The organism is Terrabacter sp. P2_E3 (assembly GCF_056403915.1).
This window is the reverse complement of record NZ_JBFUEN010000013.1, coordinates 57,462-115,132: the sequence shown is the minus strand read 5'-3', so window position 1 is coordinate 115,132 and position 57,671 is coordinate 57,462. Positions and strand designations below refer to the sequence as shown.

The 57,671-nt window shown below is 72.0% G+C and carries 42 protein-coding genes and 1 riboswitch (2 of these 43 cut by a window edge); of the genes, 29 read left to right on the top strand and 13 right to left on the bottom strand.

Annotated elements, in window-relative coordinates:
* From AC1DW8_RS17575 to arfC, 3 genes are all read left to right on the top strand, one after another.
* Nucleotides 1-116, top strand: the final stretch of a protein-coding gene (locus tag AC1DW8_RS17575) for a hypothetical protein (protein WP_478095338.1). Its footprint begins 319 nt before the window's first position; 116 of the gene's 435 nt are visible here — the last part of the coding sequence; the start codon falls outside the window, past its left edge; its stop codon occupies nt 114-116.
* Between the two features lie 114 nt (nt 117-230).
* On the top strand, nt 231-512 hold the full coding sequence (gene arfB / locus AC1DW8_RS17570; RefSeq protein ID WP_478095337.1) for a channel accessory protein ArfB: 282 nt from the start codon (nt 231-233) through the stop codon (nt 510-512).
* Entirely contained in the window at nt 509-1,327 is an 819-nt protein-coding gene (gene arfC / locus AC1DW8_RS17565) for a channel accessory protein ArfC (RefSeq protein ID WP_478095336.1), read from the top strand. Before arfB ends, arfC begins: the two co-directional genes overlap by 4 nt.
* A gap of 110 nt (nt 1,328-1,437) precedes the next feature.
* Here the strand turns inward: arfC and AC1DW8_RS17560 are convergent, their stop codons facing one another.
* Nucleotides 1,438-1,866 (bottom strand): PKD domain-containing protein, encoded by a 429-nt coding sequence (locus tag AC1DW8_RS17560; protein ID WP_478095335.1) that lies wholly within the window; start codon nt 1,864-1,866, stop codon nt 1,438-1,440.
* Nucleotides 1,867-2,339: 473 nt separating this feature from the next.
* Nucleotides 2,340-2,993, bottom strand: a complete 654-nt coding sequence (locus tag AC1DW8_RS17555) for a hypothetical protein (protein ID WP_478095334.1) — start codon at nt 2,991-2,993, stop codon at nt 2,340-2,342.
* Between the two features lie 323 nt (nt 2,994-3,316).
* On the opposite strand from AC1DW8_RS17555, the gene AC1DW8_RS17550 reads away from it, so the two are divergent.
* The 3 genes from AC1DW8_RS17550 (at nt 3,317) to AC1DW8_RS17540 (ending at nt 8,148) form a co-directional block, all read left to right on the top strand.
* Nucleotides 3,317-6,133 carry an McrB family protein gene (locus tag AC1DW8_RS17550; RefSeq protein ID WP_056776151.1) on the top strand — a complete coding sequence of 939 codons (2,817 nt, stop codon included), beginning with the start codon at nt 3,317-3,319 and terminating at the stop codon, nt 6,131-6,133.
* A 19-nt stretch (nt 6,134-6,152) separates the two neighbouring features.
* Complete coding sequence (locus AC1DW8_RS17545) at nt 6,153-7,385, top strand: McrC family protein (protein ID WP_056776153.1); 1,233 nt, start codon at nt 6,153-6,155, stop codon at nt 7,383-7,385.
* Nucleotides 7,386-7,560: 175 nt separating this feature from the next.
* Nucleotides 7,561-8,148 carry a DoxX family protein gene (locus tag AC1DW8_RS17540; protein WP_082619794.1) on the top strand — a complete coding sequence of 196 codons (588 nt, stop codon included), beginning with the start codon at nt 7,561-7,563 and terminating at the stop codon, nt 8,146-8,148.
* A 204-nt stretch (nt 8,149-8,352) separates the two neighbouring features.
* Here the strand turns inward: AC1DW8_RS17540 and AC1DW8_RS17535 are convergent, their stop codons facing one another.
* A complete protein-coding gene (locus tag AC1DW8_RS17535) occupies nt 8,353-12,318 on the bottom strand; it encodes a S8 family serine peptidase (RefSeq protein WP_478095333.1) in 3,966 nt (1,321 codons plus the stop codon).
* 243 nt (nt 12,319-12,561) lie between these two features.
* On the opposite strand from AC1DW8_RS17535, the gene AC1DW8_RS17530 reads away from it, so the two are divergent.
* Nucleotides 12,562-15,912, top strand: coding sequence for a TM0106 family RecB-like putative nuclease (locus AC1DW8_RS17530; RefSeq protein WP_478095332.1), 3,351 nt, complete (start codon nt 12,562-12,564; stop codon nt 15,910-15,912).
* 73 nt (nt 15,913-15,985) lie between these two features.
* Here AC1DW8_RS17530 and AC1DW8_RS17525 read toward each other — a convergent pair whose 3' ends face one another.
* Together AC1DW8_RS17525 and AC1DW8_RS17520 are read right to left on the bottom strand one after the other, a co-directional pair.
* Nucleotides 15,986-16,441: a hypothetical protein gene (locus AC1DW8_RS17525; protein WP_056776157.1), complete on the bottom strand. Its 456-nt coding sequence runs from the start codon at nt 16,439-16,441 to the stop codon at nt 15,986-15,988.
* Nucleotides 16,442-16,473: 32 nt separating this feature from the next.
* Complete coding sequence (locus AC1DW8_RS17520) at nt 16,474-17,919, bottom strand: ADP-ribosylglycohydrolase family protein (RefSeq protein WP_056827267.1); 1,446 nt, start codon at nt 17,917-17,919, stop codon at nt 16,474-16,476.
* 155 nt (nt 17,920-18,074) lie between these two features.
* On the opposite strand from AC1DW8_RS17520, the gene AC1DW8_RS17515 reads away from it, so the two are divergent.
* Genes AC1DW8_RS17515 through AC1DW8_RS17505 form a run of 3 tightly spaced genes read left to right on the top strand, consistent with a single transcriptional unit; the run spans nt 18,075 to nt 20,178 of the window.
* Nucleotides 18,075-18,437, top strand: a complete 363-nt coding sequence (locus AC1DW8_RS17515; protein WP_478095331.1) for a hypothetical protein — start codon at nt 18,075-18,077, stop codon at nt 18,435-18,437.
* On the top strand, nt 18,430-18,912 hold the full coding sequence (locus tag AC1DW8_RS17510; RefSeq protein WP_478095330.1) for a hypothetical protein: 483 nt from the start codon (nt 18,430-18,432) through the stop codon (nt 18,910-18,912). Before AC1DW8_RS17515 ends, AC1DW8_RS17510 begins: the two co-directional genes overlap by 8 nt.
* A gap of 24 nt (nt 18,913-18,936) precedes the next feature.
* A complete protein-coding gene (locus tag AC1DW8_RS17505) occupies nt 18,937-20,178 on the top strand; it encodes a lipid II:glycine glycyltransferase FemX (RefSeq protein ID WP_056776164.1) in 1,242 nt (413 codons plus the stop codon).
* A 35-nt stretch (nt 20,179-20,213) separates the two neighbouring features.
* On the opposite strand, the gene AC1DW8_RS17500 is transcribed toward AC1DW8_RS17505, so the two are convergent.
* The 3 genes from AC1DW8_RS17500 to AC1DW8_RS17490 form a co-directional block, all read right to left on the bottom strand.
* Nucleotides 20,214-21,191, bottom strand: a complete 978-nt coding sequence (locus AC1DW8_RS17500; protein WP_056776166.1) for a hypothetical protein — start codon at nt 21,189-21,191, stop codon at nt 20,214-20,216.
* A 64-nt stretch (nt 21,192-21,255) separates the two neighbouring features.
* Entirely contained in the window at nt 21,256-22,062 is an 807-nt protein-coding gene (locus AC1DW8_RS17495) for a hypothetical protein (RefSeq protein WP_056776167.1), read from the bottom strand.
* Nucleotides 22,063-22,269: 207 nt separating this feature from the next.
* Entirely contained in the window at nt 22,270-22,968 is a 699-nt protein-coding gene (locus tag AC1DW8_RS17490; RefSeq protein ID WP_082619797.1) for a DUF4232 domain-containing protein, read from the bottom strand.
* Nucleotides 22,969-23,104: 136 nt separating this feature from the next.
* Here AC1DW8_RS17490 and hrpA point away from each other — a divergent pair, with 136 nt between their 5' ends.
* Together hrpA and AC1DW8_RS17480 are read left to right on the top strand one after the other, a co-directional pair.
* A complete protein-coding gene (gene hrpA, locus AC1DW8_RS17485) occupies nt 23,105-27,241 on the top strand; it encodes an ATP-dependent RNA helicase HrpA (RefSeq protein ID WP_478095329.1) in 4,137 nt (1,378 codons plus the stop codon).
* 83 nt (nt 27,242-27,324) lie between these two features.
* On the top strand, nt 27,325-28,263 hold the full coding sequence (locus tag AC1DW8_RS17480; protein ID WP_056776172.1) for a proteasome assembly chaperone family protein: 939 nt from the start codon (nt 27,325-27,327) through the stop codon (nt 28,261-28,263).
* 139 nt (nt 28,264-28,402) lie between these two features.
* Here AC1DW8_RS17480 and AC1DW8_RS17475 read toward each other — a convergent pair whose 3' ends face one another.
* Both AC1DW8_RS17475 and AC1DW8_RS17470 read right to left on the bottom strand, forming a co-directional pair.
* On the bottom strand, nt 28,403-30,154 hold the full coding sequence (locus tag AC1DW8_RS17475; protein WP_478095328.1) for a DNA polymerase: 1,752 nt from the start codon (nt 30,152-30,154) through the stop codon (nt 28,403-28,405).
* Entirely contained in the window at nt 30,147-31,313 is a 1,167-nt protein-coding gene (locus AC1DW8_RS17470; RefSeq protein WP_478095327.1) for a MalY/PatB family protein, read from the bottom strand. The genes AC1DW8_RS17475 and AC1DW8_RS17470 overlap by 8 nt, the downstream gene beginning before the upstream one ends.
* A gap of 159 nt (nt 31,314-31,472) precedes the next feature.
* Here AC1DW8_RS17470 and AC1DW8_RS17465 point away from each other — a divergent pair, with 159 nt between their 5' ends.
* The 6 genes from AC1DW8_RS17465 to AC1DW8_RS17440 all read left to right on the top strand — a co-directional run bounded on the left by AC1DW8_RS17465 (nt 31,473) and on the right by AC1DW8_RS17440 (nt 38,845).
* A complete protein-coding gene (locus tag AC1DW8_RS17465; protein WP_478095326.1) occupies nt 31,473-32,228 on the top strand; it encodes an EcsC family protein in 756 nt (251 codons plus the stop codon).
* Between the two features lie 104 nt (nt 32,229-32,332).
* Nucleotides 32,333-33,013: a YkvA family protein gene (locus AC1DW8_RS17460; protein WP_056776177.1), complete on the top strand. Its 681-nt coding sequence runs from the start codon at nt 32,333-32,335 to the stop codon at nt 33,011-33,013.
* A 161-nt stretch (nt 33,014-33,174) separates the two neighbouring features.
* Nucleotides 33,175-34,854: a DUF4192 family protein gene (locus tag AC1DW8_RS17455; protein WP_478095325.1), complete on the top strand. Its 1,680-nt coding sequence runs from the start codon at nt 33,175-33,177 to the stop codon at nt 34,852-34,854.
* Nucleotides 34,855-34,936: 82 nt separating this feature from the next.
* Nucleotides 34,937-35,051, top strand: a riboswitch (SAM riboswitch).
* 15 nt (nt 35,052-35,066) lie between these two features.
* Nucleotides 35,067-36,326 (top strand): homoserine O-acetyltransferase MetX, encoded by a 1,260-nt coding sequence (metX, locus tag AC1DW8_RS17450; protein ID WP_478095324.1) that lies wholly within the window; start codon nt 35,067-35,069, stop codon nt 36,324-36,326.
* Between the two features lie 164 nt (nt 36,327-36,490).
* Nucleotides 36,491-36,889, top strand: coding sequence for a universal stress protein (locus tag AC1DW8_RS17445; protein WP_020144644.1), 399 nt, complete (start codon nt 36,491-36,493; stop codon nt 36,887-36,889).
* Between the two features lie 318 nt (nt 36,890-37,207).
* A complete protein-coding gene (locus tag AC1DW8_RS17440; protein WP_478095323.1) occupies nt 37,208-38,845 on the top strand; it encodes an RNA polymerase sigma factor in 1,638 nt (545 codons plus the stop codon).
* A gap of 108 nt (nt 38,846-38,953) precedes the next feature.
* Here the strand turns inward: AC1DW8_RS17440 and AC1DW8_RS17435 are convergent, their stop codons facing one another.
* The 3 genes from AC1DW8_RS17435 to AC1DW8_RS17425 are packed head-to-tail and all read right to left on the bottom strand — an operon-like array spanning nt 38,954 to nt 43,561.
* On the bottom strand, nt 38,954-41,263 hold the full coding sequence (locus AC1DW8_RS17435; protein WP_478095322.1) for a transglutaminase TgpA family protein: 2,310 nt from the start codon (nt 41,261-41,263) through the stop codon (nt 38,954-38,956).
* Nucleotides 41,260-42,504, bottom strand: a complete 1,245-nt coding sequence (locus AC1DW8_RS17430; protein WP_478095321.1) for a DUF58 domain-containing protein — start codon at nt 42,502-42,504, stop codon at nt 41,260-41,262. The genes AC1DW8_RS17435 and AC1DW8_RS17430 overlap by 4 nt, the downstream gene beginning before the upstream one ends.
* 16 nt (nt 42,505-42,520) lie before the next feature.
* Nucleotides 42,521-43,561: an AAA family ATPase gene (locus AC1DW8_RS17425; protein ID WP_056776232.1), complete on the bottom strand. Its 1,041-nt coding sequence runs from the start codon at nt 43,559-43,561 to the stop codon at nt 42,521-42,523.
* Nucleotides 43,562-44,057: 496 nt separating this feature from the next.
* Between AC1DW8_RS17425 and mraZ the strand changes: the two genes are divergently transcribed.
* From mraZ to murC, 11 genes are all read left to right on the top strand, one after another.
* Complete coding sequence (mraZ, locus tag AC1DW8_RS17420; RefSeq protein ID WP_478095320.1) at nt 44,058-44,489, top strand: division/cell wall cluster transcriptional repressor MraZ; 432 nt, start codon at nt 44,058-44,060, stop codon at nt 44,487-44,489.
* 364 nt (nt 44,490-44,853) lie between these two features.
* Nucleotides 44,854-45,864, top strand: a complete 1,011-nt coding sequence (gene rsmH, locus AC1DW8_RS17415) for a 16S rRNA (cytosine(1402)-N(4))-methyltransferase RsmH (RefSeq protein WP_056776234.1) — start codon at nt 44,854-44,856, stop codon at nt 45,862-45,864.
* On the top strand, nt 45,861-46,523 hold the full coding sequence (gene ftsL / locus AC1DW8_RS17410) for a cell division protein FtsL (RefSeq protein ID WP_056776235.1): 663 nt from the start codon (nt 45,861-45,863) through the stop codon (nt 46,521-46,523). The genes rsmH and ftsL overlap by 4 nt, the downstream gene beginning before the upstream one ends.
* A 550-nt stretch (nt 46,524-47,073) precedes the next feature.
* A complete protein-coding gene (locus tag AC1DW8_RS17405; protein ID WP_478095319.1) occupies nt 47,074-48,861 on the top strand; it encodes a peptidoglycan D,D-transpeptidase FtsI family protein in 1,788 nt (595 codons plus the stop codon).
* 11 nt (nt 48,862-48,872) lie between these two features.
* Nucleotides 48,873-50,447 carry a UDP-N-acetylmuramoyl-L-alanyl-D-glutamate--2,6-diaminopimelate ligase gene (locus AC1DW8_RS17400; RefSeq protein WP_478095318.1) on the top strand — a complete coding sequence of 525 codons (1,575 nt, stop codon included), beginning with the start codon at nt 48,873-48,875 and terminating at the stop codon, nt 50,445-50,447.
* Nucleotides 50,444-51,862 (top strand): UDP-N-acetylmuramoyl-tripeptide--D-alanyl-D-alanine ligase, encoded by a 1,419-nt coding sequence (locus AC1DW8_RS17395; protein ID WP_478095317.1) that lies wholly within the window; start codon nt 50,444-50,446, stop codon nt 51,860-51,862. The genes AC1DW8_RS17400 and AC1DW8_RS17395 overlap by 4 nt, the downstream gene beginning before the upstream one ends.
* On the top strand, nt 51,859-52,944 hold the full coding sequence (gene mraY / locus AC1DW8_RS17390; protein ID WP_056776242.1) for a phospho-N-acetylmuramoyl-pentapeptide-transferase: 1,086 nt from the start codon (nt 51,859-51,861) through the stop codon (nt 52,942-52,944). The genes AC1DW8_RS17395 and mraY overlap by 4 nt, the downstream gene beginning before the upstream one ends.
* Nucleotides 52,941-54,431: a UDP-N-acetylmuramoyl-L-alanine--D-glutamate ligase gene (murD, locus tag AC1DW8_RS17385; protein ID WP_442275436.1), complete on the top strand. Its 1,491-nt coding sequence runs from the start codon at nt 52,941-52,943 to the stop codon at nt 54,429-54,431. Before mraY ends, murD begins: the two co-directional genes overlap by 4 nt.
* The gene (ftsW, locus tag AC1DW8_RS17380; RefSeq protein ID WP_478095316.1) at nt 54,428-55,723 is read left to right on the top strand and encodes a putative lipid II flippase FtsW; all 1,296 of its coding nucleotides are present in this window, start codon (nt 54,428-54,430) and stop codon (nt 55,721-55,723) included. Before murD ends, ftsW begins: the two co-directional genes overlap by 4 nt.
* Nucleotides 55,720-56,832, top strand: coding sequence for an undecaprenyldiphospho-muramoylpentapeptide beta-N-acetylglucosaminyltransferase (murG, locus tag AC1DW8_RS17375; protein WP_056827285.1), 1,113 nt, complete (start codon nt 55,720-55,722; stop codon nt 56,830-56,832). The genes ftsW and murG overlap by 4 nt, the downstream gene beginning before the upstream one ends.
* Nucleotides 56,829-57,671, top strand: partial view of a UDP-N-acetylmuramate--L-alanine ligase gene (gene murC / locus AC1DW8_RS17370; RefSeq protein WP_056827286.1) — the 5' portion only. It continues 633 nt past the right edge of the window; only the first 843 of its 1,476 coding nucleotides appear in the window; it begins with the start codon at nt 56,829-56,831; its stop codon lies off the right edge, out of view. The genes murG and murC overlap by 4 nt, the downstream gene beginning before the upstream one ends.

The following is a 57,671-nucleotide window of genomic DNA, read 5'->3' as shown; positions in this document are numbered from 1 at the left end:
GGGCGGCGTTCGAAGGCGCCTGCCGCACGACTGGGTTCACCCTGCACGCCGTTGCGATCGCGGCCCCGGACGCCGTTGCGGCGCTGACGGCGGAGGGTGGCTGCGCCGCGGCCTGAGACGGACCGTCGGGGAACCGCGGAGTGGGTATTGACGCTGTGGCGTTCCCTGCGTCCTCGGGGGTGGGCGGGGTAGCGTCGTCGCGACCGCGCGACGCAACCCGTGGAGGACCGATGTCCCAGCAGGCCCACAGCAGTGGGAAGACCGTGACCCGTTCGTACCTGACCGGGGTCGGTGGCGCGTGGTGGACGGCCCTCGTCGTCGTGACCGCGCTGCTCGGCTTCCTCGGTCGCACCGACAGCGGCTTCTGGAGCGGTTTCCTGTGGAGCATCGTCGGGTTCGTCGTGGGCTCGCTCGTCGCCATCGCGGTGGCCGGTCGGCTCGTGCCGGCGCGGTCCGCGGACGAGGCGTTCGCGGATCTCGGCGGCTCGGGCGGTTGGGAGGGCGCGCGATGAAGTGGCTGCTCCTGATGCTGGCGTTCGTCCTCGGCGCTGCGATCACGTGGTTCCTCACCGTCAAGCACGCGAGCCGCACGGTGCAGGAGGGTGCTGGCGCCGCCGCAGAGCTGTCGGCGCCCGAGCCCACCCCGGTGGTCTCCCCGAGCGAGCCCGTGGCAGGAGCCGCGGGCGTCGCCGGAGGGGCCGACCTCGCCGCCGCGGCCGGCGCGGGAGTCCTGGCCACCGAGCCCGCCGAGACGTCGCAGAGGTCGCACGACGAGGTCGACGTTGACGCGGCTGGATTCGGAGGGCCTCACACGCCGCTCTCGGAGTCTCGGGGCGCGGCGGAGTCGTGGGATCGCAATGCCGAGGACGAGGACGCGCTGCTGTCGAGGGCCTCGGAGGACGACGCCGACGTCGCGCCCGTCGCAGAAGCGACTCCGAACGATGGCGCGGCCTCTGCCGTTGCACCGGTCGTCGACGCGACCCCGAACGATGGAGCGGCCTCTGCCGTCGCCCCGGTCGTCGACGCGACCCCGAACGGCGACCTGGCCGGAGTTGGTGATGCAGGGGCTGTGGAGGCCCTCGACGAGGCAGTCGAGGGGAAGGACGCAGGTTCGTGGGCGGACGAGGTGCCTGATGTCGAGCCGAGCTCTGCGGACGACCTGGACGCGGACGTGTCGGTGGCGCGAGCGACCAACATCGTCCCCGTCGCCGACGCCACCCCGAGCGGCGACGTCGCCGGGGTCGCTGGTCCCGGGGCACGGTCGACGCAGGGCGAGCTCACCTTCGACGAGCCGGATGACTCCGTCCGCCCGGAGGAGAAGCCCTGACCCGGCTCGCGCTCGTCACAGGCTCTCGTCACAAAGCCCCGTGTGCACTGGACGGTGCCCCGGCAACGCTCGCTGCACACACCACCAGGTCATGACGGCTCGGCGCGACGTCAGTGGTTGACGAGCACACCCTTCGCCTCACGCACCGTCACCGTGGTGGAGGGGCCGGGCACGGTCACGGTTGAGGGGATCTCGTCCCACGTCGACCCGTCGAGGCTGAAGTCGGCCCCGAAGGTGGTGTCGACGCGAACGGGGTACTCGCCCTTGGCGCGGTAGACGTGCGTGACGTCGCCGTCCGGGTAGACACCTCCGGTCGAGGTGGTGGGGCCCGTGCTCGAGCCGTCGCCGAACTCGTAGGTGAACCCGACCAGCTTCGGACGGATCTGGACCGGGATGCCCCGCAGGACCGACCGGTCGACCTCCCCGGGCTGGAAGCCGTGCGACGTCCAGTTGACCTTGTAGAAGGTGCGGAGGTTGACGAGTGTCGTGTTGCCGGCCGGCTGGCTGGAGATCTGCGGCTTCGACCAAGGCGTTCTCATGAACGCCGCCTTGAGGTCAGCCATCGTCAAGGTTGGCCGCGCCCCGGGAGCAACATCCGAAGCGCAGGTCAGCCCACCCATCTTCCACGGTTCAGTTACCTCGCCTGCGGTTACGGTCCGTCGCCAGATCCGAAGCAGCGGACCAATTTCGCCTTCGGGACAGTCACGAAGAGCGTGAGCGCACGAAACCTGCTCGGTTATCGTTTCGGGCCTCGCCTGAGGGCAATCGTTGAGCGAGAGGTACTCGTACCGAGGAGCGTCCGCAGGTAATTCGACGACGGCGCCACCCTGGTCTCCCGGTGTCTTGGGCAGGGCTAGGACCTCGGCACGCGACAGCAACTTGAGATTGGCTCCGTCAACGTCATTGAAGCAGTCATCGAACACGGAATCGCCGCAGGCCCAGACCTCGGGGGCGGTTAGTAGAGGGCCAGTAAGACCGAGTGCCAGAACTATGATCAGTCTGCGCGCCCTCGTCATTTCGCAACCTGCAGGTTGATCACGATCCAGTGCCCCTTGTACGCGAGTGTTGCTAGAAGGGCGCCGCTTCCAGCCTTGGTTCGACGCACCGTCTTCCCCGCTGTGTCGATCACGGGCACGCTGTTCTGAGTGACCGAAACAGCAACACTTCGCATCTTCGACGTGTACTCGTTGACATTGGCGCCGGTCGTCTCAAGTGAGGTCCCCTTATGGCGTAGGCCCTGCCGCGCTAGTTCCTGTGCACCCGCCTCAAACTCGCGGCATGCCTTGCAGGACTGTCCAAACAAGCCGTCGAGGGCATCCGGGGTTGCCTTGGTGAACCCCACGTTTACTTGGCGCATGAAGTACTCGGCAAACGCAACCGCGGCGTCAGGTGTCTCGGGTCGGGCGGCGGCGGGGATCTTGGCGATGATGGGGTCGACCGTCGCGGTGGGGCTCGGGGTGGCCGAGGTTGTGGTGGTCGTGGGAGCGGGGGAGCTCGTGACGGCCGAGGTCGACGGGGGAGTCGTCACCGCAGGACCGGGGTCGCTGCCCGTGCACGCACCCAGCGCCGCGAGCGCGACCGGGGCGACGGCGTACGCAAGGAGCGTGCGGTGTCGGTGCGGGCGTGCGGCGGCGGTCATCGGCGTCCCCTGTCGATCGTCGATCATCGTGCGGTTGCGTCGTCTGAGGTGCGTTGTGCACCCTTTGTTCCACGACGGCAACCTACGACGATCGTGCCGCACCCGCACGCCGAGCCCCGTCCGTCATCCACAGGCACCCCGGGTGCACCGAGCCGGGATGCTCGGGTGACAATGGTGGCGATTCGCTGCCGTCAGGGGCCGTTCGACGCTGCGATTACTGGGGTCTCACCGGCGACACACCCACGAGTTCGGAGCATGGGCGACCGGCAGGTAACCTTTTCGCGGTCCTGTGCGCACCTCCACGCGCGCAGTAGCTATGCGCCCTAGAAGTGGGCGTGCAAGGGAGCCCCATGTCTCGCACTGACACCGTCGACGTCAAGCGTTGGCGCGCCAAGTACGCCCTCATCGAGCGGGCCGCCGAGGCGGACAAGGACGCCCAGGCCCTCTTCGCCGAGCTCGACTCCGAGCGGGCCGCCCGCAACGGCGAGCTGCGCGAGATCCTCGCCGACCTCGTGGCCTCCAGCGACCTCGTCGCCTTCAAGGAGGCGATGAACCAGTGGACCCGCAAGGACGGTCCCTACGTCGGCTTCGGCCCCATCGGCGGCCCGTGGCTCGCCTCGCTCATGCGCCGCTCCGAGGAGGAGTACGCCGAGGTCGTCGGCCTGCTCAAGCTCACCCTCCAGACCCCGGCCTCCCCGCAGGACGCCGGCGACAAGCTCCAGGCCATGGAGGCCTTCCTCGCCCGCGGTGGCTCGCGCGGCCAGCGCGCCCCCGGACCCGGCCACACGGCATACGTGCTCTCGCTCTTCTGGTCCACCGACGACGGCGGCGAGTGGCCGCTCATGTGGGAGAACGCCCCGCACATGCTCCAGCGGCTCGGCTGGCTCGAGCGCGGCCTGAGCCACGCGGAGCGCTACGTCGCCTTCGCCGACCTCTGCGCGGCCCTGCGCCCCGAGGACCCGAAGTATGCCGCCCGCATCCTCTGGTACCTCAAGGAGACCGAGGCCTTCGTCGGGATCGCCCCCAAGGTGCTCGACGTATGCGTCGAGGCGGCCGAGATCGCGGCGGACTTCCGCCCGTCGACCGGCTACGGCGACGGCCGGCGAGAGGACCGCGCGGCCGATCTCGCACGCCAGCTGCGCGGCGAGGCCGACCACATCAGCGACAGCCTCATCGACCGCCTCTCCACCGAGACGGGCCTCTACCTCGAGGCCCCGACGCTCGCCCTCCAGCAGCACACGGGTGAGGACGCCGCCTACCGGTCCGACCTGTACGCCGCGTGGATCCTCGTCGGCGGCGCCGGCGCCCCCGGCTTCCGCCTGTGGGTCACCCCGTCGGGCGTCGCGTTCGGCCTCCACGGCGGCTGGGAGGGCGAGAGCGACCAGCAGCACCGCGAGGTCGGCACCATCGTCCAGGAGCACCTCCCGCGCGGCCTCAGCTTCCTGCGCGTGCACGAGGACGGCCGCACCGACCGGCTCGAGCCCGCCGGGCGCGAGTACCCCGGCGGCGAGGCCTTCGTCGGCCGCTGGTGGAAGGGCGACGAGGCCGTCGGACGCGCCGACTTCGCCGACGACGTCATCGCGACCGCGCGGGCCCTGACGCCGCTGCTGCGCTTCATGACCTCCAGCCAGCGCGGGCCCCTCGACGACCCCAGCCTCGAGCTCGCCTCCATGGTCGACCTCGACAGCGAGGTCGAGATCTTCAAGGCCGAGCGGCCCTACCCCAGCGAGCGCGACGCCTGGCACCAGGAGCAGCGCCGCGTCTTCGTCGCCTGCCTGTCGCGGGAGGGCCTCGAGGCCTTCGACCTGCCCACCTTCAAGCGGATCGTGTCGACGCGCGGCTACGGCGACATCGGCGCGCAGTCCGTCCTCATCAGCAGCATCAACGCCCTCGACGCCGCCGGCATCGACGAGCTGCGCGTCATGGTGCGCGACCTGCTCTGGGGCGAGGGGCGCGACGAGGAGCGGATCAACCGCGTGCTCGGCTCCGACGACGTCCCGGTCCAGGGCTTCGGCGAGAGCGTCGTGCTCAAGCTCTTCGCCATCGCGCACCCCGAGCACTGGCTGCCGCTCTTCGCCCTGGGCGGGGACTCCGGCAAGATCGCGATGCTCGGCCGCCTCGGCGGGCCGGCGCGCTGGACCGAGGGCAAGTCCCGCGGCCGCACGCACGTCGAGACCAACGCCCTGCTCAAGCAGACGCTCGACCCGCTGCTGCCGGACGACCCGTGGGGCCAGGCGCAGCTCGCGTACTGGCTCATGCGCCGCTCCGACAAGGCGCTCATGCCCGACCACGACGCCCTCGGCGAGGCCGCCGCGGAGCTGCTCATCGAGGAGGACTTCCTCCGCGAGATCCAGGGCCTGCTCGAGGAGAAGAAGCAGGTCATCTTCTACGGCCCTCCCGGCACCGGCAAGACCTACCTCGCCCAGCGGTTCGCGCAGGCGCTGCAGCCCGACCCGGCCAAGCGCGACATCGTCCAGTTCCACCCGAGCAGCAGCTACGAGGACTTCTTCGAGGGCTTCCGGCCGCAGATCGACCACCAGGGCCAGATGGTCTACGAGCTGCGCAAGGGCCCGCTCGCCCTCCTCGCGGAGGCGGCCGAGGCGGATCCGCTGACGCCGCACATCATGATCATCGACGAGATCAACCGCGCGAACCTCCCTCGCGTCTTCGGTGAGCTCCTCTTCCTGCTCGAGTACCGCTCGCACTCGGTCAAGACGAGCTACCGGCCCGACGAGGGCTTCGAGCTGCCGCCCAACCTCTACTTCATCGGCACGATGAACACCGCCGACCGCTCCATCGCGCTCGTCGACGCGGCCCTGCGCCGGCGCTTCGACTTCGTGCCGTTCATGCCGCACGACGGGCCGATGGAAGGCCTGCTGCGCCGGTGGCTCGAGGTCCACGACGGGCCCGTGTGGGTGGCCGAGCTCGTCGACCGCGTCAACGAGGACCTGCGCCGGGCGCTGCGGGGTCCGCACCTGCAGATCGGCCACAGCTACTTCATGCGCCCCGGTCTCGACGGCGACGAGGCCACCCTGCGCCGCATCTGGGACTACAACGTCTACCCCTTCATCGAGGACCAGCTCTACGGGCGCGAGCACGAGCTGGCCCAGTTCCGCTGGGAGAACGTCCGGGCCCGCTACGGCCAGTTCGACCTGACGAGGCCGTGACCGTGGAGTCGATCATCCGATGACCATCGAGCTGGCCCCGATCCCCGAGCACGGACGCTCGGGTCCGGTCCGGCTGTCCCGGGAGACCCGAGCGGCTCTCGTCGCGGCGGCGGGGGAGCGGCTCGTCATCCACGCGACCGCCGACCCCGACGTCGTCACGATCGGTGCGACGAGCTGGGTCGGGGCGCTCGCCGTGCCCGGCCTCGTCGTGCGCGTCACGCCGAAGGTGTCGGTCACGAACTTCTTCGCGATGCTCGGCGCGGGCGTCTCGCCCGACGCGTTCGACCACGAGCACGTGACGTGGAGCGACACCGACGAGCTCATCGACGGCGTCGCGTACTTCGCGATCCGGCTCATCGACTCGTCGACGATGCGCGGTCTCGTGCACGGCTACGTCCCGCGCGAGGAGCGGATGCGGACCATCCGGGGGCGGCTGCTCGTCGAGGAGTTCGCGCGCCGGCCGTGGAGCGCTGCCGAGCCGCAGTGCCGCTTCGACGACTTCACGGCCGACATCGTCGAGAACCAGCTCTTCCGCTGCACCCTGCAGGCGATGCTGTCGTGGCCCCAGCTCGCGCCGCACGTCCGCCGAGAGGCCCTGCGCGTGCTCGGCCGCTTCGACGGCGTCGCCGACACCCCGGCGACGAGGCACGCGGCGCCGCTGCCCATCACGCGGCTCAACGAGCACTACGAGGACGCTATGCGGCTCAGTCGCCTTGTCCTGCAAGCGATGTCGCTGAGCCACGAAGCCGGTGACCAGCAGGCCAACAGCCTCATGGTCGACATGGACGACCTCTTCCAGCGCTGGATCGCCCAGGAGCTGGACCTGCGCCTCGCCCCGCAGATGCGCATCGAGCGCGACGAGGACGTCTGGCTCGACGAGGGGCGGGCCGTCACGATGGCCCCCGACCTCGTCGTGCGCCGCGGCAGCGAGGTCGTCCTCGTCGGCGACGCGAAGTACTCGATGGGCGCCGACGGCTACATGGCCTCGCGCGACTACCTCGAGCTCGTCGCCTACACGACGGCCATGGGCCTGCCGACGGGCCTGCTCATCCACTGCAACAGCGACCGAGCGCCGGAGTCGGAGATCGTCATCCGCAACGCGGGCACCCGGATCCTCTGCCGTCCGATCCGTCTCGACGGCTCGTATGCCGCCGTGTGCCGTTCGCTCGATGCGCTCGCTGAGCTGGTGCGCGAGCTCGCTGACGCCCCAGGGGAGCTCGAGGTCCCCACCCTCATCCGCTCGCGCCGCTGACACGGCGGAGCGTGGGCTCTCGGGAGCGGATCGCCGCGCTGTCCGGAGTCGGGGCGCCCCGGTGTCCGGCAGATCACACCCCGATGGGGGAGCGTTGTGGACCAGTGACTACTACGCTGTGTAGTACCGACAGAGAAGCTGCCGGAACACACACCGAGTTCTGGAGTTGAGTTCCATGGGCACCATCCCGCGCGACACGCACACCGAAGGTAGTGCGCCGGTCACCACGCACGACCCCACCAAGGGCGTCGTCACCTTCCAGGAGGAGGTGGTCCGCTCGGCCGTTGCCCGTAAGTTCCTCGCTGGTCTGCGCATCGTGCTCGGCTTCACCTTCCTCTGGCCCTTCATGGACAAGCTGTTCGGGCTCGGCTACATGACCCCGTCGGCCAAGGCCTGGATCCACGGCGGCACGCCCGCCCAGGGCTTCATGAAGCACGCCGAGGGCCCGTTCGCCTCCTTCTTCAAGAACATCGCCGGCCCGTGGGCCGACTGGCTGTTCATGGCCGGCCTCCTCGGCATCGGCATCGCTCTCCTCGCCGGCGCCGGCCTCAAGATCGCCGCCTGGACCGCTGCACTCCTCCTGGCGCTGATGTACCTCGCCGAGTTCCCCCTCGGCACCACCGGCGTCTACACGAACCCGCTCATCGACAGCCACTGGATCGAGGCACTGGGCGTCGCGGTTCTCGCCACGACGCTCGCCGGGGACACCTGGGGCCTTGGCAAGTGGTGGGGCCGCCACGTCGGTAACGGCCTCCTGCGGTGAGTCGGGTCGGTGGCCGCGTCCCTGACCCGGCCACCAGCACGGGCCCTCGGGCCCGAGCAGCAAGGCGGTCCTCCTCGGAGGGCCGCCTTCCTGCTGCGTGCGGCAGACCCGGGCGGACCGACCCACGGTCGCGGGGACAGACGTATGCCGCCCGGCCGAGGCGGCCGGACGGCATACGTCGTCGGGATGGTGCGCGGTGACCGCTCAGCTCACGCGCAGGGTGACCGCCGTGGACGTCGAGGGGACGTAGGCGCCAGAGCCGTTGTACGTCGCCTTGACGGAGTGCGTCCCGCGCGAGAGGACGGGCGCCCACAGCGTGGCCCTGCCCTTGCTCACCGTCGAGGTGCCGAGCACGCGCGAGCCGTCACGGAAGGTGACGGTGCCCGTGGCCGAGCTCGGCGATAGGGTCGCAGTGAGCACCGGCCGCCCGCCGTAGCGGTAGGCGCTGCTGCTCGACGAGATGCTCGTGTGGCTCGACAGCCCCTTGACGGTGACGACGGCGGACGCCGACGTGCTGCCGGCGAGCTTCGCGTCACCGTTGTAGCGCGCGGTGAACGCGTGGGCCCCGCGGCCGAGGCTGCTGCTGAGTGGCAGGACCGCCTTGCCGCCGCTGAGCGACACCGTGCGCACGACCTTGCCGCTCAGGATGAACATGACGGTGCCCGTCGCGGTGGACGGGGACACGGTCGCCGTGAGCGTCGAGTGCCCGCCATACGTGTAGCTGGACGGGCTGGCCGTCAGCTTCGTGGTCGACGTCGTGCGCACCGTGACGACCTTGGCCCGGGAGCCGTCGGTGTTGAGGTGGTGCAGCAGGAGCAGACCCTGCGGCTTGTCGACAGCGGCGGAGGCCTCGTCACGTCGGACCTCGAGCTTCTCGCCGGGGAGGTCGCTGTTGAGGAGGGTGCCGAAGTCCCCGTAGGCCGACAGGCCGGGGGAGGCGAGGCTGATCGTCATCGGCTTGGCGGCCGAGCCGACGGCGTCGACGGCGGAGCCCTGGGCGAGCGAGCTGACCCAGTAGCGGACCTTCGGTGCGGCACCCGTCACGAGGCCGGCGTTCTGGAGGACCTCGACCGAGACGGGCATGACGAGCGAGTCGCTGTTGAAGACGTTCGTGTCGAACGACCCGTCGACCCCGTTGACGAGCTCCTGGTCGAGAACGTCACCGAAGCCGGCACCCGGCCGCAGGTCGACGAGCTCGGCCACGAAGTAGTCGTAGTCGTCGGTCGTCGACAGCCGCGTGTTGTAGACCGCGGCGTCGGCCGTGCCGTCGGCGTTCGTGTCGAGGAAGACGTCGAACTCCGTGGACGTGGCAGGCGTGCGCCACGGGCCGTGGGTGTTGATGCCGAAGGTCAGCATCGACGTGGCGAGACCGAACACGGGTGCGTCGGTGGCCGCACCGACGTAGCGCAGGTCGGCCCCACGGTCGTCGGCGGTTGCGTTGCAGTCGACGACGCGGGTCGACGAGCAGTCAGCGCGGCGCGGGCTCGTGCCCTGCAGCTCGAACGTCGAGACCGTCGAGACGTACGACGTGGTGTCGGTGCCCTGGTCGATGCCGGTGCCCGTGAGCGGCAGCATCGAGGTGGCGATGCCCGCCGGGAGGCCGGACTGCTTGGTCACCGTCGTGCTCGAGGGCGACGACATCGTCGATGCCGCGCGCGGAGCGGACCAGACCGGCACACGCAGCGTGCCACCGGACGTGCCCTGGACCGGCTCGAGCAGCATGCGGCCGCTCGCGTCGGCGCGGTAGCTGCGCTGGATGCCGATCTCGAGCGGGTCGGCCACGGTCGTCGGGTCGGCGACGGCCCGCAGCGCCGAACGCGTGAAGGTCGCCGTGACCAAGACGTCGACCGAGCCGTTGCCCGGGACGCGGACCTGCGACGGGCTGAAGGAGTACGTCACACCCGGCGTCGGGTGGGCGGCGTCGTAGGACAGGACGTAGGCCGCCGACGTGACCGGGCGCTTGTTGACGATGCGCACGGTCTTCGTCAGGGTCTGCGTCGGGGCGGTCACCGCGACGGGACCGAACGAGACGCTCACGGCGCCCTTGTCGTCGGTGACGTACGCGAGCGTGCTCGTGCCGACGGCCGCGTCGGCGACGACGCGACCGGCGCCCACCCGCTCGGGACCGTAGACGTCGCCCGTGTGGTCGGGACCGACGAAGACGTCCTGGGTCGCGGTGTTCATGATCGAGGCCTTGACCTCCTCGACCGTCCACGTCGGGTGCGAGCCGCGCACGAGCGCGGCCTCACCGGCCACGTGCGGCGACGCCATCGAGGTGCCGCTCTCGGCGATGCCCTCGTTGCCCGTGCCGACGGCAGCGGAGAAGGTCGTGACACCGGGAGCCGCGACGTCGGGCTTGACGCCACCGGCCACCCCGACGCCACGCGACGAGAAGCCGGCGAGCTGGTCGATCGCCTTGGAGTTGCGGATGGAGACGCCGTTTCGGAGGTCGTTCGTCATCGTGACGCGGACCTCGTTGGACGCGTCGAGCTGCGCCTTGATGGCCACGGTCGCCTGGTTGACGGTGAGCATCGCGGGGATGTCGGCGTCGCCGGTGACACCGGCCGAGAAGGCGTTGACGTCGCTGCCGTAGATGACGCCGACGGCGCCCGCGTCCTGCGCGAGCTGGGCGCGCGCGGCCGAGCCGCAGCGACGACCGGTGCCGTCGAGCCACATCTGCAGGACGACCTTGCCGGTCACCTTGGCCTGGTCTGCCAAGGAGTAGGGCGAGCAGCCGTCGGTGTTGTTGCCGGCGTTGGGGTCTTGCGACCAGTCACCGACGGTGACGACCGGGACGTTCGTGACGCCGGGCTCGGCGGTCCAGTCGTAGGCGACCGACTTGAGAGCGGCGAAGACGTTGTCCTGGGTGCCGTCGACCGTGTCGGCCGGCTCGATGCCGGCGGGGGAGTCGACCTTGAGGCCGTCGACGACGTCGTTGCCGTCGTCGGACGCGGCGACCGCGAGCACGCGCGGCGCGTTGCCCGGGGATCCGCCGACCTCGTAGACGTCGCCGGAGTTGCCCATGGAGGCGACGACGACGGTGCCGAGCGCGGCGAGGTTGTTCGCGGCGACGGCGTCGGGGTCCTGGGGCGAGCCGTAGGAGCTGCCGAGCGACATGTTGACGACGTCGAGGCGGTCGGACAGGTCGCCGTCGCCGTTGGGGTCAGCCGCCCAGTCGAGCGCCTCCCCGACGACGTTGGTCGAGCCGTCGCAGCCGAAGACCTTGAGGGCGTAGAGGCTCGCCTCGGGGGCGACGCCGGGGCCGATGTCGAGGCTGGCCGGGTCGATGTCCGACGCGTAGCCACCGGACCACGTCGTGCCGTCGGACGCGACGCCGAGACCGGCGGTCGTGCCCGCGACGTGCGAGCCGTGGCCGTTGCAGTCGAGCGGGTTGGGGTCGGGCTGCGGGTTCGGGTCGTAGGTGTCCGAGGTCGGGTCGGCGTTGTAGGCGTCGCCCGCGAAGTCGTAGCCGCCGACGACCTTGGCGGTCGGCGTGAAGGTGTTGGAGGCGCTGGCCGCGGTGAATGCGTCGACCGTGCCGGGGCCGTCGAAGTCGGCGTGGGTGTAGTCGATGCCGGTGTCGATGATGCCGACGCGGACGCCCTTGCCCGTCTGCGACAGCGCCTTCCACACCTTCGGCGCGCCGATGAGCGGCACGGAGGAGGAGTTGGTCGGTGCCTTGGGCGTCAGTCGGTGGATCGCCTTGACGCCGGGGATGCCCGCGAGGGCGGTGAGCTTCGCGGCGTCCGTGCGGACCGCGATGCCGGCGTATGCCGCGTGCACCTTGTAGAGCGTCCGTGCCTTCGTCGCCGTGGCGGCGAAACGGGACTCGACGCCCTTCTGGGCTGCCTTGACCGCCGAGGTCTGGGTGCGCGCCGCGCTCTTGGCGGCAGCGAGGCCGCGCCCGCGGGCCTGACCGAACGCCGTCGTCGCGGGTGCGGCGTCGAGCTCGATCATGACGTCGACGGGGCCGGTGGCCTTGCGCAGGCCGGCGTCCACCTTGTCGCCCGCGGCCACGCGCTGCGTGCCGAGGCCGAGGGAGCCGGCGCTCGTGACACCATCGGGAACCGAGGCGTTGCTGCGGTGCTTGACGGACGGGTCAGGGCTCGCCGACACCGGCGTGGCCCCGAGGGTGGTGGCGGCCAGGGCCGCGATGGCTCCTGCACTCACCGAGCTCATCACGCCACGGCGCGAGCGCCATGGTCCCCGAGTGTTGTCGGACAACGGATCCTCCTTGCGTGGCTCCATTCGCCCGCGATGCGCCTGCGCACCGCGTGCGCAGGGACGCTCGCCCCCGAACTTGCCTGCCACGCCGGATGCAACCTATCCCCGTTCGAGCCGTTCCGGCGCGTTCCGGGCAAACTGATTCGCGGGGTGTCGAGGGTGTCGGTGCCGGACGGCATACTCGGCGCCATGCAGCGCATCGACGGTCACCTCGTCCTGAGCCCCACGGACCTGACGAAGCACGTGGCCTGTGCGCACATCACGACGCTCGACCTCGAGGCTCTCGACGCCGGCCCCGGGACGAGTGCCGGGACGAGCAGCAGGGCGAGCGACGCCGACGACTCGCTCAACCTCGTCTTCGTCAAGGGGCTCGAGCACGAGCGCGCCTATCTCGAGCGTCTCGTCGCCGAGGGGCGCGTCGTCGAGGACATCGCGGCCCTTGGGGTGCGGGGTGTCGAGGCCGAGGCGGCGACGCTCGACGCCATGCGCCGGGGTGTCGACGTCATCTACCAGGCGACGTTCTTCGACGGGCACTGGGTGGGGCTCGCCGACTTCCTGCTGCGCGTCGACGAGCCGAGCGACCTCGGCCCGTGGCGCTACGACATCGCCGACACCAAGCTGGCGCGGCGGCTCAAGGTCCCAGCGCTGCTCCAGATGGCGACGTATGCCGCCCGGCTCGAGCTGCTCCAGGGCGTCCCGCCGCAGTGGCTGACCGTCGTCACCGGCGACACCGAGTCGCACCCGTGGCGGCTCGTCGACGTGGCCCCCTACGCCCGCCGTCGGCGCGCCGAGCTGCTCGACGCCATCGCCAACCCGCGCGAGACGGAGTCCGCGCGCGTCCAGCACTGCGGTCAGTGCCGGTGGAAGGAGCGGTGTGCGCAGGAGTGGCTCGACCGCGACGACCTCATCCAGGTCGCGGGCATGCGCGCCGACCACCGCGCCGCGCTCATCGACCTCGGCATCCCGACGCTTCGTTCGCTGGCCGAGTCCAGCGAGGAGCGGCTGGCCCCGGCCCTGTCCATCGCGACCCGGCGTCGGTTGCTCCAGCAGGCCAGGCTCCAGCTCGCCGAGCGCGAGACCGGGCGGGCGCAGTTCGAGCTCCTCGACCCCGAGCCGGCCCGGGGGCTGCAGATGCTGCCCGAGCCCGACGAGGGCGACGTCTACCTCGACTTCGAGGGCGACCCGTGGGCCGAGGGCGGTACGGGGCGCGAGTACCTCGCGGGCATCTGGACGCGGCAGGGGGAGTTCGTCGAGTTCTGGGCGCACGACTTCGCCGAGGAGGGGCGCCTGACGACCGACCTCGTCGACTGGCTGACGGAGCGGTGGCAGCGCTACCCCGACCTCCACGTCTACCACTACGCGCCCTACGAGACGACGGCTCTCAAGAGGCTCGTCGGCCAGCACGCGACGCGCGAGGCCGAGCTCGACCAGCTGTTGCGCCACGAGGTCTTCGTCGACCTCTACGCCGTCGTGCGCCAGGGCGTGCGCATCAGCAAGGGCTCCTACTCCATCAAGAAGCTCGAGGAGTTCTACTGGGGCCACACGCGATCCGCCGACGGCGCGGGTGTCGCCGACGGTCTCTCGTCCGTCGTCGAATACGAACGCTGGCTCGCCGGTCGCGACGACGGGTCGGCCGACCAGGCGATCCTCGACGACATCCGGCGCTACAACGAGGAGGACGTCCGCTCGACGCTGGCGCTGCACGAGTGGCTCGAGGAGCGACGCGCCGAGCTCGCACGCGCGGGGCACACGCTGGGCCGGCCGGTGCCCGAGCCGCTGCGCGAGATCAGCGACGAGGAGCGTGCCGAGATCGCGCTCTCCGAGCGCCTGGTCGCCGACGGCCACCTGCTCCTCGCCGGACTCGTCGGGTGGCACCGGCGCGAGAAGCGCCCGGAGTGGTGGGACTTCTTCCGCTACAAGGAGCTCGAGACGGCCGAGCTCGTCGAGGACGGCACCGCCATCGGTGACCTCGGTGAGCCCGAGGAGATGCGGATCGTCAAGCTCTCCAAGGTCTGGCGCTACACCTTTCCGCCCCAGGACTGCAAGGTGTCGGTCGGCAAGTACGTCCCCGACGTCGACACCCACGCACCGGTCGGCAAGGTCGTCGACCTCGACCCGGTCGAGGGCTGGGTCGAGCTGTCGATGAAGAAGTCGCTGGAGCCGCCACGTCCGCGCGGCCTCGGGGGACCCGGACCGGTCATGGACCAGGCGCTCCGGGCGAGCATCGCCCGCACCGGCGAGCTCGCGCTTGCCGGTGGGTCCAACCTCGCGACGCGGCTCGTCGAGCGGGTCGTCCCGGCCGCCGACCTGCTCGCGCCCCGTGCCGGGGAGTCGCCCAAGGACGTCGTCGTCCGCGTCGGTCGCGGCTTGCGCGGCGAGATCCTGGCCGTCCAGGGGCCCCCCGGCACCGGCAAGACGTATGCCGGGTCGGCGCTGATCCGCGAGCTGCTCGACGCCGGCCTGCGCGTCGGCGTCACCGCGCAGTCCCATGCGGTCGTGCTCAACCTCCTCGACGAGGTGGCCCGTCCTGCCTGGCACAAGGACGGCACCAACGTCGAAGAAGGCGACGAGCCGGACGACCCGAACGCCCTCATCCGCCACACGTCCGACAACGCCGCCATCGCGGCTGCGCTCGCGAGCGGAGAGGCGACCCTCGTCGGGGGCACCGCCTGGCTGTGGTCGCGCGACGACATGGTCGATGCCGTCGACGTGCTCGTCATCGACGAGGCCGGCCAGTTCTCGCTCGCCAACGCCGTGGCCGTGGCCCCGGCCGCGCGCTCGCTCGTCCTGCTCGGAGACCCGCAACAGCTGACCCAGCCGACCAAGGCGGTCCATCCCTACGGCTCCGGTGTCTCTGCGCTCGACCACCTCCGCGCCGGTGACGACGGGCTCGTCCACGACGTCATCCCTGCCGAGCGCGGTGTCTTCCTCGACCGCACGCACCGGATGCACCCGAGCCTGACGGCGTTCGTGTCGGAGCTCGCCTACGAGGGCCGGCTCGAGTCGGCGCCGGGGCGCGAGCAGCTCCGCGTCGAGGCGCCCGGCGCCCTGTCGGGTGAGGGGCTGCGCTGGGTTCCCGTCGAGCACGACACGCTGTGCGAACAGTCGAGCCGCCGGGAGACCCGGGTCGTCCGTGCCCTCGTCGACGACCTGCTCCGCGGCAGCTGGACCACGGCGGACGGCGACTCGCGTCCGATCGGTCTTGCCGACGTCCTCGTCGTCGCGCCCTACAACGCGCACGTCGCCACCCTCGCGGCCGAGCTGCCCGACGGCGCTCGGGTCGGCACGGTCGACAAGTTCCAGGGCCAGCAGGGCGCCGTCGTCATCTACTCGATGGCGAGCACCACGGCGGCCCTCGCGCCCCGCGGCGTCTCGTTCCTCTACGACCTGCACCGGCTCAACGTCGCGATCTCCCGCGCCAAGGCGATGGCGGTCATCGTGGGCAGCCCCCTGCTCACCGACGCCGAGGTCCACACACCGGAGGAGCTGCGCGCCGTCAACGCGCTGTGCCGCTACGTCGACGAGGCCAAGACCGTCTGAGCCGGGACTCGCCGGCGCGGCGCCGCTCGGTGATGGCCCGCGTCGACCGCAGCGGCCCGCGCCGGTCCGGGCGTCAGTTTCGGCGGGGGAGCGAGGCGAGGTCCTTCTCGACGACCTCGCGGTCCTCCGGGTCGTCCATCGTGGCGAGCACCTCACGGGCCTCGGCCTCGAAGCGCTCGGCGGCATCGAAGTCGCCGCCGACCGCAGCCGCCCTCGCGGACGCCTCGAGGGCGGCCGCGAGATCCCAGCGCTCGCCGGCCCCACCGCGCGCGATGGTGACGTACCGCCCCGCGTGGTACGCGGCGGCATCAGGCTGCCCGAGCACGGCATGCACGCGGGAGACGAGCCAGTGACCCCGGCCCCTGTTCTCCGGCCGCACCCCCTCGAACCTGCCCCAGTGGTACAGCGAGGCATGGGCGCGAGCCAGCATCTCGTCGTCGTCCTCCGGCGACCGGTCGGTCTGCTCGAGCAGCTCCCACGTCGCGTTGTAGAGGTCCACGCCGAGGCGGCGGTGGTCGATCTCGCTCATGGCGGCACTGTAGACCGCAGCCCGGCCCGGGTTCAGGCGCCGTGGGCGGCGACGTCCCAGAGCCGTCCCTCCCCGCGGATGCCCGGCAGGGCCTCCCGGATCGACCGCTCGGCGAGCTCGGGAGCGACACCGAGGTCGACGGCATACCGCAGCGCCACCGCCGGGGTGCGCTGGACGCCCTGACGGCAGTGCACGAGCACCCGCTTGCCCTCGGCGCGGAACTGTCGCAGCGCCGACGAGGCGTCGTCGAGGACGAAGTCGAGGTGAGGGTTGCTCTCCTCCTGCTCCTCGTCGTTGATCCAGAACTCGATGTGGTCGCGTGCCGTCATGCCGGCGGCGGGGATGTCGTCCAGGCCGAGCGCACAGAGGGAGACGATCGCCTGCACGTCGAGCTCGGGCACGCGTCCGAGATCAGTGATGGTGCCCAGCACGATGTCGGGGTCGATGGGGTGCGGGATGCCCAGTGTCGGGATCCGCGCATCGCCCATCGAGGCGACCGACGGCCACTCGCCGACGCGACGTCCGCCTTCCGAGGTCGAGACGGCGAGCTCGACGAGGTCGTGGGCGCGCAGCCCCGGCCACCCGTGCACCATGCGCCGCCACTGGGTCGGCACCGCCGACGCCCCGTAGCGGGCGCCGAGCAGCGAGCCCGCGATGGCGGCCACGGTGTCGGTGTCGTGTCCCGCCCGGACGGCAGCCTGCAGCCCCCGCTGGAGGTGCATCGCCGAGCCGTCGCCGCGGTCGGTCGTCGTGATCGCGGCCCAGGCGTCCTGCAGCGCCGTCACGGTGAAGCCGTTGTTGCCGAACTGCCCCGGCTCGGCGCCGGTCGCCGCCTCGATCCAGTCGCCCCAGCGTCCGACGTGCGGCGCGCTCACGAGGTCGAGACCGGCCGCGAGGTCGAGACGCCCCTCGGTGACGGCGACCCGGATCGCCTCCGACCACAGCACCGCCGAGTCACCAGCGAGCGGGTCGGCGTGGGTGAGCAGGGCGATGGCGCGGGCGGCGCGGGCCGTCGCGTCGCGGTCGTCGAGGGCCGACAGGCCGACGATGGGGGTCCGCATCAGCGCGCCGTTGCCGGCGGTCAGCCCGGTGCGGGCGTGCAGTGCCTCGCTCGCCCGGGTCAGGCGTTCGTGCGAGCGTCCGGTCAGCTCCTTCGCCTCCGTCAGCACCGAGCGCGTCTGGATGCCGACGTCCGTGGCGCCGCCGTCGAGCCAGGCCGTGAAGGCATCGGCAACGCCGTCGAGGCCCTCGGGCGAGGTGAGGTCGATGCCCTGGGCGGCGATGCGCGCCACACAGAGCGTCATCTGGGTGTCATCGCTCCATTCGCCGGGCTCGTACGGCCCGAGGCCACCACCCTTCATGACCGCCTCGCCGACCGGGGGCGCCGCCATCTCGTACGGCACGCCGAGGGCGTCGCCGCAGGCCTCGCCGAGCAGCACCCCCGCCGCGCGGTCGACGGCGATGGGGCGGATCGACACGACGGCTCCTCCTGGACGGTGTGGACGCTCGGGCGCCCGGGGACGTGGGGTGGTGCTTCGGGACGAAACTACCGTCCGCGCCGGCCCGGTCGACGGTCCGGTCCAACCCTCGATGCCGCGTCGGGGAGCACGGACCGACGCCGTAGGCTTCTCGCGTGCTCCAACCCCTGACCGTCGTGCTGCTCGTCGCGAGCGGCCTGCTCGGCCTGCTGGCCGCCCACCACCTGCTCCGGGGCCGTCTCGTCGACGACCCGCTCATCATCGTCGGTGCCGTCATCGAGCTCGTGCTCGTCGTGCAGCTCGTCGTGGGGCTCACGAAGGCGTCCGCGATCGGCGACGGCGCCGAGCGGGCCACCTTCATCGCCTACCTCTTCACCGTCCTGCTCGTCATCCCGGCCACGATCGTCATCGCCGTCAAGGAGAAGACGCAGTGGGCCATGGCCGTCGTCCTCGGTGGCGCCCTTGTCGTGGCGATCCTCGTCGCCCGCCTGCAGCAGGTCTGGAGCCTCAATGTCTGAGCCGGCGCCCACCCCCGAGGCCTCGTCGGAGCAGCCGGTCACGGAGCGGCCGCACACCGGGCACGGCTTCGGCCGCGTGCTCGTCGCCGTCTACGGCCTGCTCGCCCTCGCAGCGACCGGGCGCTCGATCCTGCAGATCACCGAGTACTTCGACCGGGCACCAGTCCCGTTCCTGCTGTCGGCGCTCGCGGCGCTCATCTACCTCGTCGCGACCATCGGTCTGGCCCGCGGCGACCGTGCATCCGTACGCCTCGCGACCATCGCCCTCACGGTCGAGCTCGTGGGCGTGCTCGTGGTCGGGACCTGGAGCGTCGCGCGACCCGAGGCCTTCCCCGAGAAGACCGTCTGGTCACACTTCGGCGCAGGCTACGGCTACGTCCCTCTCGTGCTGCCGCTCGTCGGCCTCTGGTGGATCCGTCGCACGGCCAAGGCCACCGCCGCCTCCGATGCCGAGGTGGCGCGGTCGGCGGACTGACGCGCCGCCGATAGGGTTGCGGCCATGACCGAGCAGACCCCTGCCCCTGCGCCGACGACGCAGGCGACCCTTGTCGCCGGCCCGCTGACGGTGCGCGAGATCAGCGCCGACGAGGCCGTCGAGACGCTTCTCGAGGTCGGGGGCAGCTTCCTCCAGACGCCTGCCTGGGGACGGGCGAAGGCAGGCTGGCGGCGCACGCACCTGGGCTGGTTCGACGCCTCGGGGGCCCGCGTCGGGGCTGGCCTCGTCCTCTCGCGCACCATCCCGCGCCTCTCCCGGTCCTACGCCTACCTGCCCGAGGGTCCGGGGCTGCCGTGGGACGTCGTGGCGACCGACCCGGCGGCGTGGCTCGACCCGCTCGTCGCCTGGGCCAAGGCCAACAAGGCGTTCGCGCTCCGGCTCGGCTACCCCGTCGTCTCCCGCGTCTGGGACCGCGAGCCGGTCAAGAAGCAGGTCGTCGACAACGGCCTGCTCAGCTTCACCACCCTGCCCGCGGCGGTCGACAACCCGACGGCCCGCACCCTCGAGGCCTGGCTCGACCGCAACCACTGGCTCCCGCTCGGCGCCGACGGTGTCGCGGTGGGTCAGCCCCGCCTGCTCTGCATCGTCGACCTGCGTGGCCGCTCCGACGCCGAGCTGCTCAAGGGCATGAACCAGCAGTGGCGCCGCAACGTCAAGAAGGCCGAGAAGGCCGGCGTCCAGGTGCGCGCGGTCGGGCCCGAGGGGCTCGACACCTTCCACGCCCTCTACGTCGAGTCGGCCGACCGAGACAACTTCCTGCCCCGACCCAAGGCGTACTTCGACGTCATGGCGCGCTCGTTCGCGTCGGACGGCACGGACGGTGACGGTCCCGTGTCGGCGCGCTTCTACGAGGCCCACGTCGACGGCGACGTGCTCGCCTCGGCGTTGATGATCCGCTTCGGTCGCACGTTCTCCTACCTCTACGGCGGGTCGACCGAGCGCAACCGCGACGCACGAGCCTCCAACGCCCTGCAGTGGCAGGCGATGCGTGACGCCGCCGCGGCCGGGTGCGAGTCCTACGACTTCAGGGGGTTCAACACCTCCCTCGGTGCCACGAGCCCCCTCACCGGCCTGCTCCTCTTCAAGCTCGGCGCCGGCGCCGACGTCGTCGAGATGGTGGGAGAGCGCGAGCTCGTCATCAGCAGGTTCTGGCACCTCGCCTTCGAGAAGGCCATGGCTGCCCGGATCGCGATCAACAAGCGCCGCAAGGCGGCCCGCGCCTCGGCCGACGCCGCCGACATCTGACCGATCGACGCGGTAGGTGGCGCGCCGACCGCGGGTCAGCGTCGCTGGATGTCGAAGTACGGGCTGACGTAGCAGGTGGCATAGCCCTGCCCCTGCTGCGCCGTGACGACGATCCCGTCGACGAGCGCCCGGCACGACACGGCGCCGCGGACGCCTGACCCCGTCGGGTCGCTCGTGCGCACCCGGAGGCTGAAGTAGTCGTTGCTCGTCGCGCCCGGTCTGACCGGCACCTCGAAGGCGAGGGGCGCGGTCTGCGCGGGGTAGTCGTAGCGCTGGTGCGTCGCGTCCGAGAGGGACACCTCGATGCGGGCGCCCTTCTCGGCGTACGCCTCGAAGCGGATCGTCCGCGCGTCCGCGGGAACGGGCGTCACGGGAACGGCCGGCACGGGGATGAGCGTGGGGGGAGAGGTCATGACGCCTCGGGTCGGGGTGGTCGCCTTCGCGGTCGCGCCGGGGGCCGACCGGGTCGGGCTGGCGCCGGGAACCAGGGGCGTGATCGTCGGGACCGGGAACGTCCGGGTCACGACGGGACGGTTGCGGGTGACGCTGACGGCGGGTCGGGCGACCGGGTCGAAATCGTCGACGGAGCTCATGGCCGCCCAGAAGCCGAGCGGGACGAGCAGCCCGACGAGGATCGCCACGACGTGCCAGGCCTGGAGACGCCCGCCGAGCGAGCGTCCCGCGGCGCCGGGAAGGGTGACGGTGCGCAGCCGCTCGGTCATCGGCGGGGAGGCGGGTGCGGGAGGAGGCGGTGGCATCGGTGCGGGGTCCGCCCCCAACTTCTGCGGCACCCAGCTCGTCGCCGGCGGCCGCTCGAGGCCGAAGGTCGTGTCGTATGCCGTCACGTCCTCAGGCGTCCCGGTCGCCGTGGGCAGATCGGCCGGGTCAGCCGAACCGGCCGGGTCGAGACCGCGGGCACTCGTCGACCCGTCACGCGGGTCGGTCGGATCGGGGCCGACATCTCCCGTCGTGTCGCGGGTCGGGTCGGGCTCGAACGGCGGATTCTCAGACACGGGGTCCCCTCGTCTCGTGCGTGCGGCTGCCCAATCTAGTGCGGCCGACCATCCCTGACCTCGGTCACAGGGAGGGGCTGCAGACGACTTGGTGGTCCGACGTGTCGACGGCCACGAGCTGTCGGCCGGCGTAGACACGGCACTGGATCGTGCCCGGCCCGGTCAGGACCGTCGCCGTGACCTGCAGCTCGGACGGCCGGCTGTCGAGCGTGACCTTGGCGGCGTACGGCCCGAGCCCCTGGTGCCCGTCCAGGACGACACCGCCCGAGGTGATGTCGACGCCGGCGACGAGCCCCGCGCTGGGCGAGCTCGGCGTCGACACCACCTCGACGGTCAGCGAGGTGGCGTCCGCCGGCACCGGGGACACGTCCGGGGTCCCCCCGAGCAACGGGGCAAAGGCCGTCGAGGCGGTGACGTCACGGGCATGGACGCCGATCACGGATCCCGGGGCGTCACTGCTCCCGTCGGTCGTGCCGTCGAGCGTCCCGTCCATCGTGCTGTCGCAGTCGGGGATGCCGGGTTCCGCTCCGATGTCGGAGGTCCAGCACTCGTAGCTCTCGGTCGCGTCGTCGTGGTTCGAGAGACCGAGGAGCAGGGGCGGGATGAGGAAGAAGGCGGCCCATCCCGGCAGTCGTCGCCGGGGCGGTTGCCGGACCGGCGGGGTGGTGAGGACCGGCGGCACCGGGGCCTGCCACGAGGACGGCGTCGCTGACTCCGGAGCGGGGGCGGACGACCGAGGCGCCCACGCGTCCGGGGGCAGGGACGGTCCCGACGTGGCGGGGTCAGCGCTGGACACGTCGCCCGGGAAGGAGACGTGCCGGTCCCGCTGGGGGTCCGGGAGGGCCGGGCGCGGGTGGCCGGGGTCGGACAACGATGCCTCGCTTCAGACGGGTGGGACCACGGTAGGTCCTCGGGTGCCTCAGTCGTCGCACCTCTGACCGTCCCCGGCCTCGGCGCGTTCCGTGCGGCTGCCGGGTCCCGAGCCGGGAGGCTGACGGCGCAGGCTCAGCGGACGCCGCTCCGCGTCCGGTCGTTCACCGCGGCATCGACGGCCGGGGTCACCCCAGCTCGGTGGCGGTCAGTCGGCGCCGGGCCTCCAGCCACCGACCCGGATCTCGGTGCCGTCGACGATGTCGACGGGTGAGGTGGGGTCCAGCGGCACGGCCGCCGGTGACGACCCGTCGCTCACGACGATCGTCATCGACGCGGTCTGCTCGACGCCGGCGGCGGCGAGGTCGCCCCGCCACCCGAGGTCGAGGTGGGCGACGTCACCGGGATCGAGGGGCACCGTCTGCGCACTCGAGGTCTCCGCGTCGTGCAGGCGACCGCGAGGGTTGGCGAACACGGTCCCGGAGGGGCCGCGAGCGGACACCACGGCATACCCGGTGAGCACGCACGGCACCCGGCTGGAGTTGGTGACCCGCACCCGCATCTGCCGATAGCCCAGCGCGGGGTCGACCGGGCTCGCCGAGACGTCGAGCTGGCTCGGCTGGCACGGTCCGTCAGGGAAGAGCGGCGCCGCCGGGTCGACCGGACCCGTCGACGCACCGGCGGTCCGGCTGGGCGGCAGCACGAGCGGAGGCTCGGTGGGCAGGGCCGTCGGCGTCTGCTCGGTCTGGGCCGTGGTGGCCGGCGGCCTGGACGCGTCGAGGGAGGTGTCGGGTGGCGGGCTGGCGCAGCCGGCGACGAGAACGAAGGTCAACGCCAGCGTTGCGGCGGACACGACGGATCGGGCCGACGTCCTGCCTGCCTCCCCGTGCACGCCCGTCCCCCTCATGGCTCCACGCTAGGCGAGTCCACGGCGCCGTCGACCCGAGCCACACGAGTCCTCGACGAGGTCTTCACCCTCAGCACAGAGCGCGGGAGCGATATCCGTTCGGAGCCACCGCCGCCGCCCGCCTATCCTGTCGAGCATGTCCGACGAGCCTGCGAACGCACCCGCGCGCTCGCGGCCACCTCGTCGACGCGGGCGTCGACGTCCGGCGGGCGCCCAGCAGCCTCCGGCCCAGACACCCTCGGCCCCCGCCTCCTCGGCCTCCTCGGCTTCCTCGGCCTCCACCGAGCCACCGGCCTCCTCGACTCCCTCGACGCCCGCGGCCGCCAAGGGCCATTCGGACCGGACGGCCCAGCGCGCCAGGGCCACGGAGGGTGACCGGCGCGACCACGGCCGCACCGCGACTTCGCGACGTCAGGGCGTCCGCACCCTGACGCCCGAGCAGCGGGAGGCCCGCCGCGCCGCCCGGGCGGCGACGGTTCCGCCCATCACCTATCCCGAGCACCTGCCCGTCGTCGAGCGTCGCGACGACATCGCGGCGGCGATCCGGGACCACCAGGTCGTCGTCATCGCCGGTGAGACGGGGTCGGGCAAGACGACCCAGATCCCGAAGATCTGCCTCGAGCTCGGTCTCGGCCTCGACGGCGTCATCGGGCACACCCAACCGCGTCGTATCGCGGCGCGCGCCGTCGCCGAGCGGCTCTCCGAGGAGCTCGCCGTCGATCTCGGCACCGCTGTCGGCTACCAGGTGCGCTTCACCGACCAGAGCAGCCGAGACACCCTCGTCAAGGTCATGACCGACGGCATCCTGCTCGCCGAGATGCAGCGGGACCGCGAGCTGCGCCGCTACGACACGATCATCATCGACGAGGCCCACGAGCGCAGCCTCAACATCGACTTCATCCTCGGCTACCTCAGGCAGCTGCTGCCTCGGCGCCCCGACCTCAAGGTGATCATCACCTCGGCCACCATCGACCCCCAGCGCTTCGCCGAGCACTTCGCCGACCCGGCCACGGGCGAGCCGGCCCCGATCATCGAGGTCTCGGGCCGCACCTTCCCCGTCGAGATCCGCTACCGCCCGCTCGTCGACCCCGACCGCCCCGAGGCGGAGGAGCGCGACATGGTGACCGGCGTCTGCGAGGCGGTCGAGGAGCTGTGGACCGAGCGGCACGCAGGCACGAGCAGCGACATCCTCGTCTTCTTCTCCGGCGAGCGAGAGATCCGCGACGCCGCCGACGCGCTCAACGGCATGAAGCTGCCCGTCACCGAGGTCGTCCCGCTCTACGGACGGCTCTCGGCCGCCGAGCAGCACCGCGTCTTCTCGTCGCACACCGGCCGCCGGATCGTGCTGGCCACCAACGTCGCCGAGACCTCGCTCACCGTCCCGGGCATCCGCTACGTCATCGACACGGGCACGGCGCGCATCAGCCGCTACAGCCAGCGCACCAAGGTCCAGCGCCTGCCCATCGAACCGGTCAGCCAGGCGTCGGCCAACCAGCGGTCGGGTCGCTGCGGGCGCGTCTCCGACGGCATCGCGATCCGCCTCTACTCCGAGGACGACTACGACAGCCGCCCCGAGTTCACCGACCCCGAGATCCTGCGCACCAACCTCGCCTCGGTCATCCTCCAGATGACGAGCCTCGGGCTCGGCGACATCGCACGCTTCCCCTTCGTGGACCCGCCGGACAGCCGCCAGATCACCGACGGCGTCCGGCTCCTCGAGGAGCTCCAGGCCTTCGCCCCCGAGGACGACGAGCCCGCCCCGGCGCGGGGGAGGCGCCGTCCGGGACGCCGCCTGACGGCATACGGCCGCACCATCGCGACGCTGCCGATCGACCCGCGTCACGCGCGCATGGTCATCGAGGCCGACCAGCGCGGTGTCCTGCGCGAGGTGCTCGTCATCGTCGCGGCCCTGTCGATCCAGGACCCGCGCGAGCGGCCGCAGGACAAGCAGGAGCTCGCGAACGCCTCGCACAAGCGCTTCGCCGACGAGACGAGCGACTTCGTCACGTGGCTCAACCTCTGGGCCTACCTCAAGGAGCGTCAGCACGAGCTGAGCAGCAGCGCCTTCCGGCGGATGTGCAAGGCCGAGTTCCTCCACTACCTGCGCATCCGCGAGTGGCAGGACCTCCACAGCCAGGTCAAGCAGGCCGCCAAGCAGGCCGGTCTCGACCTGAGCCGCGGGAGCACCGACGTGGCCCAGGGCGAGCTCGACGTCGACGCGATCCACCAGTCGCTGCTCGCCGGACTCCTTTCGCACGTCGGTGTCCGGGACGAGCAGAAGCGGGAGTATGCCGGTGCGCGTGGCACGCGTTTCGGCATCAGTCCCGGGTCGGCGCTCTTCCGCAAGCAACCCCAGTTCGTCATGGCCGAGGAGCTCGTCGAGACGAGCCGCCTGTGGGCGCGCGTCAACGCCCGCATCGACCCCGTGTGGGCCGAGCAGCTCGGCGAGCACCTCGTGAAGCGGCAGTACTCCGAGCCACGGTGGTCGGGAAAGCGTGGCTCGGCCGTCGCGACCGAGCGCGTCACGCTCTACGGCGTGCCGCTCGTCGTCGGCCGCGTCGTAGGCCTCGGCCGCATCGACCCCGAGCTCGCGCGCGACCTCTTCATCCGGCACGCCCTCGTCGAGGGCGACTGGCACACCGAACACGCTTTCCTGCGCGAGAACGCCGCCCTCGTCGAACGCCTCGGCGAGCTCGAGGCCCGCACCCGGCGCCGCGACATCGTCGTCGACGACAGCACGTTGATCGCGTTCTACGACAAGCGGATTCCCGCCGACGTCGTCTCGGGACGTCACTTCGACACGTGGTGGAAGAAGGCGCGGCGTCAGACGCCGGACCTGCTGACCTTCACCGAGGAGCTGCTCCTGCGCGAGAGCGCGGGCAGCATCGCCGACGAGGACCACCCGACGACCTGGACCCAGGGCGAGAACGTCCTGTCGGTGACCTACCAGTTCGAGCCGGGATCGGCACAGGACGGCGTGACCGTGCACATCCCGGTCGAGCGCCTCAACCAGGTGACACCCGACGGCTTCGACTGGCAGGTCCCGGGCTTCCGCGAGGAGCTCGTCACGGCGCTGATCCGCAGCCTTCCCAAGGGGATCCGCCGCAACCTCGTTCCGGCGCCCGACCACGCCCGCGCCGTCCTGCCCGAGCTCGACCCGACGTCGGGACCGCTCCTCGTCACGCTCGCGACCGTGCTGCGGCGCCGGGCGGGCGTCGCCGTCACCCCCGCGGACTTCGACGTCGAGCGCATCCCGCCGCACCTGCAGGTCACCTTCAGCGTCGACGGCGCCGACGGCCGACCTGTCGCCACCGGCAAGGACCTCGAGGCGGTCCGTGACACCGCCGCGCCGCAGCTGCGCCGGCAGGTCAGCCGCGCCGGCTCCGGACTCGAGCGCGCGGGCCTCACGTCGTTCCCCGACGCAGGCGTGGCCGAGTCGTTCGAGAGCGCGCAGGGCGTCCACGGCTACCCGGCCCTCGTCGACACCGGCTCGACCGTCGACCTCCGGGTGCTCCCGACGCGTGCTGAGGCCGACGCCGAGCACCGCCTCGGGGTCCGGCGACTCCTCCTGCTCGGCATCTCGCCGCCGTGGAAGCAGATCCTCGCCCGCCTGACGAACACCCAGAAGCTCGCGCTCGGCCACAACCCGCACGGCAGCGTCCCGGCCCTGCTCGACGACTGCCTCGCCGCGGCCATCGACGCGATCCGCGACGACGCCGTCACCGACAGGTCGGACCACACGGTGCGCACCCGCGAGGACTTCGAGTGGGCCCTGTCGGCCGTGCGCACCCACACGACCGCCAAGGTCGTGCAGGTCGTCGGGCTCGTCGAGCCGATCCTCGCCAAGCACCTCGCCCTGACGAACCGGCTCGCCGAGCTCGACCGGTCCAGCAGCCCGGCCATCCGACCGATGCTCGCCGACGTCCGGGCCCAACTGGGAGAGCTGGTGCGCCCCGGCTTCGTCGCCAACACCGGGCTGCGCCGTCTGCCTGACCTCGATCGCTACCTGCGGGGGATCACCCATCGCCTCGACAAGGCGCCGGCCAACCTGGCCCGCGACGCCCAGGCGCTCGAGCAGGTCGACCTCGTCGAGGGCCGGTACGCCGACCTGCTCGACACGCTGCGGCCCGCCCAGCGCGGCGCCGCCGACGTCGTCGACATCGGCTGGATGATCGAGGAGCTGCGGGTCTCGCTCTTCGCGCAGACCGTCGGGACGGCATACAGCGTCTCGCCGCAGCGCATCCTCAAGGCGATCGCCAAGGTGGACGCCTGACCCCTGCCGCGCCCGGACATGGGGAATCATGGGATGCAGCGGAGCGTTGCACGAAGGACCCCGTACGACGAAAGGCCAGACCCGTGCAGGACCCGACCGAGCTCTTCCAGTTCGAGAGCGACACCTCACCGAGCCAGCTCCAGCAGCTGCAGGCGTCGGTGCTCGTGGTCGCCCTCGGCGGATTCATCGACGCCGGCCACACCCAGCGACTCATGGCCGACCACATCCTCGAGACGCACGAGTCGCGCGTCATCGCCTCCTTCGACGTCGACCAGCTGCTGGACTACCGCGGCCGTCGGCCCGTCATGGTCTTCGACCGCGACCACTGGAGCAGCTACGACGACCCGAGCCTGCTGCTGCACCGCGTCGTCGACAAGGAGGGTGTGCCCTTCCTGCTCCTCGTCGGCCCCGAGCCCGACTACCAGTGGAACCGGATGGTCGAGGCGACCACGATGCTCGTCAAGGCGTTCGGCGTCGACCTCACCGTGAGCGTCCACGGCATCCCCATGGCCGTCCCGCACACCCGACCGCTCGGCGTGACCGCGCACGGCACCAACCCGCGGCTCGTGACCGGCAACGACCCGGCGTTCGGCACGGTCCAGGTGCCGGCGAGCTTCTCGTCGCTGCTCGAGCTGCGCCTCGGCGAGGCAGGGCTCGATGCCATCGGTTTCGCCGTCCACGTGCCGCACTACCTCGGTCAGAGCGAGTTCGCCGACGCCGCCGTGCTCGGCCTCGAGCGGGTGCGCGCTGCGACGGGGCTCGACCTCGACCTGCGCGAGCTCGCCGCGACCGCCGGGCTCAACCGGGCCGAGATCACCCGGCAGATGGAGGAGTCCGACGAGATCTCCGCTGTGGTGCACGCGCTCGAGCAGCAGTACGACACGTTCCTCGAGGGCCGCCAGCAGCGCAACCTGCTCGCCACCGACCTCTCGGACCTCCCGACGGCCGACGAGATCGGCGCCGAGTTCGAGGCGTTCCTCAAGGACGTCACCGACGAGGACCAGGGCGACGACCGCACCTGAGGCGTTCTGACGAAAGGCGGGTCCGACCATCTGGTCGGGCCCGCCTTCGTGTCCCCTGCTCCCGTATGCCGTCGGCCGCCGCCGATGCCGCTCCCCCCGCCGCGCCCCGCTCGCTCGTGTTCGGCTCGGCTGCCTCGGGTCAGGCTTTCGCTTCGCTCCAGCGGCGGACGATGGAGGTGTCGGCGACGAACCGGACCTCGTCGGTGCCGGCCCACGTGCGCGCTGCGCTCGTCAGCGTGCCTTCGACGGCGGCCGCCGCGGCCGCGGCGTGCTGCTCGGGCACGTGGACGAGCAGCTCGTCGTGCAGGCACAGCACGATCTGCCCGCCGAGCGGGCGCACCGCGTGGCGTACCGTCGCCGCCCACGCCTTGAAGAGCTCGGCCGCCGAGCCCTGGATGATCGCGTTGCGCGCGTAGCGGCCCCGCGCTCCGTCCGCGCCCGTCGCGGAGAACTCGGCGCTGCCGGACGGCTCGGGCGCGCCCGGCTCGAGCGCGGGCAGGGGCACCCCGCCGAAGCGGATGAGCCGTCCACCCCACGTGCGCACCGGACGGCGGGCGACCCCGTCCGCGTAGGCCCGGTCGAGCAGGCTCATGGCCACGGGGTAGGCGCGCTCGAGGTCCTTGAGGGCCTCGCCCGCCGCACCCGAGCGCTGGCCGTACATCGCTGCGAGCACGGCCACCTTGGCCCGGGGCCGGTCGGCGCCGAGCTTGGCGGCAACGGGTGCGTAGAGGTCGTCGGCGCGGGTGGCCTCGGCGAACGCCCGGTCGGCGCTGACGACGGCGAGGACGCGCGGCTCGATCTGGCCGAGGTCGGCGCGGACGAAGACGTGGCCCGGTGCCGCGCAGATGGCTGGACGCAGGGGTGCGGGGAGGTTGTGCAGACCGTTCTGCGCGGTCATGCGCCCGGCCGCCCCGTCGCAGGCGGTCCAGCCGCCACGGAGCCGGTCGTCGGCGCCGACGTGGTCGTCGAGCCAGCGGTAGCCGTAGGTCGTCGCGATCCGCTCGTCCTTGCGCCACCGGAGCAGCGCGTCGACGAGGGGATGGGTGTGCCGGTACGGCTCGAGCACCCAGGCGCGCGTGTTGGGCACGTCGACACCGACCGAGAGGAGCAGGTCGCGCACCTGGCCCGGGTTGCGCAGGTCGGTGCGCTCCCGGCCGGGCGCGTGGCGGAGCACGACCGCGTCGCGCTCTGCCCTGATGCGCGCCGCGTCGGCGTCGTCGTCGGGTCGCGCCCCGGCGGACGTCGCGATGAGGTCCTCGGCGGCGGCCCGGTCGACGGGGAGCCCGTCGCGCTCGAGCTCGAGGCAGAGCACGGCCGCGGCGGACTCGGACCACACGGTGCGTTCGAGCCGACCGACGTGGTCGCCGCCGAGGCGGGCGAGGGCCTCGCGCTGCGCGGTGCAGCAGTCGAGCGCCAGGACGGCCAGCTCGCGCAGGCGGGCGTCGTCGGTCGCCCACGCGAGAGCATCGGCGCGGAGGTGGCCGGCCGCGGTCAGCAGGGACACGTCCTCGCCGGCAGCGACGTCGAAGAGGTCGCCGTCGAAGCCGCTCAGCCGCGGCGCGCGTGGCGCGGGCACGTCGGCCTCGTCGAGCCCGCGGCACCCGGCCATGACATGACCGGGCGTCGCCCACCAGCCGCCGTGGACGATGCGGTGGGCCTCGGCGAGGTCCCACGTGCGGGAGACGTCGACACCGGCGCCGACGACGGGCCGCAGGGTCGAGGCGGCCGACCACACGACCCAGCGCGGACCGAGCCGCGTCGTCGTGTCGACGAACCGGCGCACCACGTCGCCGAGCGGCCACGCCTCGTCGACCTCCGGCCCGACGGCATACGCCCCTCGGGGGCCGACGACGAGCGCGACGAGCGGCGGACCGGAAGACTTGTCAGTCAAGGCAACTCGCCATCCGCTTGATGGCCTCGCGGAGGATGTCGGGGGAGGTCGCGTAGTTGAGCCTCGCGTGCCCCGCGCCGCCGGAGCCGAAGATCGGACCGGGGGAGAGCGCGACGCGGGCGCGGCGCAGCACTTCGCCGGTGGGGTCGTCGCCGAGGCCCAGCCCGGAGAGGTCGAGCCACGCGAGATAGGTCGCCTCCGGCACGACGAGACGGGCGCCTGGCAGCTGCGCTGCGACGAGCTCGGCGAGCAGACGCCGGTTGGAGTCGAGCTCGCGGACGAGTCGGTGCACCCACTCGCGCCCGTCGCGGAAGGCAGCGGTCTGCGCGATGACGCCCAGGTGGCTCGCGCCGAACGTGACCCAGGGGTGGAGGCGGCGCACGTCGTCGGCGGCGTCGGTCCCGGGGACGATGATCGCGGCCTTGAGCCCTGCGAGGTTCCACGCCTTGGAGGCCGACGTCACGGTGATGCCGCGCTCGGCGCCCGCGACGGCGAGATAGGGCGTGAAGGTGCTCGTCGGCAGCACGAGCGGACCGTGGATCTCGTCGGAGACGACCCGGACGCCGCGCTCGTCGGCGACCCGGGCCAGGGCCGCCAGCTCGTCGGGGGTGTGCACCGTGCCGGTCGGGTTGTGTGGGTTGGAGAGCAGGTATGCGGCGCGGTCGCCTCCAGCGGTCACCTCGGCGAAGACGTCGGCGAGGCGGTGGAGGTCGAGCCGGTGGTTCGGACCGAGCGGCGCCTCGACGACCCGTCGCCCGCACGCCTCGATGACCTCGTAGAAGGCGTTGTAGACGGGCGGGCTGACGACCACCGGGCCACCGGGGTCGGTGAGGAGCCCGAGCAGGTGGGTCACGCCGGTCAGCACGTCGGCGACGCGGGTCGTGCTGTCGTGGTCGAAGCCCCAGCCCCACTCGTCGGCGGCGAACGCGGCGATCTCGGCGGCATACTCCTGCGTCAGGGCGTAGCCCGTGTCGCCCCGGGCCACGGCGGCGCTGACGGCGTCCACGACCGCGGGGCACGGCGCGCAGTCCATCTCGGCGATCCACATCGGGATGACGTCGGGCTCGTAGCGTCCCCACTTGACCGACGTGCGGTCGCGCCGGAGGTCGGCCAGCGGGACGCCGAGGATCGTCGCGCCGTCTGCGTGCCTCTCACCCATGGGAGCGACCCTACGAGAGCGGGGGGACGTCGTCTCCCGCGGTCCCCGGTCGGCTCGACTGGGTACGAGGGTGCCACGAGCGACCCGGGCGGCATACGGTGTCGTCGGCGGCGAATCGACAGCCGCCGCACAGGGACGACGGACGAAGGGGTGGAGCCGGTGGGCATCTTGGGTTACGGCAGGGACGAGACCGTCGAGGCATCGGACGCGACCGCGGTGAAGCTGCGCACGGCGAAGGACGCCGGCGCGCTCGAGCGGGCTGCCCTGCCGGCCGAGGGAGGTCTCTCGGGAGCCGCGACCCGACTCGTCGAGCGTCTCCTCGACGTCGGGATCGACGGCAAGGGACCGTTCGACCCGGCCCACGAGGTCGCCGCCAACGCGCTCAAGCACGCCCGGGGAGACCGCGACCAGGCCCTGCGGATCATCGTGCGCGACCACCGGCAGCTCGGCGCGATCGGCGGCTTCGCCACCGGTCTGGGCGGCTTCTTCACGATGCCCCTCTCGCTGCCGGCCAACGTGCTCGAGTTCTACCTGCTGGCCACCCGCATGACGGCGGCGACGGCCAAGGTGCGCGGCTACGACATCGACCAGCCCGAGATCCGCTCCGCGATCCTGCTGACCCTCGCCGGCGCCGACAGTGACGATCTCCTCAAGAAGGCCGGTCTGCAGGCCGCCGGTGGCAAGCTGTCGTCCGTCGCCTTCGACCGGCTGCCCGCCCCGGCGCTCATGGTCCTCAACAAGGCGGTCGGCTTCCGCCTGCTCGGGCGCATCGGGCAGGGGACCTTCGCCCGGCTCGGGCGCCTCGTGCCCGTCGTCGGAGGCCTCATCGGCGCCGCGGTCGACGTCTACATGCTGGGCCGCGTCGGCAAGCAGGCGGCCAAGGAGTTTCCTCCCGTCGAGACCTTCGGTCGCTGAGCGACCGGCTGGACTGGCCTCACCGTGAGGGACACGCAGATCACCGTTGCGCATCGCCGTCCGGGCCGGGGAATCGCACGCGGCACCCGTTCGTTGGGCCGGGCATGAAGCCCGCATCCCGGATCAAGATGGCCGCGACCGTCGCGTCGGTCGTGCGCGCCTCGACGCGACCCGGCGCGCCCAGCCTGCCGGAGCGGCTGCAGGCCGTGCCGCGCATGGTGCGCGCCACCGTGGACGGGACGTATGCCGGCACGACCCTCAAGCGGCTCGGGCTCGTCGCAGGGGCGGTCGCCTACGTCGCTTCGCCCGTCGACCTGCTGCCCGAGGCGGTCCTGCCGGTCATCGGCGCGGCCGACGACGCCGTCGTCATCTCCTGGGCGGTCAAGGCATTCTTCGAGGAGACCGAGCGCTTCATCGCCTGGGAGGTCGGTCAGGGTCTGCACCGCCCGCGGCCCCGGCGTGGTTCTGCGAGCGGGGCGCCGGGTGGCGATCCGGCGACCGAGGCGTCGCGCACGACGGTGCACGGTGAGCCGGTCACGGTGCCGGGCGATCCGACGACCCGGGCGTGGGCCGGAGGTGCCGAGGACGGACTGCGCCGCGACCGTGACAGCACCGGGGCTGCTGCACCCCGCCGCATCGTCAGCCGCGTCACGCGTGTCAGGGGCAGGTCCGCCAGCAGTGACCCCGGGCGGGGTCGGGACGACCGGGCGCGACTTCCGGAAGGGACGCGCCAGGCCGCGACCGACTACGTCCTCGAGTCGGTGCGCAAGCGCCTCGAGCGCTGAGCCCAGCGCACTCGGCGACACGGCGTACTGCTGCGCCGTGCTGCGTGCGGTGAACCCGGCCGCTGGGTCCGCGATCCACACCCCCTGACACGAAAGGCACTCGGTCCACAGGAGCCGATCGGGGTCTGCCGGTCCCCGGTGCGTGCCGCGAGGCTCGGGACATGCCGAAGATCTCACTGTCCGGGCCGGCCGAGCTGCTGACCATCATCCCCTTCCACCTGGGCTTCCAGCCGGAGCGCAGTGTCGTCGTGGTGTGCTTCCACGGCAAGCGGCTCGGGCTCGTCGCGCGGCTCGATCTCGTCGACGAGACCCTGGCCGCCGAGGCCGCCGCCCAGACGGTGCCGACCCTGCTCCAGGGTTCCCCGTCGTCGGTGGCCCTCGTGGGTTTCGAGCAGGTGCGCGACGAGTCGCTGGCCCTGCTCGAGGCGCTCGCCACGGGCGTCGAGGACCACCGGGTCGTCGTCCGGGAGCGACTCGCGGTCCTCGAGGGGCGCTGGCGCTCGGTCGGGTGCGACTGCTGCCCCTCGGAGGGCTGGCTCCTCCCGGAGCAGGCGGACGTGCCGGCCGTCGCGAGCTACGTGGCGCTCGGGCACTCCGTCCTGGCGGACCGAGAGGGGTTGGCGAGGCTCGTCGAGCCGCTCGCCCCCACGGAGCCCCGGCACGACCTCGCTGCCGCCGCGATCGACGACTGGCAGCGCCGCTATGTGGCAGCCGGTGGCTCCCTCAGCAGGACGCCGGCCCGGGCGAGCCGGACGGACCGGAAGCCCGCCCGGGGTCGGCGCCGTCGACCCACAGGACGGGGGCGCCGACCCGGCGCGGCGCTCGGGGTCCTCGACGGCGGCGACCCGACGGCTCGCCAGTTCCTCGTCCACGACTCCCTCGTGGCCTGGGGAGGGGTGCTGCACGGCGAGATCGAGGGGTACGGCGTCGAGCACTGGCTCCCGTCCCTCGTAGGTCCGCTCCGTGACCCGCGCTTCCATGACGCCCTGGTGGCGTGGCTCTGCCCCGGGATGGCCTCGGCCGACTTCCTGTCCGACGACCTCGCAGCCCTCCTCGGGGTGCTGCTCGGTCCAGACCTCCGGCTCGCCCCGGCTGCGGGCGATCACGAGACGGCCGGCGTCCGGACACCCGACGGCGCCGAGCCCGGTCGCTCCCCGGGATCGGGTGCGGACCCGGGCGACCCCGACACCGCGGCGGGGTCGGGGACGCCCGTGCAGGAACGCCTCGAGGAGGGCGACTCCGACGCGCTCCGAGCGCTGTTGCAGCTGCTGGCTGCGGGGCCGCCGTCGTCGGACCGGCACGACGACGACACCGACGACGAGGACCCCGGCGACGACAACAACGACAGCGACGAGGACGACCACGAGGACGACCACGAGGACGACTACGAGGACGATGGCGAGCCGCCGCGCGACGTCTTCGAGGCACGACGGGTGCTGGACGAGCTGGACGCCATGGGGACCGTCGCGGCGCTCGAAGCGTCGGTTGACCGGGACGGACCGCGCTCGCTCGACCTTCGGGCCGGCCTCGCCGCAGCGCCCGACGCGGCTCCCGAGTCGTGGCTCGGTGACGGCACCGACCCGAGCGGCTGGGAGGAGTGGGACGAGGCTGCGACGCCACGACTCGTCCTGTCCCGCCTCGAGCAGGTCTGCCGACTCACGCCGGCGGATCATGCGGTTCCCGTCCTGTCCCTCTTCGCCTCGATGGCGTGGTGGTGCGGCGACGGTGCGCGGGCCGGGGTCGCGGTCGACCGTGCGCTCGAGCTGGAGCCCGAGGACGGGCTGGGGCGGCTGCTGCGGCACGCCCTCGACGTCGGCCTCCGGCCACGGGAGTGCGCCTGAGCGTCTCCGGCGGCGGCGCCGTCCGTCCATGTCGTGGAACGGCGCGCGGCCTCTCCGCGAGGCCTCGCGTATGGTTGGAGCAGGTCATGAGTACCAGCGACAAGCCCCGGCTCGCTGGTCGGCAACCCTCCTTCGCGGTGGGGTGCCCCGGGTGAAGACCAGGCCGCCCCGTCCCCGGGTGCGTGCAAGCGCGAGGACCGAGGAGTACCCCGATGACCGTCACCCACCGGACGCAGAGCACCCGTCGCCGTGCGCGGCCCGGGACCGCTGGCACCGGCCAGACCGGCGACTCGGCGACGAGGGACCGTGCGGCGACGAGCCACGTCGACCCGACGGCACCGGAGCCCCGCCGGCCCGACGGCGCCTGGCGTGACGGCGACCCGGTCGGGCGGCGGCAGTTCGCCCACGTCGGTGACATCGAGCTCGAGCGCGGGGGAGTGCTGCCCGACGTCCGCATCGCCTACGAGACGTGGGGCCGGCTCAACGAGGCCGGCGACAACGTCATCCTCGTCGAGCACGCACTGACCGGCGACAGCCACGTCCTCGGTGAGGCCGGCGACGGACACGCCTCGCCCGGCTGGTGGAACGCCCTCATCGGGCCCGGTGGACCGGTCGACCCCAAGCGGTGGTTCGTCATCGCGTCCAACGTCCTCGGCGGGTGCCAGGGCAGCACCGGCCCCGCGAGCCCCGCGCCCGACGGTCGACCCTGGGGCAGCCGTTTCCCCTACGTCACGGTCCGCGACCAGGTCGCCGTCGAGCGACGCCTCCTCGACGGGCTCGGCATCCGCCGCCTCGCGGCCGTCGTCGGCGGCTCGATGGGTGGGATGCGTGCGGTGGAGTGGGCCGTGACGCACCCCGACGACGTCGACCGCTGCATCGTGCTCGCGTCGACGGCGTACGCGACCGCCGACCAGATCGCCTGGTGCCAGCCGCAGCTGCTGGCGATCCGCAACGACCCAGACTATGCGGGTGGCGACTACTACGAGGGCCACGCGCGACCCGACACCGGCCTGGGCCTGGCTCGCCGCATCGCCCACATCACGTACCGCACGGAGACCGAGCTCGGCACCCGCTTCGGACGCGAGGCCCAGCTCGGTGAGGACCCGCTGCGCGCCGGAGACCGCGGCCGGTTCGCCGTCGAGTCCTACCTCGACCACCACGCGGGCAAGCTGGCCAGGCGCTTCGACGCCAACTCCTACGTCGTGCTGACCGAGGCGATGAACTCGCACGACGTCGGGCGCGACCGCGGGGGGCTCGAGGCCGCCCTCGAGCGTGTCCGCGCCGAGTGCACCATCGTCTCGGTCGACACCGACCGCCTCTACCCGCCCCGGCTCTCCGACGAGCTGCACGCCGCCCTGCCGGGGTCCCGACGCGCACACATCACCTCGGAGTTCGGGCACGACGGCTTCCTCATCGAGGAGGACCAGGTGGGTCGCATCGTACGGGACGCGCTCGAACGACTCCGCGACTGAACCCATCTGCGCGCCGGGGCGGTTCGCCGACAGGCGGTGCTGTCGCACGCTCGTCGTCCGCGTCGCCGACGCCGCGGTGAGACTTCGCGCGGGACGCGCCGGACGCCTCGTAATCGGGTACGGTGCGAGCACTGGTTGTTTCCGTCCCAAGGAGGTCCGGGAAAGTGGCCATCGTCGTTGGTTATGTCGCCACCAAGGAAGGTCGCGCGGCGCTCAAGCGAGCCGCCGAGGAGTGCGTCCTGCGTGGAGCGAAGCTCGTCGTCATCAGCTCCCACCGGGGCGGCAAGGACTTCGACGCGAACGAGGCCAGCCAGTTCGAGAGCGAGCTCGCCCGGGTGCAGACGCTGCTCGAGGAGAAGGGCCTGGAGCACGAGGTGCGCCAGCTCGTCCGGGGCAACGACCCCGCCGAGGACCTCATCTCCGTCGCCGAGGAGGAGAAGGCCGACTTCATCGTCATCGGCCTGCGTCGCCGCAGCCCGGTCGGCAAGCTGATCCTCGGGTCCAACGCGCAGCGCATCCTGCTCGACGCGAGCTGCCCGGTGCTCGCGGTCAAGGGCGACTGAGCCCTCTCCGGCACGTCGTCCGGCCCGGTTCGTGCGGGCCGGACGCCCGTTCGCGGCACGCGGGTTGGACGCGCGTTCGCTCGGAGGGCGTACGCCGTTTTATAATGTCCGAGTACCGGATCGCACGAGGCGCACCGAGAGCTCGAAACAGGGATCGACTCCGACAGGCCAAGCTCTTCCGGCACCAACCCCCATTCTCGTTCGTTGTGATGGTGCATGCCCGGATTCGGGTCGACCATCAGACGAGACCTGTGACGAAAGGCGACTGCATCCGTGCCTAAGGCAACAACCGCTGGAGCTCCCAAGACCCTGCCGAAGGTGTTCCAGCACGAGGCGATCATGCAGCTCCTGGTCAAGGGCAGCAGCAGCGGCACCATCACCGGGACGGAGATCGCGCGCGCCCAGGTCGATGCAGGACTCGACCTGAAGCAGATGAAGCCGGTCCTCACGACCCTCGAGGCCCACGACATCGAGATCGTCGTCGACGCGCCGCACTCCAGCACGACGAAGAAGACCCGAACAGGGACCAAGGGAGGCACTGTGGCCACCGCACGCAGCACCACCGCCGCGGCGACGAAGTCCGCGACGCGGACGACGACCGCGACGACGAAGACCGCCGCCAAGAAGACGACGGCCAAGGCGGCGCCGGCCCGTGCCGCCGCAGCCACCGACGACGAGGCGGCCACCGCCCCCAAGGCGGCCGCGGCCCGCACGGCCAAGAAGGCTGCCACGAACGCCGGTGTCGCCAAGGCGGCCGCAAAGCCCGCTGCCAAGAAGACCGCCACCCGCAAGACCGCCGCGAAGAAGGCCACGACGTCGGCCGACGGCACCGTCGTCGCCGGTGACGACGCCGAGCCCGAGGACGCACCGGTCGGCGAGCTGGAGGAGGTCGTCGTCGAGCCCGTCGACGTGGACGACGACGCCGAGGACGGTGACGAGGCCACCCCCGCAGCCGCCGCGAAGACCGAGGAGACCGAGGAGTCCGGCTTCGTCATCCGTGACGACGACGAGGACGACGCCCCGGCCCAGCAGGTCGTCACCGCCGGCGCCACGGCCGACCCGGTCAAGGACTACCTCAAGCAGATCGGCAAGGTCGCCCTCCTCAACGCCGAGCAGGAGGTCGAGCTCGCGAAGCGCATCGAGGCCGGCCTGTTCGCCGAGGAGAAGCTCAACTCGGGCGACAAGATCGACATGAAGCTCAAGCGTGAGCTGTGGTGGATCGCCCAGGACGGCAAGAAGGCCAAGAACCACCTGCTCGAGGCCAACCTGCGACTCGTCGTCTCGCTGGCCAAGCGCTACACCGGCCGCGGCATGCTCTTCCTCGACCTGATCCAGGAGGGCAACCTCGGCCTCATCCGTGCGGTCGAGAAGTTCGACTACACCAAGGGCTACAAGTTCTCGACCTACGCGACGTGGTGGATCCGCCAGGCGATCACCCGCGCCATGGCCGACCAGGCGCGCACCATCCGCATCCCGGTGCACATGGTCGAGGTCATCAACAAGCTCGCCCGCGTGCAGCGTCAGATGCTCCAGGACCTGGGCCGCGAGCCCACCCCGGAGGAGCTCGCCAAGGAGCTCGACATGACGCCCGAGAAGGTCGTCGAGGTCCAGAAGTACGGCCGCGAGCCCATCTCCCTGCACACGCCCCTCGGTGAGGACGGCGACAGCGAGTTCGGTGACCTCATCGAGGACTCCGAGGCCGTCGTCCCGGCCGATGCGGTCAGCTTCACGCTCCTGCAGGAGCAGCTGCACTCGGTGCTCGACACCCTGTCCGAGCGGGAGGCCGGCGTCGTCTCGATGCGCTTCGGCCTGACCGACGGCCAGCCGAAGACGCTCGACGAGATCGGCAAGGTCTACGGCGTCACGCGCGAGCGCATCCGCCAGATCGAGTCCAAGACGATGAGCAAGCTGCGTCACCCGAGCCGCAGCCAGGTGCTGCGCGACTACCTCGACTGAGGACGCGCCGCGCCGGCCGGCCCGGACACCGAAGGAGCCCACGACACGTCGTCGTGGGCTCCTTCGCGTCTGCGGTGTCCCGTTGTCTGCGTATGCCGTGTGCCGGGCTCAGCGGCGCCGGGGGAGCAGGCGGTCCGGGAGGGAGCGCCAGAACGACACACCAGCCTCGGGCCAGAAGAAGGACCGTGCCCGGGTCTGCCAGGCCCGGGTGCGGCCGACCTGACGCCGGATCGACCGGATGTCGTGGTGCAGCCGGAAGGCCTCCTGCGGTGTCGTGCGCTCGGGCCGGTCGTAGCGGGACTTCTCGAGGGTCGCCGTGACCCGTCGCATGGCGGTGGCGTTCTCCTCGTCGAGGTGCCCGTCGGCGACGTAACGCTCGCGCAGCTGGCGCAGGGTGACGCCCTCGGGCGCACTGAGCCCCAGGTCGCCGAAGTGCGAGGTGAGGTCGTCCCACTCGGCCTCGATGAGGTCCTGCTGGGTCACGGCGGCGCGTCGGCGACGCAGCCGGAGCAGCCAGGCCGTGATCGGCATCGCGAACGCCGCGAGCAGGCCGAGCACCAGCGCGAGGGCGAGCACGACGTTGCGCACGGTGAAGACGTGCCCGACGGAGCCGAGGAAGGTCTCCTCCTTCTGCACGGGGGCCGCCGTTGCCGCCGTGGTCGAGCTGGTGGCCGAGGCCGTGCCGCTCGAAGTGTTCGTCTCGCTGACCTCGCGCCCACCACCCGTCGGGCCGGAGCCCGCGCCGAGGACGGCATACGGTGGCGGCGAGCCCGCACGGGCACCAGGGGTCGGCTCGAAGCGCAGCCAGCCGTAGCCCTGGAAGTAGAGCTCGGGCCACGCGTGGGCGTCGCTCGCGCGGACGATGTAGCGCTCGTCCGAGAGCTGGCCCGGGAGGAAGCCGATCGCCATGCGGGCCGGGATCCCCTGGGCCCGGGCGAGCATGATCATCGCCGTCGCGAACTGCACGCAGTAGCCGCGCCGGGTCTGGTAGAAGTTCTGGATCGGCTCGAGCAGGCGGCCCTGGCTGTCGCGGAGCTGCTCGCCGAGGTCGAGGGAGTAGGTGTAGCGGCTCGGGTCGCGCAGGTGGTTCTGGATCGCGATCGCCTTGTCGAGCGGGTTGTCCGCGCCGCGGGTGACCTGGTCGGACCACTGCTGGATCAGGTCACGCGAGCGGTCCGGGATGGTGAGGTCGTCGTCGGTGATGTCCGGCGAGTCCGGGGCTCCCGACTCGCGCAGCTCCGGCGCTGAGGGCGCGAGGTCGGCATACGTCACCCGGTAGGTGCTCACCGCGCGGTCGACGCGGACGTCGCGCGTGACGGGGTCGATGCTCCACGGCGTGCCCTCCATCGCGACGGCGACGACCGGGTAGGGCGCCGCGATGCGGGGCGCGGCGAGGGTGTTGTCCGTCACGGTGATGACGTAGTCGCGTCGCTTGTCCGGTGGCGGCAGCGGAGACGGGTTGTCGGGACGATCGCCGGTGGCGCCGGCGACGCTCCACTGCCCGCGGGAGTAGTACGACGTCGCGAGCACCCGCAGGGGGGACCGCGTGAAGGCCGTCGTCGTGTAGGTCAGGACGGGCGACTGGTCCTGGTTGTTGAGGCTGCGCGAGAGGTCGAGCGTGTCGTTGAACCCGACGGACCCCTCGCCGGCGCCGCCGCCCGACCGGCCGAGCCCCTCGGTGAGGTAGCGCGGTGGGAAGTGCGGGATGACGGCCGGCACGATGAGGGCGACGACGACCCCGACGGCGCCGAGCTTCAGCGCCCCCGCGGTGAACGAGCGCAGGGCGTCGCGGTCGTGGGCTGCCTCGTCGATCTCGCTCTCGTCGGCCGCGCTGGCCGTGCCCCAGCGCCCGAACTGGGCCCGGGCGGTCGTGTGCAGCATGACGAGCCAGAGCACGACGGGCACGACGAAGAAGCGCAGCGCGAGGGCGGCGTCGCCGTTGGCCGCCGTGATGAGGTATGCCGTCAGCAGTGGCAGTCCGGCGGCGGCCGGGCTGCGCCACGTGGCGGCCATGGCGTCGACCGCGATGGCGACGAGCGCGACGGCGACGACGAGGCAGAACGTCAGCCCGTCGTTGAGCGGCGCGGGGGCCGAGTAGCGGTTGATCGTCTCGAGGGCCTGCAGCCCCAGGGAGTTGGCCGCCTCGAGGGTGGCAGGTGTCGGCACGAAGAGGGTGAAGGACTCACCCGTGTAGCGGGCGAGGATGACGTAGGACGTCACGAGCACCTGGAGGAGCACGACGAGTCCGCGCGAGCGGGTGAGGCCCCGGGCGACGAGGCCGAGGCCGGCGACGAGGGCGATGACGAAGGCCGCCTGCGGCAGCCACGTGGACTCGACGAAGAGGCTCGTGATGGGGTAGACGGCGGCCAGGGTGGCCAGGGCGGCCAGGAGGGTGATCCTCCAGCGACGGCGGGTCATCGGCTGCCTCCGACGGTGGCGGCCGTCAGGACGGCCCAGACGTGCGCGACGTCCTCGTCGCGCTGGACCGAGACGGCGCGCCACCCCGCGAGGCGCAGCGTGTCGACGTGCGGCACGGCCTCCTCGGCATCGGTCGCGCCGAAGCTACGGGCGTCGAGGACGAGCGCCAGGCCGGTGGTGCCCGGCTGGCGCAGGCTCGCCACCCGGGAGGTGATGTCGCGTCCCTGCGGTCCGACGACGGCCACGAGGAAGCCGCCGGCAGCGGCGAGGGCCTGTCCGGCACGCAGGATCTCGTCCTCGCCCGTGTCGTCGCGCGGCGTCGCCACGGCGAGCACGTCGAGGATCTCCTCGGGCGTCATGGTCTCGGCCGCGCGGGAGGTCTCGACCGTCTCGGCGCAGACGAGGTGGACGGCATACCCCGAGTCGCACAGGTGCACGGCGATGGACGCGGCCGCGGTGATCGCCCACTCGAACGAGCTGCTCACTCCCGTGCCCCCGTGCGCGGAGGGCCGCGGGTCGATGAGCACGACGGCGCGACGCTGCGCGGGGCGGTCCTCCTGGCGCACCATGAGGTCGCCGGTGCGGGCGGTCGCGGGCCAGTGGATGCGGCGCAGGTCGTCGCCGTCGCGGTACTCGCGGATCGTGACGTCGTCCTCGCCGTGCAGCGCGATGAGGTGGGCCTGCTCGCCCTCGGAGCCGACGCCCGCGCTCGGCTGGCGGTTCGACGACAGCGGGTGCACGGCCGGCAGCACGACGAGGTCGGCGGTGCCCTCGAGCACCGCGTTGCGGTTGGCGAGGCCGAACGGGTCCTGCACCTGGACCCCGAGGGGCCCGAGGTGGTGGCGTCCACGCAGGTGGGAGCGCACGGCGTAGTCGATGGCGCGGACGCGGCCCGGCGGGATCCGGCCGACGACGAAGCGCGGCCGGTCGCCGAGGACGTAGTCGAGCCGCTCCTCGGCGAGGAAGATCGGCGTCGTGTTCGTCGAGACGTTCTCGAAGGACAGCGTGACGTGTGCGTCCTGGCCGACGCTGATGCGCTCGGGGTGGCTGTGCCGCTCGATGCGCATCCGCGTCTTGCGGGTGCGCACGAGCACGGCGGAGATGAGGGGGAGCGCGACGAGGAGCACCCCGAAGCGGGTGAGGTCGCGGAAGCCGAAGATGACCCCGGCGAGGACGAGGACCGCGCCCGAGCCCATGAAGGCCCGGCCCCTCGTCGTCAGGACGCTGCGCAGCGAGCGCATGGGCGCCTGCCCCCGCTCAGCGCGCTGCGGGCGGCACCGGCACCTGGCGCAGCAGGTCGGTGACCACCTCGGCGGTGGTGCGGCGGGCGAGCTGGGTCTCGCTCGACGGCATGAGCCGGTGGGCGAGGACCGGCCCCGCGAGCACCTGGACGTCGTCAGGGATCACGTGGTCGCGACCCTCGAGCGCGGCAAAGGCGCGGGACGCGCGCAGCAGGTGCAGGGCGGCACGCGGTGACGCGCCGAGCCGCAGCGCGGTCGTCGACCGGGACCGGGTCACGAGGTCGACGATGTACTGACGGATGGCAGGACTCGCGTGGACTTGGCTGACGGCGTGCACGACGCGGTTGATCGTCTCGGCGTCGGTCACGGGGGTCAGGGCGTCGAGCGGTGAGCTCGAGCCGTGCGTCTCGAGCAGGTCGAGCTCGGCGCTGGGTGCCGGGTAGCCCATCGAGATCCGGGCCATGAAGCGGTCGCGCTGGGCCTCGGGGAGGGGGTAGGTGCCCTCCATCTCGATGGGGTTCTGGGTCGCCATGACGATGAACGGGGCCTGCAGGGTGTAGGTCGTCCCGTCGACCGTGACCTGGCGCTCCTCCATCGACTCGAGCAGGGCCGACTGCGTCTTCGGGGACGCGCGGTTGATCTCGTCGCCGACGACGACGTTGGCGAAGATGGCGCCCGGCCGGAACTCGAAGCGGCGGGCGTCCTGGTTGAAGATGCTGACGCCCGTGACGTCGCTGGGCAGCAGGTCGGGTGTGAACTGGATGCGGCGCACCGTGGCGTCGATCGACCGGGCCAGCGTCTTGGCGAGCATCGTCTTGCCGACGCCGGGCACGTCCTCGATGAGCAGGTGACCACCGGCGAAGAGGACCGTCACGGTGGTGCGGACGACGTCAGGCTTGCCCTCGATGACGCTTGTCATGGCACCCATGAGCCGCTCCGCCACGTCGTGGATGAGGTCGAGGTCGGCTGCGCCCGTGGTCGCGGCCGCGCCCGGTGATGCCGTGGTCCCGAGCCCCGTGTCCGTCGTCGTCACACTGTCCTCCGTCGTCGTCCCCATGTCGTGGCGCAGCGCTGCTCGTGGCGGGCTGCGTAACCCGTCAGGTGATCTTCTCCCATGGACCCTCGACACCGGTAGGGCTGCCCCGGTCGTGACCGGATGGAGACCTTGGTCGTGGGCACGTGGTCGACGCCCCCGGGAGCGCGCCCGGGACCACCTCCACTTTCCTCCACCTCCAACGTCCGGTGTGGCCGTTCGGTTCGGTTTGGGACGGGTCCTGGTGGGGCCGAACCTGCTGCTGAGCACGATCCGCAGGGCGCGGGCGTCGGCCGGGTGGCCCGGGCGGGCGTCGCCGTCACCGCGGTGGGGTGTTCGGGCGAGTGGTGGTGCCCCAACTGCTCCACTTCACTCCACCCCGTCTGACCTGCGCAAACGCGGGACTCGCCGGGCCAAAAAGGGTGAAAGTTCGTTGACGGTGGAGCAAAGTGGAGTATCGTGGGGCTTCAAGGTAGGGAATGGGGACGCCTTCGGGTCGACAAAGGGGAGGTGGCGGACCATGTTTCTCGGGACGCACACGCCCCGGCTCGACGAGAAGGGTCGGCTCTTCCTGCCCGCGAAGTACCGCGAGCGGATGGCCGGCGGGCTCGTCGTCACGCGCGGCCAGGAACGCAGCCTGTTCATCTACCCGATGGACGAGTTCGTCAAGGTCGCCGACCAGATGCGCCAGGCCCCGACGACGAGCAAGGTCGCCCGCGACTACATGCGCGTCTTCCTCTCCGGCGCGTCCGACGAGATCCCCGACAAGCAGGGCCGGTTCACGATCCCGGCCAACCTGCGCCAGTACGCCGGCCTCGACCGCGAGGTCACGGTCATCGGTGCCGGCGCGCGCCTCGAGGTCTGGGACAGCGGGGTCTGGAACGCCTACCTCGAGCAGACCGAGCAGAGCTTCGCCGACACGGCGGAGGAGGTGATCCCCGGACTCTTCTGAGTCGGGACGACCACCGTCGCCGACGACGACCGCCACGACATCACCCGCACCACCGACCAGCACCTGAGCGCCGGCCTCCAGCCGCTCCACACCCGGGACGACTTCCCCCGTCCCGGGCGAGGCAGCGGATGGGGACCAGCCCCCAGGTCGACGGGCTCCGCAGAGCAGCACCGACAGCACCACTCCCGACCGGCACGCGACCAGCTCCCTCCACCTGTTCGCTGCCACTCCGGCCGACCGGCCACCACCACATCACCCCACGGCGGATCCCTATTCGCCGTGAGGTCACACCAGTCACATCAGCCCCGTGCGTCACAGACGCACCACACAGGGCCCAGCAGCACGAGCGTGAGAGGGACGCACCATGAGCGATCGAGGACAGGCGCAGGAGCGTCACGTCCCCGTCATGCGCGACCGGATCCTCGAGCTGCTCGCCCCCGCGCTGCAGCGGCCAGGGGCGGTGCACATCGACGGCACCCTCGGCATGGGTGGCCACGCCGAGGGCGTCCTCGAGCGCTTCCCCGACTGCACCGTGGTCGGCATCGACCGCGACCGTGAGGCCCTGGCTCTCGCGGGCGAGCGACTGGCCCGGTTCGGCGACCGCTTCCGCCCGGTCCACGCCGTCTACGACGACATCAAGGACGTCGTCGGCGACCTCGACGTGTCCGCGGTCGACGGCATCCTCTTCGACCTCGGCGTCAGCTCCCTCCAGCTCGACGAGGCCGACCGGGGCTTCGCCTACCGGGTCGACGCGCCGCTCGACATGCGGATGGACCAGTCGACGGGGCAGACCGCCGCCGACGTGCTCAACACCTACTCGGTCGAGGACCTCACCCGCATCCTGCGCGACTACGGCGAGGAGCGCTACGCGCGCAAGATCGCCAAGGCCGTCGTGCAGGACCGCGCGATCGAGCCGTACGCCTCGTCCGGTCGCCTCGTCGACATGCTGCGTCGCGTCATCCCCGCCGCCTCGCAGCGACAGAGCGGCCACCCGGCCAAGCGCACCTTCCAGGCCCTGCGGATCGAGGTCAACGACGAGCTCGAGGTCTGGCGCCGCGCCATCGACGAGGCCATCGACGTCCTCGCCGTCGGCGGCCGGATCGCGGTCCTGTCCTACCACTCGCTCGAGGACCGGGCGACGAAGCGGGCCTTCGCCGCCGGCGCCACGTCCAGCACCCCCGCAGGTCTGCCGGTCGAGCTCGCCGAGCACGCGGCATACCTCTCCCTCGTCACTCGCGGCGCCGAGGCGCCCGGCGATGACGAGGTCACCACGAACCCGCGGGCCGCCTCGGCCCGACTTCGCGTCGCCGAGCGCGTGCGCGACACCTCCACGCACACCCCAGCCAGCAGGACCAGGAAGGGACCCACCCGATGAGCCAGATGACCGCCACGGCCCGGCCGCTCCGCGCGCCGCGGCGCGGCCCAGCCCCCACGCCGCTCCGGGTCATCCCGAGCAGCATCACGCGCACTGGCAACGGCGCGTTCGTGACGATCTGCATCGGGCTGCTCACGGCCGGGCTCATCGCCCTGCTCCTGCTCAACACGGCACTGGCCCAGGGCTCGCTGGCCGTCGGCGACCTCCAGCGCGAGTCGGCACGCCTCAGCGACACGGCCGGCAACCTCCAGGAGGACATCGACCGGGCCTCTGCCACGGGCGCGCTCGCGCGCAGCGCCGCCGAGATCGGCATGGTGCGGATGAACACCCGCGGCTACATCGACCTCTCCACGGGCACCGTGTCGGGCGAGCCGGAGCCGGCGACGAAGAACAACGCCTTCCCGATCGTCACGAGCCCGACGCCGCCCGCCGTGACGGCCAAGGTCAAGAAGGTCCTGTCCTCCGCGACGAAGGCCAGCAAGGCGGCCTCGGCCACGCCGGCCACGCCGTCCCAGGCCGCCACGCCGACGACGCCCGGTGCCAAGCCGGAGACCCCCGCAGCACCCACACTGGGCACGACGCCCGGAGCGTCCGGGCAGGCCACGGGCGCGACCGGGGCGGGCCAGGCAGGGCAGGCCCAGCAGACGACGGTGAGGTGATCCCGTGACGCAGAACCGAGCGACCGATCCACGACGGACCGGTCGCGGTGCTGCGCCCGCAGGGGACACCCGTCGCGCCTCCTCCGCGACGGGCACGGCCCGCGTCGGCCAGGCGCGCGCAAGCCAGGGCCGGCCCGCCCAGGGTCGGTCCGGCCAGGGGCGGGCCGCCCAGCCGGGCTCCGTCCGGCAGAGCGGTGCAGCCAGCTCCCCGGGCCAGAAGTCGGGCCAGAAGTCGGGACAGAAGTCGGGCCAGAAGTCGGGACAGAAGCCGGGCTCGTCCGCGGGCGCGCGCGCGAGCACGTCGGTGCGCGCGACCTCGGCGGGGCGGGGCGCCGCGCCGGCTCGCAGCCGCAGCGGCAGTCCGTCCGGCAGCCCCCGAGCCAGCACGCGGACGAGCGCTCCCCGGACCCAGACGGCCTCGAGCCGCGGTCGCGGGCCCGCAGCTCAGCGTGCCGCGGCACTTCGGGGACCCCGAGGCCCTCGAGGTCCGCGCGGGCCCCGTCGCCCGCTCAAGATCTCGCGCGCGAACCCGCGCCGTAGGGCGCGCGTCATGTTCGTCGCCATCCTCTTCGTCTTCACGATCTTCGCCGGGCAGCTGCTGCGTATCCAGGCCTTCGACGCGTCGGCCACCCAGGAGGCCGCGCTGTTCAAGCGGTCGGTCAAGACGACGACGCCGGCCATGCGTGGCCAGATCCTCGACACGAACGGACAGGTCCTCGCGGACTCCGTCGAGCGCTTCACCATCGCCGCGGACCCCAAGATCATCCCGCTCTACACGGTGAAGATCGACGGCGTGCGGCAGGAGGTCGGGGTCACCCGCGCCGCTGCCGACCTTGCGCCGCTGCTCGGCATGACGCCGTCGGCGCTGACGAAGCTCTTCACGCGCTCGAACACCCGCTACGTCGTGGTGAAGAAGGAGGTCAACCCCGCGATCTACCGTGAGATCCGGGCGCTGGGCATCCCCGGCATCACGGGTGAGCGCACGGCCCAGCGGATCTACCCGACCTCCATGGCGCTCGGCCAGCTCGTCGGCTTCGTGCGCCCCTCCGACCAGAGCGGCGCAGGCGGCATCGAGCAGATGCTCGACACGGCGCTCAAGGGCACTCCCGGTGTCAGCGTCGCCGAGCGGGCCCGGGACGGCTACATCATCCCGGGATCGCAGCGGGTCGACACCCCCGTCGCCAACGGGCGCGACGTCAAGCTGACGATCGACGCCGACCTCCAGTGGTACGCCCAGAACGCCCTCGCCAAGCAGGTGACCGCCGTCGGGGCCGAGTCCGGCACCGCGGTCGTCCTCGAGGTGGCCACGGGCAAGGTGCGCGCCGCCGCGAGCTACCCGACGTTCGACCCGAACGACCTCGGCGACGCCTCGAAGTCCTCGCTCGGCAACTACGCCTTCAACGACGCGTTCGAGCCCGGATCGACCGGCAAGCTCATGACGATGGCTGCCGCTCTCGAGCAGGGCGTCATCACGCCCGACACCGGGGTCATCGTGCCCCCGCGCCTGCCCCGGGCCGGCACGTCCTTCAAGGACAACGAGCCGCACGGCGTCGAGAACATGACGGCCACGGGCGTGCTCGCGAAGTCGTCCAACATGGGCACCATGCTCATCGGCGAGCGCGTCTCGCCGACCATCATGGAGGCGTACTACCGCAAGTTCGGCATCGGCTCGAAGACCCCCGTCGGCTTCCCCGGGGAGTCGGCGGGCCTGCTCGCCGGCGCCAAGGACTGGGTCTCGACGCGGCGCTACACGATCCTCTTCGGCCAGGGCTACGCCGTCACGGCGATCCAGCAGGCCGGCGTCTTCCAGACGATCGCCAACAAGGGTGTCCGCGTGCCGCCGTCGCTCGTCGAGGGGACCGTCAACGACAGCGGCACCCTCATCCCGTCGACACCGACGACGCCGAGCCGCGTCGTGACCGAGGACACCGCGGTGAAGCTGTCGCGGATGATGGAGGAGGTCACCGGCGAGAACGGCACCGCGAGCGCGGCCCGCATCAAGGGCTACCGCGTGGCCGGCAAGACCGGCACGGCCGACCGCTACGACGAGAAGCTGGGCCGCTACAACGGCTTCACCGCCTCGTTCATCGGGTTCGCGCCGGCCGAGGCGCCGAAGTACGTCGTGGCCGTCTTCATCCAGAAGCCCAGCGCCGGCATGTTCGGTGGCGCGCTGGCCGGACCGGTCTTCAACCAGGTCATGTCCTACCTGCTCGAGCGCACCGGTGCCCCGCCCAGCCCCACGTCGACCCTCGACTACCACGTCTGGGCCGACAAGCCCCTGTCGTCCGACGACCCCGAGGTCATCAGCAATGCGCGGGCGAAGCGGGATGGCCTGTAAGTTGGGATGACGTGTCACCTTCCCCCCTTCGACCCGCCACGTCGGGTGTGCGCCTCCGCGACCTGACGACCCGGATCCGGGCCGAGGTGCCCTCTGGAGCCGGCGTCGACGCCGTCGTGACAGGGGTCACGCTCGACAGTCGAGCCGTGCTCCCGGGCGACCTGTACGCGGCCCTCCCGGGCTTCAACGTGCACGGCGCGCGCTTCGTCGCCGACGCCGTGGCCGCCGGAGCCGTCGCGGTTCTCACCGACACGGCCGGCCTCGCCGAGCTGGCCGACCTCACGGTGCCCGTCGTCGTCACGCAGGACCCACGGCGCGTGCTCGGCGACGTCGCGGCGCAGGTCTACGGCCGGCCCTCCGACTCGCTGACGATGCTCGGGGTCACCGGCACCAACGGCAAGACGACGACGGCCTACCTCGTCGAGTCGGCGCTGCGGGCGCACGGTCAGCGGACGGGGCTCATCGGCACCGTCGAGACGCGGATCGGTGACGAGCGCGTCGAGTCCGTGCGCACGACGCCCGAGGCGACCGACCTGCACGCCCTCCTCGGGCTCATGCGGGAGCGGGGCATCGACGCCTGCATCATGGAGGTCTCGAGCCACGCCCTCGAGCTGCACCGGGTCGACGGCGTCGTCTACGACGTCGCGCTCTTCACGAACCTCTCCCAGGACCACCTCGACTTCCACCCCTCGATGGACGACTACTTCGCGGCCAAGGCCTCCCTCTTCACGCCGCAGCGCTCTCGCGCCGCGGTCGTCTGCGTCGACGACGCCTGGGGTCGGCGCCTCGCGTCCGAGGCCCACGTGCCGACGACGACCCTCGCCACGACGACCGAGGGCGCCCGTGACGCCGACTGGGGCGTCGAGGAGGACGAGGACGGCGCGTTCACCCTGCGGGAGCGGTCAACGGGCCGCGCCCTGAGCCTCGTCTCGCACCTGCCCGGTCACTTCAACGTCGCCAACACCGCGCTGGCCGCCCTCGCGCTCCTGCGCATCGGCCTCGAGCCGAGCGAGGTCGAGGGCGCCATGTCCGTGGCCCCGGACGTGCCGGGCCGTATGGAGGTCGTCGCGCCCGGTGGACCCGAGGGCCCGCGCTGCGTCGTCGACTTCGCGCACACGCCCGACGCCGTCGATGCCGCCCTCGCAGCGCTGCGTGCCTCGACCGGCGGTCGCCTCATCGCCGTCCTCGGTGCCGGGGGAGACCGTGACCGGGGCAAGCGACCGGCCATGGGGGCCGCCGCTGCGCGCCGCGCCGACGTCGTCGTCGTCACCGACGACAACCCCCGCTCCGAGGACCCGGCCGAGATCCGTTCGGCCGTCATCGCCGGGGCGCGCGAGGAGGTCGGTGCCGGGTCGGCGCGGGCGTCCGAGATCATCGACGGCGGCACGCGCTCGAGCGCGATCGCCGAGGCCATCGCCCTCGCGGTGGTCGGCACGGGGGAGGACCGCCCTGTCGACACCGTCGTGGTGCTCGGCAAGGGACACGAGAAGGGTCAGGAGATCCACGGAGTGAAGCACCCGTTCGACGACCGCGACGCCGTGCGCGCCGCCCTCGCAGCCGTCACCTCGTCGGGGGTGACGTCGTGATCGCCTTGTCCCTCAGCGAGATCCGCGACCTCACCGGAGGTGCCGTCCACGGCACAGACACGCCTGAGGCGGTCGTCGTCGACGGTCCGGTGACCACCGACTCCCGCGAGTGCGGGCCGGGCAGCCTCTACGTCGCGCGGGTCGGCGAGAGCGCCGACGGGCACGACTTCGTCGCTGCCGCCGTCTCGGCGGGAGCGGCCGCAGCCCTCACCTCGCGTCCGGTCGACGGCGTGCCGTGCGTCGTCGTGGACGACGTCCAGACGGCCTTCGGCCGGATCGCCCGCGGGGTCGTCGACCGCGCTCCCGAGCTGCGGGTCGTGGGCATCACCGGCTCGTCGGGCAAGACCAGCGTCAAGGACCTCCTCGCGTCCGTGCTGTCGTCGGTCGCCGAGACGGTCGCACCGGTCAACTCCCTCAACGGCGAGATCGGCGTGCCGCTCACGGTGTGCCGTGTCACGCCGACCACGCGCTTCCTCGTCGCCGAGATGGGCGCCCGGGGCATCGGCCACATCGACTACCTCACGCGCATCGCACCGCCGCAGGTCGCGATCGTCCTCAACGTCGGCACCGCTCACATCGGCGAGTTCGGGTCACGCGAGAACATCGCCCGCGCCAAGGCGGAGCTGCCCCTGGCGGTCCCCGCCGAGGGGCTGTCGATCCTCAACGCCGACGACCCCGTCGTGGCCGCCATGGCCTCCGGCGTCGCGTCCCGGGTCCAGCTCGTCGGGCTCGCGCCCGAGGCGGACGTGCGCGCCGAGGAGGTCACCCTCGACGAGCGCGGGAGGGCGGCATACACCCTCGTCAGCCCGCAGGGCTCGGCCCGGGTCTCCTTGCGCCAGAGCGGTGCCCACCACGTCGGCAACTCCCTCGCCGTCGCCGCGGCGGCGCTCGAGCTCGGGCTGTCGCTCGACCAGGTCGTGGCCGGGCTCGGCGCTGCCGAGGCCGTGAGCCGCTGGCGGATGGAGATCACCGACCGGGCCGACGGCGTGGTCGTCGTCAACGACGCCTACAACGCCAACCCCAACTCCATGCGTGCCGCGCTCGACGCCGTCGCCGCCATGCACGTGACGGGGGAGCGCTGGGCCGTCCTCGGGGGCATGCTCGAGCTCGGCCCCGACAGCGACGCCGAGCACGCAGCCGTCGGGTCGTATGCCGCGTCGCGCGGTTTCGAGCACGTCGTGGCCGTCGGCGAGGGCGCCCGTCCGCTCGCCGAGGCCGTCCCCGGCTCGGAGTGGGTGCCCGACACCGACGCCGCCCACGACCTGCTCGCCGCGCGCCTCCGCGCCGGCGACGTCGTCCTGCTCAAGTCGAGCCGCGACAGCGGACTGCGCTGGCTCGGCGACCGCCTCGCCTCCGAGGGCGCGAGCACCACCACACCCGTCCCCACGACCTCCGGAGAGGCGGTCTCGCGGTGAAGGGCGTCCTTCTCGCAGCATCGATCTCGCTGCTCATCTCGCTGTTCGGCACCCCGCTGTTCATCAAGTACCTCGTCAAGCGCGGCTACGGCCAGTTCATCCGCGACGACGGGCCGACCTCGCACCACACGAAGCGCGGCACGCCGACGATGGGCGGAGCCGTCATCCTCGCGGCGATGCTCGGCGCCTACTTCCTCGCGCACCTGCTGACCCTCAACCCACCGACGGCCAGTGGGCTGCTCGTGCTCTTCCTCGCCGCAGGTCTCGGCTTCGTCGGCTTCCTCGACGACTTCATCAAGATCAGCAAGCAGCGCAGCCTCGGCCTCCGCTCGAAGCAGAAGCTCCTCGGGCAGGCCCTCGTCGGCATCACCTTCGCCGGACTGGCGCTCCAGTTCCCCAACGAGCAGTACCGCAATCCCGCCTCGCTGCTCGTGTCGTTCGTGCGCGACACGAACATCAGCCTCGCGCTCGGTGGCAGCACCGTCGTCGGGGTCATCCTCTTCGTCGTGTTCGCCAACGTCATGATCGCGGGCGCGTCCAACGGCGTGAACCTCACCGACGGTCTCGACGGTCTCGCGACGGGCGTCTCGACGATGGTCTTCGGCGCCTACGTCCTCATCAGCATCTGGACCTTCAACCAGAACTGCCAGACCAACCCGGGCATCAAGTGCTACGAGGTGCGCGACTCGCACGACCTCGCCCTCGTGGCTGCTGCGGGCATGGGCGCGTGCTTCGGCTTCCTCTGGTGGAACGCGACGCCCGCGAAGATCTTCATGGGTGACACCGGCTCGCTCGCCCTCGGCGGCGCGCTCGCCGGCCTCGCCATCACGACCCACACCGAGCTTCTCCTCATCATCCTCGGCGGCATGTTCGTCCTCGAGACGCTGTCGGTGGTGGCCCAGGTCGCCTCGTTCAAGACCACCGGTAAACGGGTGCTGAGGATGGCGCCGCTGCACCACCACTTCGAGATGGTCGGCTGGAACGAGGTGACGGTCGTGGTCCGCTTCTGGATCATCGCCGGACTCTTCGTCGCCTTCGGCCTCGGCGTCTTCTACGCCGAGTGGGTGGTGGGGTCCCAGTGAGCTTCGACCCGCTCTACGAGCCCCGCGAGGGACTGACCCACCGTGACGCGGACTGGTCGGGGATCAACGTCCTCGTCGTCGGGCTCGGCGTGTCCGGCTTCGCCGCCGCCGACGCGCTCGCCGACCGCGGCGCCCGCGTCACGGCCGTCTCCCGCGACGAGACCGAGGCGATCCGCGAGCGCGCGACGATCCTCGAGATCCTCGACGTCGACGTCCGCCTGGGCCCCGAGCACGTCGTCGAGCCGCCGCCGGGCACCGAGCTCGTCGTCACCTCGCCCGGCGTCCCCCCGCACGACCCGCTCATGCTCGCGGCGGCCACGGCCGGCATACCCGTGTGGGGAGAGGTCGAGCTCGCCTGGCGCATGCGCGCCCGGGAGGGCGCCGCCCCGTGGCTCACGGTCACGGGCACCAACGGCAAGACGACGACCGTCAACATGCTCGCCTCGATCCTGCGGGCCGCGGGCCTGCGCGCCACGTCGGCCGGCAACGTCGGGACGCCCCTGCTGGAGGCGGTGCTCCACCCCGAGCCCTACGACGTGCTGGCCGTCGAGCTCTCGAGCTTCCAGCTGCACTGGCAGCGCTCGGTCTCGGCCGTCGCGTCCGCCGTGCTCAACGTCGCTCCCGACCACATCGACTGGCACGGCAGCTACGCCGAGTACCTCCGGGCCAAGGGCAAGATCTACGAGAACACCCACCTGGCGTGCATCTACAACGTCGCGGACATCCAGACCGAGCAGCTCGTCATGGAGGCCAACGTCGTCGAGGGGTGCCGTGCGATCGGGTTCACGACAGGCATCCCGGCGCCCTCGATGGTCGGCGTCGTCGAGGACGTCCTCGCCGACCGCGCCTTCGTCGAGCAGCGCCAGCGTTCGGCCGCCGAGCTGTGCACCATCGCCGACCTGCGGGGTGACGCTCCGTCGGTGGCGCCGCACTACGTCGCCAACGCCCTCGCGGCGGCCGCGCTGGCCCGTGCCTATGGCGTCGGTCCCATCGCCGTGCGTGACGGCCTGCGGGCCTTCCGGCCCGACCGGCACCGGATCGCCGAGCTCGCGACGGTCCAGGGCGTGCGCTTCGTCAACGACTCCAAGGCCACCAACCCGCACGCGGCCGCTGCGGCCATCCGGTCGTTCGACTCCGTCGTGTGGGTCGCGGGAGGCCTGCTCAAGGGAGCCGACGTCGACAGCCTCGTCGAGGAGATGGCCTCGCGCCTGCGGGGTGTCGTGCTCATCGGCGCCGACCGCGACCAGATCGCCCAGGCCCTTTCCCGACACGCGCCGGATGTCCCGGTCGTCGACGTGTCCGACACCGACACTGGAGTCATGGACCGTGTCGTCAGGGAGGCTGCCCGACTCGCCCAGCCGGGCGACGTCGTGCTGCTCGCCCCCGCCGCCGCGTCGATGGACATGTTCACCAACTACGGAGCCCGCGGCGATGCCTTCGAGGAGGCGGTCCGGCGGCACCTCGAGGCACACGGGGGGCTGGAGTGAGCGCGACCACCGCCGGCGACAAGACGGCCGCGGGCACCGCGGGCTCGGCCGACACCGCGACCACGCACCGGTCGCTGCCCGTCATCGGCAAGCTCGAGTCGCCGCTGACGACGTACTACCTCATCCTCGGCGCCACCTCGACGCTCGTCGTCTTCGGCCTGATCATGGTCTTCTCGGCCTCCAGCGTCGAGCAGCTGCTCGCCGACGAGGCCTCGTACACCGTGTTCCTGCGCCAGCTGCTCTTCGCCGTCATCGGCGCCGTCGCGGCGGGTGTCGCGAGCCGCGTCGCCGTGGGCACGTGGAAGCGCCTCGCCTTCCCGACGATCATCGTGTCCGTGCTGCTGCTCGCAGCCGTCATCCCGTTCGGCCGGAGCGTCAACGGCAACCGCAACTGGCTCGCCGTCGGGCCGATCCAGTTCCAGCCCGCCGAGTTCGCCAAGGTGGGCCTCGTGCTCGTCGGGGCCGTCATCTTCGCCAACAAGTCGTCGCGGATGGCGAGCATGCTCCACGTCGTGCTGCCCTACCTCGTGCCCATCGCCACCGTCGTCATCGGCCTGATCCTCGCCGGGCACGACCTCGGCACGGCGATGGTCGTGCTCGTCATCGTCGCCGCGGTCCTGCTGGTCGCAGGTGCCCCGAAGCGCGTGTTCGCCATCGCGGGAGGCTTCGCCGTCCTCGGGGTCGCCCTCATGGTGACCGGCAGCAACAACCGCACGAGCCGCATCGCGAACTGGCTGAGCCCGTCCTGCAACGCCGACCCGGACGGCTGGTGCGGCCAGTCGGTCCACGGGCTCTACGCCCTCGCCGACGGTGGGTGGTGGGGCGTCGGCCTCGGGGCCTCCAAGGAGAAGTGGGAGTGGCTGTCCGAGGCGCACAACGACTTCATCTTCGCGATCATCGGCGAGGAGCTCGGGCTGCCGGGCACGCTCATGGTGCTGCTCCTCTTCGGCATCCTCGCCTGGGCCTGCTTCCGGCTCGTCAGCCGCACGCAGGACCGGTTCGTGCGCATCGCCGGCTTCGGCATCATGGCGTGGCTCCTCGGCCAGGCGATCATCAACATCGGCGCCGTCATCGGGCTCTTTCCGGTCATCGGTGTCCCGCTGCCGCTCGTCTCGGCCGGAGGGTCCTCACTCGTGACGACCCTCCTGGCCCTCGGCATCCTGCTGTCCTTCGCGCGCAACGAACCGGGCTGCAAGGCCCTGCTCGACGCGCGCCCGAGTCTCGTCCGTCGGTCGCTCGCGGTGCTCCCGTCCCGCGTCCGGTCCGTCCCGCAACGTCGCAGAAGCCGGTGATTCCCCTGTCCTCGCCCACCTCCGTCCTGCTCGCCGGGGGAGGCAGCGCCGGCCACGTGTCGCCGCTGCTCGCCCTCGCGGACGCCCTCCGTCGGCGCCACCCCGACCTGCGGGTCACGGCGCTCGGCACGCAGGAGGGTCTCGAGGCGCGCCTCGTGCCGGCCCGGGGCTACGACCTGAGGGTCGTGCCCAAGGTGCCCCTGCCGCGTCGCCCGAGCGCCGACCTGCTTCGGCTCCCTGGCCGTCTCAAGGCGGCCGTCGACGCCGCCGGCGCGGCCATCGACGAGACCGGTGCCGAGGTCGTCGTCGGCTTCGGGGGCTACGTCAGCACCCCGGCCTACCTCGCCGCGCGGCGCCGTCACGTCCCCATCGTCGTCCACGAGCAGAACGCCCGTGCGGGCCTGGCCAACCGTCTCGGCGCCCGCTGGGCGAGTGCCGTGGCGACGACCTTCTCGGTCACGTCCCTTCCGCACGCCCAGCGGATCGGCATGCCGCTGCGCCGTGAGGTCGCCACGCTCGACCGCGAAGCCGTGCGTGCCGAGGCCCTCGAGCTCTTCGGGCTCCAGCCGCAGTGGCCCACCGTCCTCGTCACCGGCGGGTCGCTCGGCGCCCAGCGCCTCAACGACGCCTTCCGGGCGCGCGTGGCCGAGCTGAGCCGCGGGGGAGTGCAGGTGCTGCACGTGACCGGGCTGGGCAAGGAGTTCGTCCCCGAGCCGCCGGCCGAGGGGGCCCCGTACGTCGTCGTGCCGTACGCCGACCGGATGGAGCTGGCGTATGCCGCCGCCGACCTCGTCGTCGCACGCTCGGGTGCCAACACGGTGTGCGAGCTGACGGCCGTCGGCCTGCCGGCCGTCTACGTCCCGCTGCCCGTCGGCAACGGCGAGCAGCGCGTCAACGCCGCCGACGTCGTGTCCGCCGGTGGTGGCCTGCTCGTCGACGACGCCGACCTCACCCCCGAGTGGGTCGACGCCGTGCTGCTCGGGCTCGCGACCGACCGCGAGAGGATCGCGCGGATGGCTGCGGCCGCCCGGGCCCTGGGCGAACCCGCCGCCGACGAGAAGCTCGCCGACCTGGTCGACCGGGCCGCAGCAGGCAGGAACCGCACGTGACCCAGACCCCGCGCACCCCCACCGTCGACGACCCGTTCGCGGCGGCGCGCTTCGACTTCCGGGCCGTCGTGCCCGGCGCCGACGAGCTCGGTCGCGTGCACTTCCTCGCCATCGGCGGCGCCGGCATGTCGGGAGTCGCCCGCATCATGCTCGCGCGTGGCATCCGCGTCACGGGCAGCGACGCCAAGGACGTGCCCGTCCTCAAGGCCCTCGAGAGCGAGGGCGCCGGCGTGTGGGTCGGCTTCCACGAGGCGCACCAGGAGCGCGCCGACGCCATCGTCATGAGTTCTTCGATCCGCGACGACAACGTCGAGCTCGTCGCCGCGCGCCAGCGTGGCGTGCCCGTGCTGCACCGCGCGCAGGGACTCGCCGCGCTCATGCACGGACGCCGGCCGGTGGCCGTGGCCGGTGCCAACGGCAAGACGACGACGACCTCGATGCTCACCGTGGCCCTGCAGGGTTGCGGTCTCGACCCGTCGTTCGCCGTCGGCGGCGAGCTCGCGAAGCACGGCACCAACGCGCACGACGGCTCCGACGACATCTTCGTCGTCGAGGCCGACGAGAGCGACGGCTCGTTCGTCGTCTACGGTCCCGAGGTCGCGATCGTCACCAACGTCCAGCCCGACCACCTCGACTTCTACTCGAACTTCAAGGTTGTCCAGGCGGCCTACGACGCGTTCGTCGGCACGATCCGTCCCGGGGGCCTGCTCGTCACGTGCACCGACGACGCCGGTGCCGTGGCGCTGGCCGAGCGAGCCCGGGCCGCGGGCACGCGCGTGCTGACCTACGGATTCGAGCCGTCGTCCGACGTCGTCCTGGACCATCACCACCAGGACGGC

Coding starts and splice junctions, on each gene's coding strand:
- arfB (WP_478095337.1), top strand. CDS start 231: ATGTCCCAGCAGGCCCACAGCAGTGGGAAGACCGTGACCCGTTCGTAC.
- arfC (WP_478095336.1), top strand. CDS start 509: ATGAAGTGGCTGCTCCTGATGCTGGCGTTCGTCCTCGGCGCTGCGATC.
- AC1DW8_RS17560 (WP_478095335.1), bottom strand. CDS start 1,866: ATGAGAACGCCTTGGTCGAAGCCGCAGATCTCCAGCCAGCCGGCCGGC.
- AC1DW8_RS17555 (WP_478095334.1), bottom strand. CDS start 2,993: ATGATCGACGATCGACAGGGGACGCCGATGACCGCCGCCGCACGCCCG.
- AC1DW8_RS17550 (WP_056776151.1), top strand. CDS start 3,317: ATGTCTCGCACTGACACCGTCGACGTCAAGCGTTGGCGCGCCAAGTAC.
- AC1DW8_RS17545 (WP_056776153.1), top strand. CDS start 6,153: ATGACCATCGAGCTGGCCCCGATCCCCGAGCACGGACGCTCGGGTCCG.
- AC1DW8_RS17540 (WP_082619794.1), top strand. CDS start 7,561: ATGGGCACCATCCCGCGCGACACGCACACCGAAGGTAGTGCGCCGGTC.
- AC1DW8_RS17530 (WP_478095332.1), top strand. CDS start 12,562: ATGCAGCGCATCGACGGTCACCTCGTCCTGAGCCCCACGGACCTGACG.
- AC1DW8_RS17525 (WP_056776157.1), bottom strand. CDS start 16,441: ATGAGCGAGATCGACCACCGCCGCCTCGGCGTGGACCTCTACAACGCG.
- AC1DW8_RS17510 (WP_478095330.1), top strand. CDS start 18,430: ATGTCTGAGCCGGCGCCCACCCCCGAGGCCTCGTCGGAGCAGCCGGTC.
- AC1DW8_RS17505 (WP_056776164.1), top strand. CDS start 18,937: ATGACCGAGCAGACCCCTGCCCCTGCGCCGACGACGCAGGCGACCCTT.
- AC1DW8_RS17490 (WP_082619797.1), bottom strand. CDS start 22,968: ATGAGGGGGACGGGCGTGCACGGGGAGGCAGGCAGGACGTCGGCCCGA.
- hrpA (WP_478095329.1), top strand. CDS start 23,105: ATGTCCGACGAGCCTGCGAACGCACCCGCGCGCTCGCGGCCACCTCGT.
- AC1DW8_RS17470 (WP_478095327.1), bottom strand. CDS start 31,313: ATGGGTGAGAGGCACGCAGACGGCGCGACGATCCTCGGCGTCCCGCTG.
- AC1DW8_RS17460 (WP_056776177.1), top strand. CDS start 32,333: ATGAAGCCCGCATCCCGGATCAAGATGGCCGCGACCGTCGCGTCGGTC.
- AC1DW8_RS17455 (WP_478095325.1), top strand. CDS start 33,175: ATGCCGAAGATCTCACTGTCCGGGCCGGCCGAGCTGCTGACCATCATC.
- metX (WP_478095324.1), top strand. CDS start 35,067: ATGACCGTCACCCACCGGACGCAGAGCACCCGTCGCCGTGCGCGGCCC.
- AC1DW8_RS17435 (WP_478095322.1), bottom strand. CDS start 41,263: ATGACCCGCCGTCGCTGGAGGATCACCCTCCTGGCCGCCCTGGCCACC.
- AC1DW8_RS17430 (WP_478095321.1), bottom strand. CDS start 42,504: ATGCGCTCGCTGCGCAGCGTCCTGACGACGAGGGGCCGGGCCTTCATG.
- AC1DW8_RS17425 (WP_056776232.1), bottom strand. CDS start 43,561: ATGGGGACGACGACGGAGGACAGTGTGACGACGACGGACACGGGGCTC.
- mraZ (WP_478095320.1), top strand. CDS start 44,058: ATGTTTCTCGGGACGCACACGCCCCGGCTCGACGAGAAGGGTCGGCTC.
- rsmH (WP_056776234.1), top strand. CDS start 44,854: ATGAGCGATCGAGGACAGGCGCAGGAGCGTCACGTCCCCGTCATGCGC.
- ftsL (WP_056776235.1), top strand. CDS start 45,861: ATGAGCCAGATGACCGCCACGGCCCGGCCGCTCCGCGCGCCGCGGCGC.
- AC1DW8_RS17405 (WP_478095319.1), top strand. CDS start 47,074: ATGTTCGTCGCCATCCTCTTCGTCTTCACGATCTTCGCCGGGCAGCTG.